General features: G+C 37.8%; 37 protein-coding genes and 1 pseudogene (1 of these 38 running past the window's edge). 13 read left to right on the top strand and 25 right to left on the bottom strand.

The window, feature by feature from the left end; all coding sequences use genetic code 11:
* The first annotated feature begins 260 nt into the window (after positions 1-260).
* The 4 genes from HDE68_RS05870 (at position 261) to HDE68_RS05855 (ending at position 8370) form a co-directional block, all read left to right on the top strand.
* Positions 261-1322, top strand: a complete 1062-nt coding sequence (locus HDE68_RS05870) for an HNH endonuclease domain-containing protein (protein WP_183879805.1) — start codon at positions 261-263, stop codon at positions 1320-1322.
* Between the two features lie 144 nt (positions 1323-1466).
* On the top strand, positions 1467-5570 hold the full coding sequence (locus HDE68_RS05865; protein WP_183879803.1) for a leucine-rich repeat domain-containing protein: 4104 nt from the start codon (positions 1467-1469) through the stop codon (positions 5568-5570).
* A gap of 328 nt (positions 5571-5898) precedes the next feature.
* Positions 5899-7016 (top strand): IS3 family transposase gene (locus HDE68_RS05860; RefSeq protein WP_411267913.1). Its coding sequence is split into 2 segments (ribosomal slippage): positions 5899-6160 and positions 6160-7016, totalling 1119 coding nucleotides; the frame shifts between segments, so codons are not numbered across the junction.
* Positions 7017-7296: 280 nt separating this feature from the next.
* Positions 7297-8370, top strand: coding sequence for an IS110 family transposase (locus HDE68_RS05855; protein ID WP_317617685.1), 1074 nt, complete (start codon positions 7297-7299; stop codon positions 8368-8370).
* 181 nt (positions 8371-8551) lie between these two features.
* Here the strand turns inward: HDE68_RS05855 and HDE68_RS05850 are convergent, their stop codons facing one another.
* Both HDE68_RS05850 and HDE68_RS05845 read right to left on the bottom strand, forming a co-directional pair.
* Entirely contained in the window at positions 8552-9874 is a 1323-nt protein-coding gene (locus HDE68_RS05850) for an HlyD family secretion protein (RefSeq protein ID WP_183879797.1), read from the bottom strand.
* 14 nt (positions 9875-9888) lie between these two features.
* Entirely contained in the window at positions 9889-12174 is a 2286-nt protein-coding gene (locus HDE68_RS05845; protein ID WP_183879796.1) for a peptidase domain-containing ABC transporter, read from the bottom strand.
* A gap of 268 nt (positions 12175-12442) precedes the next feature.
* Between HDE68_RS05845 and HDE68_RS05840 the strand changes: the two genes are divergently transcribed.
* The 4 genes and pseudogenes from HDE68_RS05840 to HDE68_RS05830 all read left to right on the top strand — a co-directional run.
* The gene (locus HDE68_RS05840; RefSeq protein WP_183879794.1) at positions 12443-13762 is read left to right on the top strand and encodes a hypothetical protein; all 1320 of its coding nucleotides are present in this window, start codon (positions 12443-12445) and stop codon (positions 13760-13762) included.
* Positions 13763-13767: 5 nt separating this feature from the next.
* Positions 13768-14208: a hypothetical protein gene (locus tag HDE68_RS05835; RefSeq protein ID WP_183879792.1), complete on the top strand. Its 441-nt coding sequence runs from the start codon at positions 13768-13770 to the stop codon at positions 14206-14208.
* Between the two features lie 461 nt (positions 14209-14669).
* A complete protein-coding gene (locus tag HDE68_RS26690; protein ID WP_411267912.1) occupies positions 14670-14873 on the top strand; it encodes a transposase in 204 nt (67 codons plus the stop codon).
* Between the two features lie 68 nt (positions 14874-14941).
* Positions 14942-15847 (top strand): annotated as a pseudogene (locus HDE68_RS05830) (IS3 family transposase); the annotation flags it as partial.
* A gap of 151 nt (positions 15848-15998) precedes the next feature.
* Here HDE68_RS05830 and HDE68_RS05825 read toward each other — a convergent pair.
* From HDE68_RS05825 to HDE68_RS05790, 8 genes are all read right to left on the bottom strand, one after another.
* Complete coding sequence (locus HDE68_RS05825; RefSeq protein ID WP_183879790.1) at positions 15999-16676, bottom strand: hypothetical protein; 678 nt, start codon at positions 16674-16676, stop codon at positions 15999-16001.
* A gap of 6 nt (positions 16677-16682) precedes the next feature.
* A complete protein-coding gene (locus HDE68_RS05820; protein ID WP_183879788.1) occupies positions 16683-18329 on the bottom strand; it encodes a hypothetical protein in 1647 nt (548 codons plus the stop codon).
* 1 nt (position 18330) lies between these two features.
* Positions 18331-19101, bottom strand: a complete 771-nt coding sequence (locus HDE68_RS05815) for a hypothetical protein (RefSeq protein WP_183879786.1) — start codon at positions 19099-19101, stop codon at positions 18331-18333.
* Between the two features lie 7 nt (positions 19102-19108).
* Complete coding sequence (locus HDE68_RS05810; RefSeq protein WP_183879784.1) at positions 19109-22573, bottom strand: cell division protein FtsA; 3465 nt, start codon at positions 22571-22573, stop codon at positions 19109-19111.
* A gap of 14 nt (positions 22574-22587) precedes the next feature.
* On the bottom strand, positions 22588-24075 hold the full coding sequence (locus HDE68_RS05805) for a hypothetical protein (protein WP_183879782.1): 1488 nt from the start codon (positions 24073-24075) through the stop codon (positions 22588-22590).
* An 11-nt stretch (positions 24076-24086) separates the two neighbouring features.
* Positions 24087-24530 (bottom strand): hypothetical protein, encoded by a 444-nt coding sequence (locus tag HDE68_RS05800; protein WP_183879779.1) that lies wholly within the window; start codon positions 24528-24530, stop codon positions 24087-24089.
* 7 nt (positions 24531-24537) lie between these two features.
* Positions 24538-25974, bottom strand: coding sequence for a hypothetical protein (locus tag HDE68_RS05795; RefSeq protein WP_183879777.1), 1437 nt, complete (start codon positions 25972-25974; stop codon positions 24538-24540).
* Between the two features lie 396 nt (positions 25975-26370).
* Positions 26371-26604: a hypothetical protein gene (locus HDE68_RS05790; protein ID WP_221300673.1), complete on the bottom strand. Its 234-nt coding sequence runs from the start codon at positions 26602-26604 to the stop codon at positions 26371-26373.
* A 193-nt stretch (positions 26605-26797) separates the two neighbouring features.
* On the opposite strand from HDE68_RS05790, the gene HDE68_RS05785 reads away from it, so the two are divergent.
* On the top strand, positions 26798-27361 hold the full coding sequence (locus HDE68_RS05785; protein WP_183879775.1) for an RNA polymerase sigma factor: 564 nt from the start codon (positions 26798-26800) through the stop codon (positions 27359-27361).
* 80 nt (positions 27362-27441) lie between these two features.
* Positions 27442-28455, top strand: a complete 1014-nt coding sequence (locus tag HDE68_RS05780) for a FecR family protein (protein ID WP_183879773.1) — start codon at positions 27442-27444, stop codon at positions 28453-28455.
* An 11-nt stretch (positions 28456-28466) separates the two neighbouring features.
* On the opposite strand, the gene HDE68_RS05775 is transcribed toward HDE68_RS05780, so the two are convergent.
* The 15 genes from HDE68_RS05775 to HDE68_RS05705 form a co-directional block, all read right to left on the bottom strand.
* On the bottom strand, positions 28467-28685 hold the full coding sequence (locus HDE68_RS05775; RefSeq protein ID WP_183879772.1) for a hypothetical protein: 219 nt from the start codon (positions 28683-28685) through the stop codon (positions 28467-28469).
* 54 nt (positions 28686-28739) lie between these two features.
* Positions 28740-29426 (bottom strand): hypothetical protein, encoded by a 687-nt coding sequence (locus HDE68_RS05770; protein WP_183879770.1) that lies wholly within the window; start codon positions 29424-29426, stop codon positions 28740-28742.
* A gap of 77 nt (positions 29427-29503) precedes the next feature.
* Positions 29504-30358: a helix-turn-helix domain-containing protein gene (locus tag HDE68_RS05765; protein WP_183879768.1), complete on the bottom strand. Its 855-nt coding sequence runs from the start codon at positions 30356-30358 to the stop codon at positions 29504-29506.
* Positions 30359-30386: 28 nt separating this feature from the next.
* Positions 30387-31193, bottom strand: coding sequence for a siderophore-interacting protein (locus HDE68_RS05760; RefSeq protein WP_183879766.1), 807 nt, complete (start codon positions 31191-31193; stop codon positions 30387-30389).
* A gap of 41 nt (positions 31194-31234) precedes the next feature.
* Positions 31235-32794 (bottom strand): MDR family MFS transporter, encoded by a 1560-nt coding sequence (locus tag HDE68_RS05755; RefSeq protein WP_183879764.1) that lies wholly within the window; start codon positions 32792-32794, stop codon positions 31235-31237.
* 173 nt (positions 32795-32967) lie between these two features.
* Entirely contained in the window at positions 32968-33999 is a 1032-nt protein-coding gene (locus tag HDE68_RS05750) for a GntR family transcriptional regulator (protein ID WP_183879992.1), read from the bottom strand.
* A 74-nt stretch (positions 34000-34073) separates the two neighbouring features.
* The gene (locus HDE68_RS05745; protein WP_221300672.1) at positions 34074-36809 is read right to left on the bottom strand and encodes a glycoside hydrolase family 78 protein; all 2736 of its coding nucleotides are present in this window, start codon (positions 36807-36809) and stop codon (positions 34074-34076) included.
* 7 nt (positions 36810-36816) lie between these two features.
* Positions 36817-38331 (bottom strand): RagB/SusD family nutrient uptake outer membrane protein, encoded by a 1515-nt coding sequence (locus HDE68_RS05740; RefSeq protein ID WP_183879762.1) that lies wholly within the window; start codon positions 38329-38331, stop codon positions 36817-36819.
* 13 nt (positions 38332-38344) lie between these two features.
* On the bottom strand, positions 38345-41467 hold the full coding sequence (locus HDE68_RS05735; RefSeq protein WP_183879760.1) for a SusC/RagA family TonB-linked outer membrane protein: 3123 nt from the start codon (positions 41465-41467) through the stop codon (positions 38345-38347).
* A gap of 215 nt (positions 41468-41682) precedes the next feature.
* Entirely contained in the window at positions 41683-44418 is a 2736-nt protein-coding gene (locus tag HDE68_RS05730; protein WP_183879758.1) for an alpha-L-rhamnosidase, read from the bottom strand.
* On the bottom strand, positions 44415-45803 hold the full coding sequence (locus HDE68_RS05725) for an FGGY-family carbohydrate kinase (protein ID WP_183879756.1): 1389 nt from the start codon (positions 45801-45803) through the stop codon (positions 44415-44417). Before HDE68_RS05725 ends, HDE68_RS05730 begins: the two co-directional genes overlap by 4 nt.
* A complete protein-coding gene (locus tag HDE68_RS05720; RefSeq protein ID WP_183879754.1) occupies positions 45803-47077 on the bottom strand; it encodes a TIM barrel protein in 1275 nt (424 codons plus the stop codon). Before HDE68_RS05720 ends, HDE68_RS05725 begins: the two co-directional genes overlap by 1 nt.
* An 11-nt stretch (positions 47078-47088) precedes the next feature.
* Entirely contained in the window at positions 47089-49209 is a 2121-nt protein-coding gene (locus HDE68_RS05715) for a bifunctional aldolase/short-chain dehydrogenase (protein ID WP_183879752.1), read from the bottom strand.
* Between the two features lie 21 nt (positions 49210-49230).
* Positions 49231-50307 carry an L-rhamnose/proton symporter RhaT gene (gene rhaT, locus HDE68_RS05710; RefSeq protein ID WP_183879750.1) on the bottom strand — a complete coding sequence of 359 codons (1077 nt, stop codon included), beginning with the start codon at positions 50305-50307 and terminating at the stop codon, positions 49231-49233.
* 135 nt (positions 50308-50442) lie between these two features.
* The gene (locus HDE68_RS05705) at positions 50443-52839 is read right to left on the bottom strand and encodes a TonB-dependent receptor domain-containing protein (RefSeq protein ID WP_183879749.1); all 2397 of its coding nucleotides are present in this window, start codon (positions 52837-52839) and stop codon (positions 50443-50445) included.
* A gap of 198 nt (positions 52840-53037) precedes the next feature.
* On the opposite strand from HDE68_RS05705, the gene HDE68_RS05700 reads away from it, so the two are divergent.
* The 3 genes in view from HDE68_RS05700 to HDE68_RS05690 are tightly spaced (at most 26 nt apart) and all read left to right on the top strand, a layout consistent with a single transcriptional unit that may run on beyond the window.
* Positions 53038-55863, top strand: coding sequence for a TonB-dependent receptor (locus HDE68_RS05700; protein ID WP_183879747.1), 2826 nt, complete (start codon positions 53038-53040; stop codon positions 55861-55863).
* 26 nt (positions 55864-55889) lie between these two features.
* The gene (locus HDE68_RS05695; RefSeq protein ID WP_183879745.1) at positions 55890-57314 is read left to right on the top strand and encodes a hypothetical protein; all 1425 of its coding nucleotides are present in this window, start codon (positions 55890-55892) and stop codon (positions 57312-57314) included.
* A 21-nt stretch (positions 57315-57335) separates the two neighbouring features.
* Positions 57336-57671: the 5' portion of a histidine phosphatase family protein gene (locus tag HDE68_RS05690; RefSeq protein WP_183879743.1), read on the top strand. 222 nt of this gene lie beyond the right edge of the window; only the first 336 of its 558 coding nucleotides appear in the window; its start codon is at positions 57336-57338; its stop codon lies off the right edge, out of view.

Raw genomic sequence — 57671 nt, 5'->3', positions numbered from 1 at the left:
AGCCTAAAAATTACGGAAATATCTGTGTATGTGGAATAAGCTATTTACCACCGATTTTGTTTAATGTAATAATATTTCACATTAAAGAAGCAAAGAGATTTAAGTTGAATTATCTTGATGTGAGATCAATTAGACATGGATAAAGCCGCACCGTTACCCTTTTAGGAGTTGAGAAAAAAGAGGAAGAACAAGGATAAGTGCGTAAGACAGACTAAAATTTTGATTATCTTCACAAATTAGCGTTAACCTCATACACTTTAATGAATAATTTACCTGCTGATAAGAGTCTGCCTATTCACATCCTTTCTTCTTGTTTCAAAAATACTATAGCCACATATAAATTTTATTGGTTCATTTCAATTATTGAATCAATTGAAAAAGGTAATTATATAATTGATAAGCAGTCTCTTTTTGCTCGTATGGTTGCAAATGCCTGGTATACGGTTAACTATTTCAATCTATCTTTTGGTGTGCAGGATCAGTTCCAAAATGCTATTAAGTTAATTATTGAAGTAGAAGGACTGGCTATAGATGAGAAGAAAGATAGAATAGTCCAAAAGCTAATATCCTCCGATATAAGACAAACAATCAAAACATTAAGACATTTTGACGGAGAAGTACCTTATTGCTTCCTGAGCCCTTGGTTTATCAGTATTAAAGGTAATAAACAAGATATTTATAAATCATCTCAATTGTTTACGAACGATTGTCTTTATGCTGTAGATGAGCGCTCTATAATTATCAATCCTAAATGGAGCACTTATTTAACTAAAAACAGTGGAATCTTAAAAGCATTTTGTTATTGGCACCTGTGTCTTTATGTTCAAAAGCGAAATCCAAACGTACCTAATATCGCAAACAAACTATTTAAACCTCCGCATAGAAATAGTTTATTAAAACCAAGAAAAGAGTTTTGGGATATTGTTATTAAACAAACAGGGCCTATAAAGTGTATATATACGAAAAACTCTCTCCATATAAATGAATATGCTATTGACCATTTTGTACCATTTGCATTTGTGTCCCATGATATGATTTGGAACCTGATTCCTGCGGATAAAATCTTCAATTATAGTAAATCTGATAAACTTCCTGTTTTTGATAGATATTTTGATGATTACTTTGATCTTCAAGAATTAGCATTGAAAACTGTATTTAATAGCTCTCCTAAAAATAAGTTACTTCAAGACTATTTAACCATTCTCCCCGATCTATCATTGCTGAATAGTTTAAGTAAGGAAGATCTTAAAAATAGATTTACAGATAATATTCATCCTTTGATTACTATAGCTGGTAATAATGGGTTTGAGTATATGTATTAAGGTCTTATCCTTCAGCATAATGTTATATAATATATTATTCCATATATACCATAGCAAATTCACATAAAGAAATTCTATTAACATATATTAATTTCATTTGCAATAAATATCTTTACTTTTTTAACTCTCTCAATTTAAACCACCATGCTTCACATTAAATATGCAGATGTCTTTGCATCTAAGGCTGATCTTATTATAGTTCCAGTAGATACTGACGGTGCAATCTCATTTCACTTTTCATCTGGACTTGATAAATTAGGCGTTGAAATTCCTTATGATGTAAGATTTGAACTTGGCGAAGTTGTTGTTGTTAAAACTAATTCGACTTCAAGGACAAAATTTATAGCGTTTGCCTGTACCTACGATGAAATGATAGGTAGTAGTTATGCAGCTATCAAAGAAATAGGCACACAAATAGGAAAGACCGTAAAAAAACTTAAAGACATTAAAACTATTGCTAGCCCATTTTTGGCTACTGGTGCGGGGAGACTTCTACATTTCCAAAGCCATAATATTCTTATAAAAGCTTTTTATGAGCAAGAAACTCCAGATATTTCTTTTGACTTATATACTAATGACATAGGCTTCTATAATAACTATTCTGGAGCTTATGACACTCGTAACGAAACCAGTACACAGCTTGTTTTTGAAGCAAGTATTGAAATAGTTATGAATGATTCTCAAATTAATCAAATTCTATCTTCTGACAATTATTACTATCAATTAGCCGAAGATAAATATGCAGAATTTAAAAATTGGAACCATTTAGATCGTATCTCATATGAGAATATCCGCAAACGGCTTTCAGATCCTAAAATTAATTTCAGAGAATATTTAATAAATGTAGATCCAGATTCCAAAGAACATGATCTTTTAAAATTATGCGGAGAATTAGTCGCATATATAGATTTTAATGCATATCTAAAAAACTTATGGAATGCATATCCTGATAAACGGGTTTTAGCCAAATCCGGCGTTTATCAGAATAATTGGATCAATAACTTGATAAAATTCAAAGAAACGGGAAACATTGATTTGATTACTGCTTCAAATATTAGAAATGCTCTTAGCTATCTGGATAATCCCTATGATAATTTACCAATGTTATCTGAAGAACATAGGCGTTCGGTATTTAAAAAAATACTATTACAAGAGTATAAGAGCAAAGATTCATTACATATCCTTTTTGATTATTTTCAAAACCTTGGCATCTCTTGTCTAAATCGAAAAAACAATAATGCGCTCTATAGCAGAGTATTATACCATCCCATGATTAGACCCTTATGGACTTCAAAAAAAAGAAAAAATGATAGTAATCAAATAACTGAACCACTTTCGTTAAATACAGATATACAAAAAGCTTTCGAGCTTATATTTAAATGCTTCTTAGAGGAATCGAAATCACTGGATTTAGGAAGATGTGGAATAACTGACTTATCATTATTGCCAGAGCTTTTTGAATGCACAAATCTCGAAGAGTTAACTATCAGTAACGAATGGTCAGAATTCAAGAATGGTAAGTGGCAGAGACGTGAAAGTATTAATACTGGTTCTAGGAATAGATTACAATCCATACCTAATGAAATAAAAAGGCTTAAAAAGCTAAAAAAATTAATATGTGGTGGTGATTGGAATGACGGTGAAAAAGCTTGGAACAAATGGGGCATCAAAAGCATAAATGAATTATTAAGTTTAAAAAACTTAGAACATATTAATGTTAGTAATAATAACATCCAAGAAGTACCAAATCTTAGCTCACTGAAGAATCTTATTGTTATTCATCTTAATAACAATAAGATTAATAGAATAGAATCGCTAAATTCATTGATCAATTTAAAAGAATTATATCTCAGTAATAATTTAATTGAGGATATTTCATTTTTAAAAGGAGTGTTGAATATAAGTACTCTTGATCTGCATACAAATGGGATTAGAGATTTAAGACCAATTGAAGAATTAATTTTAAACTTAGATATTAAGAATTCAAAATGGAGATTAGATACTATCAATATTGCCAACAACCCACTTGAACAACCTCCTATTCAAACTATTAATACAGGGAGAGATGCAGTACTAAGCTATTTTGAAGACATTAGAGATGGTGATACCTACATAAATAAGGACATTAAAGTAATATTAGTCGGAAACAGTGAAGCTGGTAAAACTACACTAGCCAAATATCTCAATCACAAAAAAGATCTGGAAAAGCCACATGCTGCCACACATTGGATGCATGAGCAAATAATTAATAGCAAATACGAGATAAAATCTATTGGTAAAAATTGCGTTATTCGGTTATTTGACTTTGGGGGTCATGATTATTTCCATGACACTCACCACTTATTCTTTGGTGTAAATACCATATACATTTTATTATGGGAGGTCGACACTAATTTAATGAAATCGAGGAAGACAAAACAAATTAATAATAAGGGATCAGAGGTAGAAATACAAACACAAGATTTTCCAATAAAATATTGGCTAGATTCAGTAAAGTACTTTACAAAAGAAGCTGAATCAGATAATTTTGGATTTGAAATCGTCAAACAACAACAATATAATAGCTCATTACTCATAATTCAGAATAAAGTAGATAATCCAAATTTGGTCAGGTCACTAAACAACGAAGCGATAAAGAAAAAATACCCATTCGTCTATGAGTTTCTTAATTTAGCTATAACAACGGGTAGAAACCTTGATTATTTTGATTCAATAATAACAGAAATGTTAAATGAAACAAAACTTATTGGTGCAGAACTACCTAGGTTTTATGAGAAAGTCAAAGATAATCTTCTAGAATATTCAGGTAAACCAATTTTAAGTCTGATTGAATTTCAAGCCTACTGCAATAGTATTCTAAATGAAAAAATAGATCTTAATCGAACAAAATATCTTGCCAGTTACTTGAAACAAATTGGTGTTATTCTATGGTTCCCTAAAGGTTTACCAGAAGATAAGATATACGCTAAAAAGCGATGGGTTATTGACAATATTTATTATGCATTAAATGACTTATCTGAAAAAAACGGAGAATTTAAACTCGAAGACCTTGTTAACTCTCTGGAGAGTAAAGATAAACAAGAAGCATTAGCTTTAATTGAAGTTATGACAGAGTTCAAGATTATTTTCAAACATCCTTATAATAACAAATATATTGCACCACTATATTTGGAAGATCATCCTGGAAATAATGTTAATTTATTTCTTAATGAGAATATAATCCCCATTAGGAGATTCGAATATTCAGGTTTTATACATAAAAGTGTTATTCTCAGTCTATTTCAACGATATGGAAAAATGATTCTTGATGAAGAACAGGATTCATATTATGGACATTATTATTACTGGAAAAATGGATTAATTATAAAAGGACAAATTACTCACGAGATAGTTATGATTAAATTCAATTTGGGTAGTGACGATGGAAATGCTCATATAGATGTTTATCACATTAGTGGCCCAAAAAGCATATTTATAAAAGAAGTTATTGAGTATATCAAAGAAATAAACAAAGATTATGAAATTGTTGAACTAGTAACTCTCGATGGAGAAAACTTTATTGCTATTGATTTATTGAATGAATATGCTAAAATTGGAAGATTCGAGTTTACTGAAACTCGTTTACCTGACTATTCAAAATCAAACAAATTAGAAGAAAAAATTTTTAAATTAAAAGATTATACAATGTATTTAAATAACGATATAAAGAAAAGAAAGGTTGCGATTTCATATTCCAAAAAAGACCTTGTACGAGTGGATACGTTTATTAGATATTTAAAGCCACTAGTAGATAATGACCTAATAGAACTTCCATGGTATTGTTCTGACTTAGAGGCAGGTAGTAATTGGAACTCGGAAATCGAAGAAAATTTCGATAATGCTGATATTGTTTTTTTTATGATTAGCGATCATTTTTTCGATACAGACTATATTGTAAAACAAGAAATCCCCAAAATTATAGATCGTTATTTAGAGAATAAATCTGTCAAAGTGGTGCCAATTATCTTAGTCCCTTATCCGTGGGGAAGAAATGGTAAATATAATCTACAAACTTTTTCTGCTTTGCCTTTTCAGGCCAAACCTGTAAGCGATTATAATGACGAGAATATGGCCTGGAATATGATTTCCATATGTATTAAAATTATGATAGAAAAGGAGCTGGATCCGGGCAAAAATGGAGGAATTACAAGAGAGTTAAAGACACTTTATGAGCGACAGGTAGAAGGCAAACTTGATAAAAATTCTTAAACTAAGGATCTTCTGAGAGAATATATTATGGAATATCTGGAAAGTATTTAAATGGATGGGTTTACGCCAACGGAAAAATAAGCAGGGCAATTAGACCGGAGCAACTTATAATTAGTAATAATGTTACGACAGAAAATGATAATTGTTCTATTACTGCTTCACCATTATATGGAACAATTTGCGCTGGTGGTAGTGATGGTGGTTGTTCAACATCTATTTTAGGTTATGATTATACAACAACTTGTAACTTGACCTCCTCCCACAAAAGCGGACTTTTATAAAGTAGAGATTTTCGGTGTCAAAAAGATAAAATACTTAAATTGACATAATGAAAAAATCAAAGTTTACTGAGGCGCAGATCACCTTTGCCCTGCGTCAATCTGAGACGGGTACACGCGTAGAGGAAATCTGTCGGCAGATGGGTGTTTCACAGGCTACATTTTTCAATTGGAAGAAAAAATATGGTGGATTAGGAATTCCTGAATTGAGGAAATTACGGCAACTGGAAGAGGAAAACGCTCAGCTCAAAAAGCTGGTAGCTGATCTGAGTTTGGATAAGCAAATGCTTCAGGATGTGATAAAAAAAAAGTTGTGAAGTCGCCTTATAAAAAAGAAATGGCAAGTTGGATGGTTAATAATTATCGGGTATCGGTACAAAGGGCCTGCCGATGTGTGCGGCTGCCGAAATCTATGTATTATTACCTTCATCATCGCCGTGATGAAGGCTTGCTGAAAATGCGGATCAATGAAATCGCGCAGACACGTGTGAGATATGGCTTTGAGCGGATTTTTGTTTTGCTGCGGCGTGAAGGTTTTCTTGACAATCATAAAAGGGTTTATCGTATTTATAAAGCCTGTGGATTGAATCTGCGTACCAAACGGCCCAGACGTAGCAGAAGTGCGGCACATCGTCTGGAACGGCTGGAGACTCAAGCAATAAATAAGGTATGGAGCATGGACTTTGTGCAGGATGCTTTATTCAATGGGGAGCGTTTCAGAATCTTAACTATAGTGGATAACTGTAGTAAAATATGTCATGGGTTGCTGGTTGGAAAATCACTCAAGGGGTCAGATGTTGTGGGCGAATCGACCAGGGCATGTCTGGTGGAAGGCTGCTTTCCTGAAAGGATTCAGTGCGATAACGGGAGTGAATTTATATCCAGAGATGTAGACATGTGGGCATACCAGAACCAGGTCACCCTGGACTTCTCGAGACCTGGAAAACCTACTGATAATCCCTACGTTGAATCTTTCAATGGTAAATTCAGAGATGAGTGTTTATCGGTGAATTGGTTCCTTTCTTTGGAAGATGCCAGAGAAAAAATTGAGAATTTTAGATGGGAGTATAATCACTACAGACCGCATAGCAGCCTTAATGATCTGACTCCCAAAGAATTTATTAACTTGCAGGTAAAAACATCGAAAACTCCACTTTTGACAGTCTGAATAACAGGGAGGAGGTCATCAGCTTAAACTCCTTCGGGTACGACTTTCTTTCTCATATCTTTAAATTAGATAAAAAACAGAACTAATGGCAGCACTTTGATTAGGTTCTTTCAGATACCATTTATGGATATCGTTCACGAGGTAAACCTGCCGTTAGTTTCTTTTTACAAAGCCAGAACAGTACTTAAGGATATCGAATACTATTCAATAATCCTGCATAAAATATGAGAGAAGGCAGTATAAAAGGATTTCTGTATTAATATTTATTAAATCAAAAAATATGTTAAAATACTCTTTTGGTATGGATATATCTATGAAAGATATTCATACATGTTTATCTGTGATCGATAACAGGCAACAGGTAAAAGTTCAAGCTACAAAAAAGTTTGATAATAATGAACACGGATTTAAAGCAATGCTCGTATGGCTCAATCGGCATAAAAAAGAGGATGAGATTCCTTTAATATGTGTTATGGAAGCTACCGGCGTATATTATGAAGAGTGTGCCTTTTTTTTATTTAAAGCTGGTTTCGAGACTGCGGTAGTATTACCTACAAAAGCAAAGAAGTACATGCAGGCATTGGGTTTTAAAACTAAGAACGATAAGATGGATTCTGTTGGACTCGCCTGTATGGGCGCTCAACAATGCCTTGAGTTGTGGAAACCATTGGATGCATTTTTTTATACATTAAGGGCTCTAACTCGTCACCATCAAAGCCTTCAGGAACTTAAGACAAGTCTTAACAACCAGTTACATGCTGATGAAAATAGCATTTACAGTAACAAAAAAGTAAAAAAACAGCTTAGAACGTTAATTCTCAACATCAACAAGCAACTTAGGGAAACTGAGAAAAACGTTCATGCCCATCTTTATAGCGACGATAAAATAGCTGAGAGGGTAGATCATATCGTAGCTATTAAAGGTATAGGCCACATGACCGTTGCCACTGTGCTGGGCGAAACAAATGGCTTTCTCTTGTTCAAGTCCATTTCACAATTGATCAGTTATGCAGGTTACGATGTGATCGAAAATCAGTCTGGCAACCACAAAGGGAAAACCAAAATATCAAAAAAAGGTAGTAGTCATATCCGTCGGGTGCTACATATGCCAGCATTTAATATGATACGATATGACGTAGGTAATATGAAGATTTTCTTCGACCGTATTCTTGCACGGCATAACAAAAAAATGAAAGCTTATGTCGCAGTACAGAAAAAGCTATTAGCGTTAATTTATACTTTGTGGCAAAAGAATGAGGAATTTAAGCCTCAAGCCCAATGGGTCGCATTAAAAAGTGATTCTACAGCACCGTATTATGCAGCCGAACAAGAAACCCAGGTTCATAAAATATGATCATATAATCACCCTGTAAAAGTTCCATTTCTATCAAAAAGTATTTGAGACATTTTTAAACAGCAGATTAAAACAAAAATATTACAAATAAAACTTGACTTTGATGACAGTACCTCGTGACATAATTTCTGTTAAGATATATATACTGTCCACTCAAATATAGCAACTCCAACGGTCTGCTCTATTTCTTTATGACATACTTTAAATTATCAAATAATCTTTGAATCAGCCTTCTATCGCTAGTAATAATTTCGGCGCTTCCTTTTGACTCTGCTTTAAACGCAAGGATAGATCCATAATTTGTTTTTAGCTGATTTGGAAAGTCAACCAAAATCTGATAAGTGTCAATATTATTTTTTTCTGTTTTGGTAGTACTCGTGGTTAAAGAAATAGAATTTACAGTTCCTGTTACAGATCCATATTCTCTATATGGATAGTTATCTAGTTTTACTATAACTTCCTGACCACTTTTTATTTTACCCGCACCAATAGCTGGTAAAATAACCTGTCCCAGAGCAAGACCTTGCTGAGGTATAACAGTAAATATCTCTTCCCCGCTCTGAACAAATTGATTTTCAGTATAAAATTTCAGAAATTGAACTTTTCCACCAAATGGTGCTTTAAAAATATATTTCTGTTCCCAGCTTTTAATATTGTCAACTAAATCATTATAAGTAGAGATTAAGGCGATTTGTAATTCCTTTTCTTTCTCAGGCTTAGTAATATCAAGTTCTTGTGATTTACTTTGAGTTTGCTGCAACTGCTGTTTCGAATTGATTAGATTATTTAAAGCACTTTGATAATTATCCTTAGCATTGATATGAGCCAATTGAGATTTATCAAGCTCCGTTTCACTGATTACCTTTTTCACAAATAACAAAGAGTCACGAGAATAAAATTTACCAGCAAAAATCAGCATTTTCATACTCATTTCTATTCGTTTCTCCGCAGCTAATATAGCTTTTTGTTGCTCTTTTAATATTTCCTGCAAGTTCTGCTGCTGTTGTTCGAATAAATGATCTTGCTTATAATTTTTAAACAATTGCAAAGCAGAAGTGAAGGAGAAATATTTCACATTTAATTCTCCTAGTGAGAACTTATTTGGAAGTTTCTGACTAAGCTCAAGTATACCATTACTATTTGGGTTATATTTTTTGATTAAACTGTCCAAATAAATTACGTTTCGCAAATTAGAAGAATTTTCTACATAGCCAATTACCTCACCCTCTTTAACGTCTCCCATAGATTTAATATGTAATAGTTTAAGTTTACCGGAGGCATTAGCAATTAGTTTAACAGGGGCTGCATTTGCATTAATCACAATTTGTCCTGTTACAACATCAGGATAACGGATAAGCCAGCCAAAAATGGCCATTAGGGCAAAGAGAAAAGCTACAATCATTGTTATCCAAAACCCGAATCTTGTAGGCATACGCTCTATAATATGCTGTACTTCTTCTGTACGTTCTGAATGTAGTGCGTTATTTAAATTAGTTATTTCCATGACAATGATTAATGTTAATGACCAGATATTGAAGTTATTGGCTCTGCAATTACGCTGACTAATTCTACTTGAGATTGTACTAACTGATAATAACGACCTTTACTATTCATTAGACTTTGATGATTACCGACTTCAACAATAGAGCCCTGGCGCATTACTACAATTTGATCAGCCTTACGGATCGTACTTAAACGATGGGCTACGACAATTACTGTCTTATCCTTAAAAACATTGTCTAATGCAGCAGTGATTTTTTGCTCATTAATAGTGTCAAGTGAATTAGTAGCTTCATCGAAAAATAGATAATCTGGATCTTTATATAATGCACGCGCAATCAAGACACGTTGTTTTTGTCCACCACTGAGCCCTCTTCCCTGCTCTCCCATGACAGTTTGATATCCCATGGGCAATTGCTCAATTTCCTGTGAAATATTAGCAGTATCCAACGCTTTTTTTAATCTTTCATAATCAATTTTCTCATCATCAAGTACAATGTTATTCAGAATAGTATCGTTGAAAATCTTCCCATCCTGCATAACAGCCCCGCATTTATCTCTCCATTGGCGAAGACTAACATTATTAATATTCATATCACCAATACTAATCTCACCATAGCTAGGTTTATATAATCTTAACAAAAGTTTTAGTAATGTCGATTTGCCACTTCCGCTATCCCCTACAATGGCTGTAACCTTGCCTTCTGGGATAATCAGCCTGATTCCTTGTAAGACTAACTTCCCATTTGGAGTATACTGAAATGCAACATTATTAATTACCAAACTTTTATTTTGAGGTAATTCTATGCTATTCTGTCCAACTTGTTCATGTTCATCATCTAGCTGGTGGATTTCATTCAGGCGTAAAAAGCTAATTTTAGCGAACTGGAAAGAGATTATAAATTGTATAAACTGCACAACTGGTGCATTTAGCATACCTATAATAAACTGTATTGAAATCATCACCCCAAAAGTAATTTCACCCGAAATCACTGCTTTCGCACAATAAAAAGTAATAAATAAATTCTTAAGGCTGTCTATAAATTGAGCACCCAGATTCTGGGTATTTGTTACACTTAAAACACGAAGATTAACTTTGTATAAACGGGCTTGTATATTCTCCCACTTCCAACGTTTATGCTTTTCATAGTTATTTATTTTAATATCCTGAATGCTCCCAATGGTTTCTACCCAATAACTTTGATTTTTGGAAACAAGTTCAAAATATTCCCAATCTAGTTTTTTCCGGATTTTCAAAAAGGCCATCACCCATATCACATATATTACACTGCCTCCTATAAATAGGTAGAATATAACCGGATTATATACAAACATTATAATAGCAAACACGACAAATGTCAATGTAGAAAAGAGCATATTCAATGAATTGTTCATAATGAACGATCTTATTCGTTCATGGTCCTGGGCCCTTTGTAATATATCACCTGTCATTTTATTCTCAAAGAAAGTGATAGGCAAACGCATTAATTTAATCAGGTAATCGGAAATCAAAGCGATGTTTACTCTTGAAGTAACATGTAAAAGTATCCAGTCTCTTGCCATATTACTCAATAGCACACTAACTACAATAGCGATATTAGCAGCCAAAACAATGTTTATAAAATCAATATCATGAGTTTGTATACCTACATCAATAACTGCCTTACTAATAAATGGCAGTAGCCCTTGTAGAATAGTTACCAGGAGCATGACTATAAAAAGATTAACAAAGCTCTTTTTATAAGGTGCAAAATAACCTAAGAAACTATTGAAGGTTTGCCTTCGCAAATGATTTTCCTTTTCTTGTTTTTCGTAAAAATCTGCCTGTGGCTCAATAGCCATCAAGATTCCTTTATCACTGCCTTCTTTCACCCATTTAGTAGCAAATTCAGCAGTTGAATACTTAACATAACCTTTTGCTGGGTCAGAAACATAAATGTCTCCATTTATCGTCTCAGAGATTTCTCCGAAAATCAATTTAGCTTTTGTGGTCTTTACGGACTTGGGCTTTGTTTTATAAACAACAACAAAATGACTATTATCCCAGTGCACAATAACTGGCAAAGGTATTTTGAGCATTAAGTCATTAAGCGTGCATTTGATGGAGAGTGTACGTAATCCAATATCCTCAGCGGCATAGCTTATATCAGCAAATGATACGCCTTCTTTGGTTATTCCACATTTATCACGAAGATATTGTAAAGAATAGAACCTATTATAATGCTTTGCTATCATCTTTAAGCAGGCAGGCCCACAATCCATCATATCTAATTGCCTGTCATTAGGAAAGCCCGAGAATTTCATGTAAAAATTATTAGTTTAATAAGGAATATTTAAATGAGTTAATAACTGAATTACTTATTAAAAACCTGGCATGTTTAATACCTATATTGGTGCTAATTCGCAAAATCATAATTATAGTAAAAAGGTTAGAAATAATCAAATCTATTTTTGCGTCGTAAATATGTAAAATATTTTTTTTAACTACCTTTATTAAATATACTTTTATAACTACAACAGAATAGATATTTAATTAATATATTTTAACCTAAAAGGATAAAAAACAACCTCTATGAAGAAAAATGTACTTTCATTAAATCAAATCGAAAAAGAATTCGAACTGATTCCAAAAAAAAATCTGTCCAGTATTCTAGGGGGAATAACTTTTTTAACCTGGATGGAGCTAATGCAATATATAGCTAAGAATGGGATTACCGATGCGATTCAAAATACACACTGGGAATTATCCGGGCAGGGTGGGTTAACCAGTATGGACATCGTTCAACATAATGGAAGCTGGGGTTTTTGGGCAACATCCGGTTCAGTATCTGCTGGTAATACTACTACCGGATCATTGCCAGGGGTAACCATTAATTCAACTTGGGTTGGAATTAATGGTACTTTGAATAATGCAGCTAAAATATACTTAGATTCCTCATCTAAAGCTTTTTTCGATAGAGATGGGTATGCAATGGGCATCAAAAGCAGTTCTGATATAACTTATGAAAATTTTTGGAATGGTGTTAATAATGCACTTCTTGGAGTTGTTACAGGCGAAACTCTTGGAGGTGTTGGTCTGACTAAATACTTCGGACCAATTGGTGGTGGAACAGCCGGCGGATTAATAGGAGGTATTGTTCCAACATTCTCAAATGCCGCCAACACTGATTTCAATATGGCTCGTAATGATTTAATCATCAGTAGCCTTGTAGATAACGGCCTTGCCGTATACACATCAAACGTAGGTAATGGTGGAAAGATTAAATTTAATAATTCTGATGTTTCAGGTATGGGGACAACCATTGACATGCATGATTTAGCTACTGCTATTCGAGCTAATATGGATGCTAAAGGTTATGGTGACGGTAACGGCGGAATTAATCCGGGACAAGCAGCGGCATATGGTAAATACTTTAAAGATTTGACTAATGGTTCTACCAGTATAGGAGATTTGATTAATAGACTTGGAGGTAAATCTAATAGATCAGCATACAATCTAGAAGCGGAATCTCCTGATGGCAGTACTGAAATCGGCGGAAATCCATCTCCAACAACAAATCCGGCAAATTCTGGATATTTCCCAGCTCCAGACCAGACACCTACAACCGGAACAGTTCAACCATTCAATACTCCTGAGTTTTATTTTTATTATGAAGCCCCCACTGATACAGGTAATTCTATTTCCTCAACTCCTGATGTAATGACGGAATATGACGGAATGAGTGGTCATATTACTGATAATATTTTAACAATGCCAGATGGGACTATGTATCTTTTAGTTTACTGTGAAAACATGCATGATGCTAAATGGCAAAGTGGTCCTGATGTAGAAAGAATATTAATGAAGAGAAAACTTAGTGAAACTGCTTCTCCGATGTCACTAATTAACTAACTAAAATGAAGAAAAACATAATCAGAATAACAATCATTATTGCCATTAGTTGCTTAATATATTACAACCAAACAATACAAAGCATCATAGTGGATGATAGTAAAGTAACTTCCATGCGTGAAAAGCTAGAAGGAAATTGGGACTTGGTAGAAAAGCATGGTTTTTTTGATAATAGTATTAATGAACCTTTTCGTTTTAAATTCGGGAAATACTTTGATTATACAAAAGGGATTTTTCCAAAAAGTTTTAACGTTTATTATGTAAAAAAACGCCCAGGAATGGATCGTGATGAACATGCATTTTATATTTTCAATTCCCCATTTCAAAAAGAAGAAACCACCCTAGTTAAAATAGTAAAATTGAATAAAGACACATTGATTCTTGGTACTCTCACATCCGCTGCTGATCTTGTTAAATTGAGCAGAACCTTTAAAAGAATAAAATAATTCATTCATTGGATACTTTAAACGCTGCACCTTTTATTGAATCTCATATTATGAAATATTATACTTTGCTTTTTTAGACTTTCATATTTTAGTTAAATCCGATCAGGTGTTTTAAGTATTCGATCGGATTTAAACAGTTACAAATAGTAATTCAATATGGGTTACACTTCCATACTAACTGAATTTTCTAAAAAAAATAACTGATAATAATACCAGAATATAACTTGTACAATTATTTTTCATCAGTTAAAAATGATTGTATGAGTTATTAAAAGAAATCAATTTCAAATATTGCTTATTGATTGTTTTTTCCTGACTAGTGTCATTATATCCAATATGTGTGTGATACGGTAATGAGAGCTGTGTACAATGGGTTTAATGATGCAGATAACTTTAAAATTTGGAGTTGCTACATTTGAGTGGACAACAAGTTAAGTGAATTTGATAACTTAACAGAAATTATGTCAAGAGAACGAAAAGCATACCCGAAAGAGTTCAAGATGATGAGTGTTGAACTGAGTAACACCCGCACAGATCTGAGTGCCCTTGCCAAAGAACTAGATGTTAGTTCTGCGTTGTTGTACCGCTGGCGGAAAGAATTTTCGAGTAAACAAGGCAATAGCTTTCCTGGGAATGGTAAAGTTATCCTCAGCGCAGCTGAGTAAGAACTAGCTTTATTGAAGAAAGAATTACGGGAAACACAGATAGAGCGTGACATTCTAAAAAAGGCTATCAACATCTTCTCCAAGGGCGACAACAAATATTCAGGTTCATAAAGAATCATAGCAAGATATCTTTAGTTGGGAAGATGTGTTCAGTTTTTAGAGTAAGTAGAGCTGGATTTTACAAATGGACCATCAGTAGTCCATCAAATAGAAGTATTGAAAATCAAATGATTGAAGCGGAGGTGTTACAAGCTTTTGAAAACAGCAAAAAGATATATGGCAGTCCCAGAATTACCCTGGAGCTCCGTAAAAAAGCGATTAGGATTTCCAGGCCAAGGGTTGCCAGAATCATGAGAAAAGCAAAGCTTAGAAGCGTTGTGAAGAAGAAATTTAAAGTCACTACAGACTCTAGTCATAAATTTCCTGTGCCGGACAATGTATTAGACCGTGATTTCAAGCCAGGAATATTGGATGCTGTGTGGGTATCAGACATTACCTATATCAGGACTCGGCAAGGCTGGCTCTATCTGACAATAGTGATCGATCTGGGTGATAGAAAAATCATCGGCTGGGCGTTAAGCACAACGATGAAAGCAAATGATACAGTAATCCCTGGCTTTAAAATGGCCCAATCAAGACGACCAGTTACTCAGGAGCTTATTTTTCATTCTGATCGTGGTGTTCAATATGCCTGCAATGAATTTCGATGGTTGCTGGAAAAATATCCATTGATCACCAGAAGTATGAGTAGGAAAGGTAATTGTTGGGACAACGCAGTAGCAGAAAGCTTCTTCAAAACACTAAAGGCGGAATGTGCATATCAGCACAAGTTTACTGACAAAGAGCAAGCAGCCCGCGTCGTTTTCGAATATATTGAGACTTGGTATAACCGTAAAAGACTACATTCTGCTCTGGGATACTTGTCCCCAGAGGAATTTGGAAGAAAATTAAACAAACAAAATATTGCAGCTTAACAGAATGTCTACTTTATTGTTGCAATTCCAGTGTACCTGGTCGCTTCATTATTAATATGATCTTCTCTAAACCTCCTTTTCCCAGATCTGGAACAGCTTAAGAAAATCAATATTGAAAGTATACAGCTTATACATAGACTTGCCCACTTCATTATTTAATATCGCCAATCTTTGGAAAGATCTGTATTAAAAATCTTTGATTATCAGACTCCTGGTTTCCAGGTAAACGACCTACTCCTCCCCATCCATTACCAGAAATCTGCAAATCAATCAGGTTTTTATACTCCGGGGATTCAAAATCAATACCCACATTATTTTTCCAATATGACCAAAGGCTTAATGCCCTAAAGTAACTTAACTCATAATTATGGACCATGCGCTTAGGATTAAAGTCTTTAGAAGCATAACCTGCAATTACTAAGATATAAGAGACCTTACTTAGTGCAGGATCTTTTTCCTTTTCTAGTTTTAGCCTATCAATTACAGCTTTCAATTTTTCACCTGCCTGAGTAATTTTAGCTCGTGTAGCTACGGCATTTATAAGATGGCCATCCTGTAATATTGCAAACTTGTCGGCCTCAAATTTAACATCAAAAGCCAGTTTAAACCTGTTGTAATTCTCTTCATATTCGAATAGCTCTTTATCATTTTTAAGAGGCTGCAAGTTCGCTTCTACAGTTTTAATTATTTGTAATTGTTGTTCTAAAACTTTATTACTTAGCTTAAGTTTAACATAGGTAAGCACATAAAGCACCAGCATAATAAAAAACAAGCTTGTCATCAGGTCGGAAAAACTCGGCCAAAAAAAATCACTTTTATCTTTTCTCATATCCTGCTACTTTATCTGGAATAACTTTCTTAATAGAGGAGTTTTGACATCTGCTTCAATATGTTTCAGCATCTGATTTGATGAAGACATAATGTTTGTCAATTCTACAATTTGCTCATACAATTGATCTGAGTTCTTACTCGTTTTATGAGATTTAACCTCATTCAGAAGAGGCTCAAGATGTTTTAGATAATCCAGGTTCGACTTTTTCTCTTCTATCACAGTATTAAATGTTTCCAGCTGGGTTGAGAAAGATGTCTTTAATTCTTCAGTAAAAGATTCAAAAACCTTCTGGCTAGCGATGTTCCGATTAATAGCTTCTTCATTTAATCGTTGACTTGAGGATTCAAGATTAGTTTTTAATTCATCAAATGTATCTTTAATTCCAAAGCCAATATTAACGATAGCTTCATCTACCTTTTGTTTATGATTATCTAAATCTTTGAAATGTTTAGTCAAATAGTCCGTTAAATGGGTACTGGATTGTACAGTTTCAGATATATTGTTAGCAATTGTCTGAAAATTCTCTGTTCTCTCCAGAAGTTCATTTGTCTTATCTGTTAACCTGTAAGTACCATTGAGGTAATGATTTACATTTGCAAACAGCTCGTTAAATTTCTCAAACTGTCCTAATGAAACATTTAAATCCTTAAATACCTGAAGATTATATTTTGTCATTTCGGACACCTTATTTTTATCCAATTGATCCAGCAACTTTTTCTGCAGAACAATAGAATCATAGTTTTTATCAAACACAGTGGAAAGCCTATCTAAATTTGTATCAAATTTCTCATTAAATCCCGATAGGTTGCGTTGCAAGGATTCTAGAGTAGCCCCAATTCCCTGATTAAGCGATGGCAATAATTCAACCTGAATAAACGTATAAAACTCATTCTTCTTCGCTTCCAGATTATATTTTGTACCCTTAAAAACAATAGAAGAGTTATAAATGGTTAATGCAAGTCCGATAAAACTTGCTATCATAGCAACCTTAACACTTCCTAATAACATTCCTATAGCCGAACTAAGTTCTTTATCTGTCATAGTCGTATTTAACATATCCGACATACTAAATAAACCGATAACAATACCAAGCATAGTCCCCATCAGGCCAAGATAAAGTGGCGTTGATAACGTTAAATGCACTTCATCTTCAACCGTATTGATGTTTCTTTCTACAATATCCTTTATTAGCGTAAAATCTGCTACCGAGTGTTTATTCCTGACTAAGTATTTGTTCAAAGAACTAAGGATTTTCCCAAATACTTTGCTATCTAATCTGGAACAGCCAACAACTCTGACTTTATGTTTCCTGATTTCCTGATCAGCAGCCGGCGTCTCATCGTCATATTCCTCTTCACCAGGTTCATCATCATAACGTTCTTCATCATAAGACTCATCGTAAGATTCCTCTTCCGATCGAATCAAATTTGAAGAATCAACCTTAAGGTTTTCTATTTCTTCAAAACTCCCTTTATCGATAAATGAATCAATTTGGTTATCTGTGATTTCAACATCCGTAATCACAATATTGTCAAGATCCGGAACCGACATTTTAAACTCATTAATCTTAGCACGCGTTTTTATAAAGGAGGATATCTGGATTCCAACAATTATCAGGAAAACAGTATATTCTATCAGGTCGACAATCATATTATATATATTTTATTTTAGCCTTATTTTTTACTATCCAATTTGCGCCTTCCAGCACTGCCTCTCCTCTTTGATCACTAGCAATTTTTGTTGCACCAGAATTATATGCATTGGCTTCCTGAGCCACGGCCAATATGGATTCATTTCTATGATTCAGCGCCATACTAACTGCTGACCTATCCTCACAAAATTCAAAATATGCTTCGGTAGAAGATTTAAGAGAAAATTTATAAATCGAAGCCCCCTCAATAAAGCTGTTTGAGCCTTCGCTATTTTTAAATTCTCCGTCCAGATTTGGATTTGGAAAATATAGAACAGCTAAAGATTCCTTAGTATGGGTCAGACCCGGGAGTTTATTTACTATGTCAAACTCTACTTGCCTGGGCTTTTCGTCATATACCGGTAATTCATTATTGTTACTAACATCATCCTTAGCAAGCTCTTCAACCAAAGGATTATCAAATTTTAATCTTAACGTTCTGCATTCAGCTTCAAGATCCCTATTTTCCTTTTTCAACCTTTTATTGTCATCCACAACCAAATTCAATCTATTATTAAGCTTTTCACTCCCTTGTTTCTCAAAGTGATTTACCGAACCTTTTCTAAAAGCAAACTGAATTGCTGCCGTTATCATACAACCGCCCACGAAAGCCAGGATAAAATATAAATTTGACCACCAGTGATGAACATTTTCAGTAGGGACCGTATTTTTTTGCGCAAATGTCTCTTGTGAAATCAGTAAGAAACACACTATTATTAAATATATTCTCATGTTAATTTTAGCTTCTTAATACAGCAATTTCATTGATTAGTTGTTGAATGGTCTCCACTATTGGATAAAAGAATAATGTTTCTGAAATAGGGACATCAGCTTCAGTAGAAACGCCATCCATTCTATTATTAAATGCAATACCAGCTTTAAGAAAGGCCTTTAAATGCAGATCTGCAATCTCTTTAAATTTGGCAAATGAGGCTTGCGATATATCAAAGTAATCTTCGAAATTCAATGAATTATTTAACTCAATAAATAGTTTGTTGAAGTCTTTAACCTGAGCAACGACTTTGTCCTGAACAGTATCATCTATCTGCCCATTCGTTAATTTAAATATTCCAATATCTTCTACACAAGTTAATGTTCGCTTAAGATCAGCTACATTTATATTCTGTTTACCCAATTTTTGATACATCAAGGCACCTTTACAGGTAACTTCCTTTGGAAATTCTTTTTCAAGATTTATTTTAAGACCCGAAGAAGGATATGATGTTATACCATAAACCTTTGAAAATATATTTTTAGTCAGGTCACTGATCAGATTTTTATCAGAAGTGATTATGCTTATAATTTTTGAACCATTTCCACTAAAAATAATGTTCATAGGCAGCTCAACCTGATTAACTTTCATTAATTGGGCCATGTGATATATCTTGGCCGAATAGAAATAAAGAAAGATAATTTTCAAATCCTGATCTGAGGATAGTTTCTTGTTATAATCAAACAATTCCTTCTGTTTTATTTCATAATTACCAGAAAGCGAAAACAATAGCGCATTATAATCTGATGACTTTTGACGCGAATAAATATCATTGGCAATAGAAGACAGATTCTTATTGTGTTCATTTAACAAATCAGTATAATCTTCTTTATACCTGTTAACCAGCTGATTATTTTGAATATCCCCAAAATCTTTATAGCCATCACCAAAAATGGTATTACCAGCAAATTTATAAGATGATAAGAGTTTAGGAATATTGCTTTCATAAACAACAACATCAGAGGTTCCGCCACCGATATCCATAAGTACACTCACACCGTTTCCAAGTCCTTCTAACATAGAATTACCCAGGAAATAATAATATGGCGCTACCGACTCACTTACATCAACAGGTTCATCGTGGGTATTAATATATTTCTTAAATAATTTATCCCAGGTAGACTTAAAATGGCTTTTTCTGGCTGGAGACATACTTGTAGGATATGTCCAGATGATTTTCGTGGTTTCCAGATTTCCACCGCTAATGATCACCTTGTTTCTAATCATAAATAATATTTGCTCTATGAATGCAGTAACACGGGATTCATTATTAGGCTCCTTACTATTCCATTTCAGATTGGTAAAGAAATTATTGTTATTATCAATTGTCTTCTCGAATATAAAGGGGATATTAAATTCATTTAATACAATACCGCCATTTGAAGGAGCATGCGTTTTACTTTGTGAAATAGCAGTTCTATGGGGAAAGCTATAGGGTGTATTTTTTCCAATTGTATCTGGAATGAATTCCTTTATGATAGCAGTTCTAATGTCTATTGCAGCTGATCCAGAGAAATTATGATCTGTTTTATTACTAAAAAGAGGTACAGCCTGAATTTCTGCTTCTGTTATTTCAAATGGCCGGGGTGCTGAGTTATTCTTTGAAAACTCAATATGGCTGTTCGTTGTTCCAAAATCTACAGCAAAAGTGAATGAATCTCCGGCATTTGAGAATGGATACCACTTTGGAATAATTATACCTTTAGAAAATTTATTATCAACCTGGATATAGTCAAAAGTTGAATTCACACTAAAACTTTTGGATGTGATCTTAGTGACCTCTCCCTTTTGCTTTTTACTTCTTAAACATTCATTATCAACATTCAGAGCTGTTTTTGAAGTATTGCTGTAAAATTTCAAGTTGTATTCTGCATCAATAAAATCACCGGTAACATCCCGGTCTATTAATTGGATTTTATAAAATGGAGTCGTAGAATCTTCATATTTTATAAATGGGAACAGCGTAACACCAAATTGATGTTCATTGATAATTCCTTTGTTTGTGGCGAGATCTACATTTTTATCATTATGATATGTTCTTTCAAATGTAATATATGCTCTTCCATTGTTAATTGGTATTTTTAACAATACCCTGACCGCGGATGCAATTGAAGTTTCCTGAATAGATATAACAGGTTTACCCATCCCTCCATTCACTAATTCCTCAACATCAAAATATTCAAAAAACAATGGTTTAAGTGGTAACAAGTAACCTTTTGTACTTTCAGGATTCTTAAGTACCAGATTACCATTAAAATACTTTTCGTTATTTATAGGGTAAACTAATCTTATAATACCTGGCTCCAGGAAATCACTTACAGTCAGATAAGGATAAATGATATCATGTCCAGGCAACTTTCTCAAATCAAGATTTGTTTCTGGATTGAAATAAGGCACCCTGGTATTGCTATCCCAAATTGAGTTAACATACATTAATGAATTATTAGCACCCTGTGCTAATACCAGGGGTTTCTTTTCATTGGTGGTTTTAGAAGAGAAAATAACAAAATCACTCTTCTTAATTGAATTTATAACTACTTCCGGATCAATCGTTTTTAACGGAACACCTAAAACCTCAACAGTATGACTGGCGTTATTAGAGTTAAGATCGATATAATTATTATTGAGGTCTGATTTGTTTAATCTATTCAGATCATCATACAGCGCATTCTTGTTGATTACCTTTAAAAATTTCAGGTTCTTGTCCAGATATGCAACCAATTCCTTCATATTGGATGCAAGCAGATTTATTTCGGGCCCATCAGAACCTTTTTTTTCATCAATATCAAAAAGCAAGTAGATGTACTTCTGAAAGTCATCATCTCTTTCATACAAGGGTACAACATCTTTAAAAAAAGTTTTTCCTTTATTACTTTTTAAACCAAAACCTGAAATATCATTAGCAGTAGGGAAAAACAGGGTTAATGGAGATGTGCCGCCAATTACCTGATGATTATATTTGATGATATAAATATTTTTCATCCTGTTAAAATTGAAAGTAGCTTCATCCTGCTGCAGATATAACTCAAGAGCCTCACCCAACATTTTATGTCCCGGTTCTGCACTCGATTTAAGCTTGTTGAGTTGAGTTGATTTCTCCCATTCAATGATCTCTATACTATCTTTATAGTTATTATAAAAGAATAATATTTCAGCCAGATCAAAACATTGAGAAACTAATCTTTCATCTTCTTTACTAACTAATATCTTATTTCCTTGCTGAGAAAAACTAAGGGATGGATCTGACACTATATTTTCAAAGGCCTTTCTTACCAGGTCCATCCTTGCGAAAGGACTTGGAATAGAAGTAGGCGCATCAAGTGTATGTCCTCCTTCGGGGTCAGAAATACCCTGAATCTCAATATTTCCGTAGTTAGAAGAAACAAACCAATCTTCTCCTCCATTATTTGTATATCCTAATACTTTGCTCATATTTTTTTTAATTTCTAAAATCCATATCTATTGGACACAATAGCACTTGTAGCTTTAAAGAAAAGCTGAATAAGCTTCTGATCAGCAGAAGAGTAAACTTCATTTCTCACCGTTCTATTTAATTCCATATCAAACTTATCGAAGTCAAATTTCCCCAGACCAAACATGCTCTTGCTCATTTCAAAACCATTTACAGTGGTGTTTATATCAGAACTAAGATTAAATGGAGCGAAGCCTCTTGAATTTTGATTTAGCTCGGTCAACCAGTCCTCATACGCTTTCAGGAAAGATTTCAGGTTAGAATTAAAAAACTGATTATTTTTAAAACTATGATCAATAGCCGGCGTATCAGTGCTCCATGTCTTATTTCCAATAGATTGCTCAAACTGCTTATCAAGATATTTCTTAAAAAGAGTGAATTGAACCAGATTCCTTCTCAGAATAGTGTTGGAGTAATCATTAAGATGTTTAAAATTCAATAAAGCAGCATCTTCTTTGATACTATACTCTTTACAGATATTTAAAAGTGGCTTCCCGCCTTCGCATAATAAACTATCTGAATCTGTATTCATGAAGTCTATGATAGCTAAGGCACCGGCAATTTCTATGAAATGGGCATCATTTTTCTGTCCACCCTGACCAGCATCATTCTTATAAGGTTTCCCACTATAATCATCTCCAACATAATACATTGCATTGAGTATCGGATTGACGTTGTTTTGATAATAGCCTAAAGCTGCTTTCGTTTTTTCGATAAAATCACCTCTTTTTATAGGGCTATCTTTATCCGTTTCAATATTGAAATAAGGTAGTACAGTTAGTGCGCCTATCGCTGAATTTTGCAGGTATCCACCATTGGCAAGCTCTTTATTATTTACTGCATTACGAATGTTTTTCAAAACAATTGGGAAACCAGCAGCACCAGTCCCGCCGAAAATTGAACTTATTATAAATATTCTATCACCTTCACTGAAATTATTAGCAAAGTCTTTGAACTCATCTGAATCACGAAACTGATTCAAAACCACGCTGCCTATATTAGGGTTCCCAACAAATCCGATATCCATAGGAATATCCAGAAGATCTATTTCTTTTTTGTTTGTATCTATAGATTTTCCAGAAAATAAAAGTTCAGCAAGGCTCTTATTTTCATCATTTAAAGAGCTGTAAGAAAAATAATCCTTAAATTTTGTATTGGAAACTGCTTTCAAAGTAAAAGAATAAGTTCCTCCCATTCTTCTTTTACTGTCTAAAGACTGCAGAGTGGTAATTTTAGTACCAAAGAATTCATTATTAGTACCTATTTTGTCCTTTATTTTCTGATAATGATCTAAAATAGAAACTGTTCTCTTTAAATCTTCATTATCCTTATGTGGGTCAATAATGATTGGAATGATATCAAAATCATTAAATGATTTTATCCCGCTTGCCAAAAGCATTGTCAGTGATTTAATCACCCGGGAACCGGTACCACCGATACCGAATATAAATAATTTAGCCATCTAGAATTAAATTAGGGTTTCCAAAAAGTAGTAAGTCTGCAGTTTGTGCTAAAGTTCCTTGGGAATGGAAAAGAAGTTAGCAACGCAAAAAAGACAAGGCTCCATACTGCATTCGCGATACCATAGAGCATTAAATCGCTCGATCCAATATGTAACTGATCACACATGCTAATTGTACGGGGAAGTGAAGATGCAATTCCAAAATTTATCAGCATCCCAATTATAGCTGTAATCCACCACGAAGATTTATAGCTAAACCTGGTCGTAAACTTGTCAATCAAAATGTACATCATAATGAATAGAACTAAATTCAGGACCAGCATTGTTATAAATACCTGAAAGTAAAGATCAGGACCTAAAGATGGAGTACACGTAGTATCCATACCTCTTAAATGATCACCCAGGTCGGTTGCGTAACCAAACCACTCATAAATCATTGCAATAAACTCTTTCATAATAATGTTATTTAATTTTAATTCTGATTTTGGAAATTACGTTCTGCTGCTCATCAGGATAGAATTTAAAAGCATCAGAAACCCCTTCAATTAGATATTTAAGGCCAAAAGTTTTTAATTGCTCGTCCTTATTGACTTTGATATTGGTATCGTCTGATGATGTCGAACGATCAACCCAGGAGGGTAATTTCGACTGAATAATGATATCTATATTTTGATTATTAAACTTATTAGTTTTTACACTGAGCAGGTGAGTAAACCCTTTTAAGGATGGGCTCTCTTTTTCCTTTTCAGTAAGCAATCTTGAAATGATATGATAACCATCATTTATTTTGAAATTTTCAGGATCAAGAAAGTAGTCATCACCTCTGATATTATCCTTAAAATTTAAAGCTAATGAAAATCCAAATTGACCATTCAATGCTTTTACATTTATAAGTTCATCACTATGAACACCAGGACTAAAATCACCTGTTCTACCATTTAATAAGATTTTATATGGAATATTTTCAGGATTTTTAGTGCTTTTAAAGCCAGTTTTATCCAGGAAATTTTTATTGGACTGATGAATAACCTGCTGACTTAATACAGATCTCAATTGATTTTCTGTACCAATTATCCAGATATAATATGGCCGTTTCCCATTATATCTGGTAGGCTTGTTATTCAAATCAAAGTACATACCTGTAAAATCAGATGCCATCCGATATACAATCATTGAAAGATTTGTCTTCTCTAATTTCTCTCTGAAACTTAATGTAATGTTGGTTTTTTGTCTGCTCAAATAAAGATTAGCATTAGTGCCACTTCCGGGCGAGAAGACGAAATCGGATATGAGTATAGATAAATTCTGGTCATCAGTTTTATTCAGCACAGTTTTAATCACTGCTGCTAAATCTGAGCTCGATCTATTACCTCCCTTTTTCGCAAATGTCAGGGGATTCAAATCCTTTATAAAACTGTCAATATCCTCAGATCCAGCATTTTTATAAGTAAAAGGTATTTTATTATTTATATAACTTAGATTTAAACTATTGCCCAATCTGTTCATTTTAAAACGGGCAAGCATATCATATATAGTGTTTTCGAAATCCGTTACCCCTTCCACGTATCCGTCCATACTAACTGAATTTTCTAAATAAACATTCACATTAAATGGTTTCAATGCGGCCAAAGGTTTAGGGTTCCAGACTTCGGCAGTGATATGCTGCTTTCTTAACGACTCCTTTATATATTCATACAAGACTTCGGAATTTTTAAACCGATCGTATTTGGAATCTTTTTGTTCTTTAAGTTCCGCTTGTATATCAAGAAATTCAGATTTGGAAACATCGTGGTCCAGTGAAGCTGATTTGATTTTTTTCTGCAGATCGAAAGATACGCACCCGATAAAAAAAATAACTGATAATAATACCAGAATATAACTTGTACAATTATTTTTCATCAGTTAAAAATGATTGTATGAGTTATTAAAAGAAATCAATTTCAAATATTGCTTATTGATTGTTTTTTCCTGACTAGTGTCATTATATCCAATATGTGTGATACGGTAATGAAAGCTGTGTACAATGGGTTTAATGATGCAGATAACTTTAAAATTTGCCATAATAGTGTGTTTATGTTGCTAATAATTATAGCGCAAATTGTCAATTAAACAGTACTATTAATTACGGTTAACCGTAAAACCCGGAAATTTCATTATCCTGTATTATACCTATTGATAGTGGAATGATGAGGTGGCCCTCAATGGTAGATGAACAAGTATAATATATCAAATAAGAGACTAAATTATAGTCGTTATCTTCTATAAGAAAAATGTATAAATGTTAAATATAAATAGCTAATAACAGATTTTACAAGCTGTATATTTTCTCTTCAAAGCTTCTGCTCTGGTTACTGCTTTGATCTCATGCGTACATCTCAGCAACCCATGACATTTATGACTATGATATTTTTTCGCTCCCCTGCTGATACAGATATATACTGATTCTCCTGTCGCTTTCTGATGCGAAGGAAGAGCCATGGTTAAGTTTAAACTGAGAAAAGTATAAATGAATAGGAGTGCCGTTTTCATAATTATATGATCAGGATGAAATGTAAATATTTACGGTGATTGCCACCCAAATTACATATCTTAATTTATTATCTATCTTTTTAACTTAAATTATTAATAACTATCAAATACAATATGAAAGTTATTAATCACAAATCAGCCCCCCCTCAAACTTAACAATCCCCTAACACTAGACCCGTACCTTTGCCTCGCGATGAAAACCAATAACTACAACGTTTTTTCAGACGAAGAACTACTCGCCTTACTCCATCAGGACGATACCTTATCCCTACAAACTATTTTCACCCGCTACTATACCCCCCTTGCCCATTTCTCCACCATATTCACCAAAGACATCACTACCAGTGAAGTCCTGATCGCAGATCTGTTCATCAAACTCTGGGACAACCGCAAACAACTCGAAATCCGTTTACTCAAACCTTACCTGTTCCAATCTGCTAAAAACCTGTCCTTAAACCATCTAAAAAAGCATAAACCCAAGCTCGACACCTTCGAAAACCTCCAGACACGTCCATCAGAACACCTTACCCCTTTTGAAATTCTGACCAACAAAGAATCTCAGCAACGTATCCTTTCTCTAATCAATCTGCTTCCGGAAAGACAAAGAGAAGTCCTCTTAATGAGCCGTATTGAACAGATCGAAAAAACCAATATCGCCCCCCTCCTTGGCATTACCGTCCGTACGGTAGAAACTACCCTTTACCAGGCTATAAAATCACTACGCACACTGCTGTTCACTTCTGGAAAGAAGATCTAGTTAACAAAACATTAATATAACCTTAACCTTTTCCGCTACGTAAACAACCCCGTTAATCTTGTCTTGCAGATAAGAAAACCATGGAAGAACTATACTATCAACTGATTACTGAATACTATCATCAAACGATTACCGACAGAGACCTGACGATCCTGCAAGAGTGGGTAGCAAGTGACTCTCTACATGAAACAGAGTTCAGAGAAGTTATCTTAATCCTGGATGCTGCAAAACTCTATTACAGAGATCCAAAAAACCAGGACAACAACTGGAATAGAATAGCGGCACATATCAGGCAGCACAAACAACCTGTTAAACGCAAATTTCCATTCGTCAGGTTAGCTATGGCAGCTTTGCTACTACTCATAATTGGCCTTGGAATTAATCACTACAGAAACTACAGGGCCAATCCGGCAAACCATTTTGCCGAAATTACTATTCCCTATGGTCAGCAAACCAGTTTCATTCTGCCAGACAGTTCTATTGTCTACCTTAACGCCGGCAGTAAACTCAAATACCCTATACACTTTGCAAAAAATAAAAGAATTGTCCAGCTGGAAGGAGAAGCCTTTTTTGAAATCAGACATGCAGCCGCACAACCTTTCATCATCCAGACAGGAAAAGTAAGTACAACCGCTTCTGGTACATCATTCAATGTCAAAGCCTTTCCTAAAGAAAATCACATTGCTATAACCGTAAAAACAGGAAAAGCAGATATAGTATTCAAAGAAAATAACCGCCCTGCAATAACCGGTTCCCTTTTACCAAACCAACAGCTCCAGATAGACACCAAAACAGGAAAAACAATTAAAACCGGGATCAATGCAGAAGAAATTTCCGACTGGAGAAGCTATAGAATGGTCTTCTGCAATGCCACACTTAAAGAAATCGCATCCACTTTAGAAAGGACCTATAAACTCGACATAGAACTCGAAGACCCGGCACTTGCAAACATTAAAGTAACCACATCATTCAATAAAACACCTCTGGACCAGATGTTAAAAACCCTGGCCACCTTAACAGGGTCACGTTATACCAGATCAAATAACATTATCCTGTTTTTTTCAGCCTCTCCAAACACTGTTAAAACTGAATAAGAATAAAAGACTTAACCCAGCAAAAGCCTGTTCATCACGCTTTTTAACAATTTCACCGTAGCAGGTTGATTCTGATTCCTATCATTCAGGTCTTTAATAATTTCTATGATTGCGGTCTGTCTTTTCAAAAACAACCAGCCTGCAAAATCTGCTGCATTTTCTTCTGCATCCAAACCAGTCTCAGCTCTGAAAAGCCGTTTAAATTCTTCAATTGCTTCAAGGTTCATCATCTCTTTTTTATACTTAAAGTTAATTTAAAACATAAGAATTCAAAAAACTGATCCTTAAAACCCTTTTACCCGCACATTCATTAAACCCATACTTTTTAACAACCTGTACAACCCGGCAACCAGCTCTTCATTTCCTGCCAGATAAAACCAGGTATGCCTATTGCAATAGCCCTGTTCTTTCAGCCAAAAAGCCATTTCATCAAAATTAGCCAGCGCATTTACAGGCGAAGAAAAATATTCTTTAAACAATTGTCCTGTATGCTGATTTTCCAACAACACTGCACCGTCAAAACGGCTGCCAGGCAGTGTAAGCTGCTGCATAGCCAGTACATATCCCAAACTACTGGCATCACCCAGGGCTACGATAAAATTGGTAGGATCAGGTGAGTGATGTGTACTCTCTATTTTCAGATATTGAATATAATCTCCGGTTTCAAGTTGTTTAGCCCAGCGGCTACCGGCCCCTTCATGTACTGTATCGATAAGAATAGAACAGGTATTTGTTTCCGCATCCCAGCCAAATGGTGTATAATCCCTGAAACAAAGGTTATCAACCCAGAACCTGATATAAGGCACTTCGATCCATTGTTCTACATTAGCAAATGGCAAATGCAGGTCAATCTCAATCATGTCTGATGATTCCCAGACACGTACGTCAAGCACCCGTCCAGTTTTGAGTAACTGGAGTTCAATGAACCTTCCGGCTTTCTTTTTGACTTGTTGTAAAATAGACGTTTCCATGTATCATATTTTTGATTCATACAAAGAAACAAGCTTTTCAAAGCAAATGAAATAGATACATCGGCGTAACTATAGGACTATTTCCGGTATTTACTACGAAAGGCAATTGCAGAAGTACCAGTCAGTTTACGAAACAAACGTGAAAAATAAGAATGATCAGCATAGCCCAGGTTATGCGCAATCTCCTTAACGGTAAGCTGGCTATAATATAACAGACGTTTGGCTTCGGTCATCACTTCCTGATGTATCCAATAGCTTACCGGATAACCTGTGGTTTTCCTGAGCACTTCGTTCAGATAGGACTCTGACACATTTAGCCTCGCTGCATAGTCTATAGGCCTTTTAATAGACCGCAATTCTGTGGTCAGCAGATTTTTGAACTGACCAGCAAGTTCGGCCCTTCTTGATACTTTTAAATTAAGCCCGGAGTGTTCATTATAGTAACCGGCAGCAATGGCTAAAAATGATTTCAGTAAAGCATGAATAACAGGTACGTAAAACGGGCTGTCATCAGTCTCTTTGTATTTTTCATAGAGCAGCATCATCAGTGAATTACATTGCTGAAGTTGTAACTCACTCAGTTCATATGGCCGCTGAAGTAATAACCCATTCTCAAATACATTTCTGTAATCCTGGGGGATCAGGGAAACATCAACGGCAATGAACCAGCCATCTACACCCAAATTGTGGATTTTGTGGTGTATCTGTGTTGGAAGGACGTAATAAAGCATACCCCCCAATAATCGGATTTCATTGAAATCGATCATCAGATTGCCTTCACCTTTCTCCAGTAAGAAGAAAACATAATGATCGTCACGGTGTGCGCCTTCAGGCCCCTCTTCATGTAAATAACTATCATGATTATTAAACCTTTTGATCTGTAAACCAGAGCTCGTTCTATCCTGTAATATATGCAGAGGGATATTCTTCATTATTCAAAATTAATCATTTACCGTTAATTTATTGATCATCATCTTCGCTCAGTCCGGCCTTCCAGTAAACTGTAGCCCGCAGCTCCTCACGGTCTAACCCAAGCTGTTCTGATGCATATTTCCGCATGGCCTTTACCATATTTTCCTCTCCCGCAACCCAAACCAACCTGGTATTTAACAGCGCATCTGGCAGGACTATGTTTTTTACCGCATCAATAATCAGATCCGATTGTTCAGGTAGTTTCCCATTCCTGATTAACCAGCGTATTTCGATAGCACTATCAGTTTTTATTGGAAAAATATCTGCATCGCTCCCGGCTTCTAATAGCGCAATTCCTGTTGTTGTTGCCGGTAATGCTTCCAGCATAGCAGTGATAGCAGGCGTGGCTGTTTCATCGCCAGCAAGTAAATACCAGTCGGCCTGTACATGTACCTTTCCTGTCTTTTTCAGGCCTATCCCTACGTGATTACCGATTGCAACACGCTCTGCCCAGGCAGATGCAGGTCCGCTATCTCCATGAAGAACAAACTCTACATCCAGGATTCCGGTTACCCGGTCTAAATTTCTTACAGTATAGGTACGAATAAAAGGTTTATCCTTCCCGGCCGGCCAGACTGGTCTTCCACTTAACAAGTCTGGCAAAGTAACTTGTGCATCATGAGCGGGCGGGATAAAGATCTTAAAGTGGGCACCCGGAGCCAAAGGGCCAATTTCTTTAAGTAATTCATGTTTCAGGCTAATCCGCCTTAAATGAGGTGTAGTATCCTGAATAGCATAAACACGTGCATTCATATAGACTGCCCCTGGCTTTTTTACTTCATCTGTTGGTATCATTTCTTTTTATTTAAGATCATTTTTAAAAATTTCTGTTTTAACTAATGTGCATCGGGCAAGGCTATTTTTCCGGCTTTAACTTTTGCCCTTTTCTTCATCGTAATCATTACCAGTGGTATACAGCAGGCATTTAATATCGCTAACAGTAAAAATGCATCCATATAGCTCATCAGGAAACTCTGCCTGACCACTGTATTTTCAAGCGCACCAAGAGATTGCTGTACCGCACGCAGATAAGTAGAACCATGTGCCATGAAATTGCGGATATAGATTTCCTGCCGTGCCATAGTGTGCGGGTCTGAAGCCGTAACATGTGTGATTAATGCAGTGCGGTTAGCGGCCTCGCGATGTGCGATATAGGTGTTAATTAAAGCAATACCGAATGAACCGCCCATTTGCCGCATCATATTATTCAAAGCTGCACCTTGTGGAATCTCAGAGGGTTTAAGTTCTGATACTGCAAGAGCTGTTAAGGGAACAATCAGTAAGGCAGCCCCCAGCCCTCTGCAAACTAAAGGGATAAAAAAGTAAGCGTCACCAGTTTCCAGGTTCGACCCCGACATCATATAGCCGAATATTGCCGACATGCCGAAACCCAAAATGATCAGGTATTGCGGACGAAGGCCACTTTGCAGCATTTTACCCAAAAACGGGGAGATAATAGCTGCCATCAGGGTACCCGGCAGTAACATGGTTCCGGTTTGGAAAGCTGAATAGCCAATGATGCGCTGTGCATAAAGCGGAAAAACAAATACCGCACTGAAAAGGCCGAAACCCAAAACAAATGTCATAATAGCTGAGATGGATAAAGTCGTACTCTTCAATACCCGTAAATTGATTACCGGAAAAGGTATTCTGAGTTCCCACCAGACCAGAATAGCTAAGGAGACAACCGATAATATAGTTAGCACGATGATATAAGTTGCCGAGAACCAGTCATCTGTTTCACCGCGTTCCAGTACAACCTGCAATGCGCCTACACCTACCGCCAGCAGAAAAATGCCGGGCCAGTCGATACTTCGCCCATCATCCGACTTTTTAGTTGGCTTAAGATAGATATAAGACAGCAGGGCCGCTAAAATTCCGATAGGGATATTTACATAAAAGATCCATTGCCAGGATAGGTTATCTACGATAAAACCACCCAGTACCGGCCCGATAGATGGGCCGATGATAATACCCAGACTGAATATCCCGCTTGCTGTTGCACGTTCTTTAGCAGGGAAAGTTTCAAACAAGATTGATTGCGAAGTAGAGAGCAATGCACCGCCGCCAATTCCCTGGAAGAAGCGGAATGCGACCAGTTCCCATAAATTATTGGAGAACCCGCACATAGCCGATGCCAGCGTAAACAAGATAATAGACCCGATGTAATATTGCTTCCTGCCAATCTTCTCTGCTAAAAAGCTGGTCATGGGGATAATGATCACGTTCGCAATCGCATAGGACGTAATCACCCACGCGGTATCTTCTAAAGAAGCACCTAAATTACCGCTCATCGTATTGATGGATACGTTAACGATAGTCGTATCAATCAGTTCAATAATAGTTGAAGTGATGATTGTAGCGACTATAATCCATTTCCTGAAACCTGTTTCCATGCATCTTGTTTTTTAACGATGCAAAGAAACCTGCTTTTTAAACCCCTTGAAATAGCGGGTTCGCCGTAATGATAGGACTATTCACGGTTGTTAAATAGTAAAAAGGGGGCAATCAAGCCCCCTTTTGATGTATAATTTATCCTGTAAAAAAATCCGGCTATAGGTTATGTACCTTATATCGAAGGCCTCAGCGTCAGATAAAACGGCGCCTCCTGATCCTGTCTGTTCTGACTTTTAATGATTTCTGCTGCAAGTGTACCCATCATCTTAAAATCAGTTGATATGGTAGTAATCCCATTTAGCAGAATCTTTTTAAGTGGGGTTTCATTGTAAGAGATTACACCTACATCTTTCCCGATTTTCAGATCCAGAGAGAAGATCTTTTCAATCAAAACTACCAGATCATCTTCCATCAGATTGATATAAACCTCACCGGCCTGAATATTCTCATTGGCTACATTACTCACCACAAAATAATTAAAGGCATACTGCTGACAGAACCTTTTGAACCCCTCTTTGATTTCACCCGGAAAATAACTCTTCTGAGGAAAAACCAGCTTGATCGTATGATACTTTTCCAGCTGTTCCCTGGCCTGAACCAGCGCCCTGTAGATATCTTTCTCAAAGTTCTCATAAACTGCAGAATAATTACCTGTCACACCCGGTACTTTTTTATCAAGCAGAATTAGTTTTTCGGCGGGGATAGTATTGATAATTTTGTAAGCCTCTTCCCCTCCTTCTACAAAATGCGGGATAATCACATAATGAGAATACTCCGTTCTTTTATTCAGGATCAGCTTTTTGAATATCGAAAAGTCATTGTTATAAATATAAAAATCAATCAATGCATCTTCACCCAAAGCAGCTACAAAGGCATCATAGATAATCTTTTTATGAAAAGACAGTTTATTAAAGAGCAGAAAGATTTTTATCTTTTTCTTGAATTCTGTATTATTAATATAAAAGCCTTTACCGGGTACAGATAAGATTACACCTTGTTTTTTCAGATATTTATACCCTTTTTCTGCGGTGTCCCTCGATATTTCCAGTTCACAGCTCAGCTCATTAATGGAAGGCAGGATATCATTCCTGTTTAACTTCCCATCTTCTATAGCTTCAACAATAGAATCACTGAGCTGTAAATACTTAGGTGTTGCAGAGTATTCGTCAATATGTATAAACTTAAAAAAATCGGATGTCTTCATCATTTGTAATCAATAAATATAAACGCTTTTAGCTAAAATAAAACACTAACCTGATTAGTTCAAGGATTTAAAACCTATAATTTTATTGCATACTCAAATTGATAGGTTCCCGAACCAGCATTAAATTCAATATCATTACCCTGATTGGAGATCTTGCCCAGTGCTTTAATATTCTTTAATGCAGTTCCGCTTTCAGTGACCATAGTTCCGGCAGCTCCTGGTAACTTAATCTTTGCAGTGGTGTTTGGAGGAATAACCACCTTCAATTTAAAAACTCCATTTTCTATTTTCCAGTCACTTACAGTTAAGCCGTATAAAGTTTCAAGCTGTGCAGCAGCATGGGTAATCTTCCCTCCTGGTTGCGGAGAAATGATGATTTTCTTGTAGCCTGGTGCCGACTCATCGGTATCCAACCCTGCCATCACTCTGTACATCCAATCACCAATTGCACCATAAGCATAGTGGTTAAATGAATTCATACCTGTAGTCTGAAAGCTGCCATCAGGTTTGATCCCATCCCAGCGTTCCCAGATTGTAGTTGCGCCCATTTTTACCGGATATAACCACGAAGGATAAGTCTCTTGCAATAACAATTTATAAGCTACATCTGTACGGCCAAAGCGGGTCAGCACATGGCATAAATACGGAGTACCTAAAAACCCTGTGGTCAGGTGATTACCATAACTTTCTATATTGGTCACCAGGAAATCTACGGCCTGCTGTCTTAAATTTTCAGGAAGCATATCAAAATTCAAGGCTAATACATAGGCAGTTTGAGAGCCCGATACCATTCTGCCGTTTGGTGTGATATATTCTTTAAGAAACGCTTTTTTTATGCGGTCCAGCAATTCAGTATATTTTTCTTCATCTGCTTTTTTGCCCAAAACTTTGGCCGAATTAATCAGCAGCTGGGTAGAATGTGCGTAAAAAGCTTGCGCAATCAGGTATTTATCAGTAATTGCTGCACGGCCATCGTTATCATCTTCGGGATGATAAAACAACCAGTCACCAAAATGGAAACCTGTGTTCCACAAATCATTTTTACTTTTACCGGTCATAAAATCAACCCAGCTTTTCATGCTTGGATACTGCGTAGCCAGTATTTGCTGATCGCCATAAGCGACATACATATTCCACGGGATTATCGTAGCCACGTCCCCCCAGCCTGTTGAACCGGCCGCACCTTCACCCAACACATTAGGGACAACAAAAGGTACACTTCCATTAGCCAATTGATCGGAAGCTACATCTTTCATCCATTTGGTAAAAAATCCGGCTACGTCCATATTGAAAGCTGCAGTACGGAAAAATACCTGTGCATCTCCTGTCCAGCCTAAACGTTCGTCACGCTGAGGACAATCTGTTGGCACATCCATAAAATTACCTTTCTGCCCCCATTGTATGTTATGCTGTAACTGATTTAACAAAGGATTTGAAGTTTTAAAGGTACCCGTAGGGTCCATATCTGAATACACAGCAATGGCTTTAAAAGATGAAGGGTCAATTTTAGCTATATTCCCTGTTAACTTCACATAACGGAATCCCTGGTAAGTAAAATGCGGTTCATAACTTTCCAGTCCGCTGCCTTTAAAGATGTATTTGACATGCTGTTTCGCTTTTCTGAGATTGGCATCATAAAAATTTCCTGCTTTATCAAGTACTTCGCCATGCTCCAGCTGAATATAAGTCCCTGCTTTACCACTCAGTTTAAAAGATACCCAGCCAACTACATTCTGGCCAAAATCAAGCACAGTCTCCCCCTTTGGTGTTTTAATTAATTTAACCACACTAAACTCTTCATGTTTACGTGCCAGCGGGCTGATACTGCTTTCCAAAGCTTCTTTTCCTGCCGGGATAACCTGTACATTTTTCCAGTCTGCATCCTTATAATTCACTGTCGACCAGCCTGGTTTTTCATATTTGGCATCATAGACTTCTCCATTATAAAGATCTGAGAAACGTACAGGCCCTGTACTATATTTCCAGCTTTGATCACTATTGATCACTTTCTTTGTACCGTCTGTATATTCAACGACTAACTGTACCAGGCCACTCAAATGTTTGCCATAAAAGCCGCGTTTACCTTCAAAAGCCAGATAACCGCGATACCAGCCATCCCCTAAAGTAAATCCAATAGCATTCTGTCCATTTTTCAGTAAGCCAGTTACGTCATAACTCTGGTAAAGCAGACGCTTTTCATAGCTTGTCCAGCCTGGTGCCAGATGATCCTGCCCCACACGTTTTCCATTTAATTGTGCTTCATATAAGCCATGCGCGGTAATATACAGCATGGCCGATTTTACCCTGCCTTCAGTAGAGAATACTTTTCTGAATATAGGGCTTGGCCCTACTAAGGTATCTGCCATTGAACTGGTAATCCATTGCGCTGACCATTCGGCTGGATTAAACAAACCGGTATGCCAGGAATTAACAGCACTCCATGCAGACTCATGATCCTGATTATCTTTCACTTTTACCTGCCAGTAATAGCGGGTATTAGATTGAAGCGCCGAGCCTGCATAACGCAAAAAGACAGAAGCATCACTTTGCTGTGTTCCACTATCCCACACCACAGACTTGCCTGTTAATAAGGCAGCCGAATCAGTACCGACCCTGATCTGATAGGCACGCTGCATGACATTACGCTCCGAAGAATTGATTTTCCAGCTTAAACGTGGCGCAGCCGCATCTATTCCCATTGGGTTTTTCTGATATTCTGTTCTTAAACCGGTCACGCTTAAAGTTTGGCCAGCGGCCGGTAAATTCATGATCGTACAACTAAGTACAATTCCTAAATAGTAATTTCTCATAATCAAATTATTGAGGGTTTTGAGTTAGATTATCCAGATTCACCTCTCTTTGAGGGATAGGCAACAATAGTTTATTAGCATTGAGCAGGTAAGAACCCGATGGGATATTTGTCCGGTGTGCAATTTCATATAGTCCATGTGCAGTCATTACTTCTACTGCTTTACCTGAACGTACCAGATCATACCAGCGGTGATTTTCAAAAGCCAGCTCTACACGTCTTTCTTGTAAAATTGCGTCCCTGAAAGCCTGCTGATTATCTACGCTTAAGGCTGCAATAGGGTTTGCTGCAGTTTTAGCCGGCAATCCTGCCCTTGTACGAATTTGGTTCAGCAAAGTAAATTGTTCGCCACCTGCTGCAAAACCCTGTTCGTTCAGACATTCTGCAATCATCAGCAGTACATCTGCATACCTGATCACAGGGAAGTTATCATTGGTACGGCCTCTGTCGATAATGCCATGGTTATATTTTTTAACGTAAGGGATGCTTACAAATTTCCCGCTCAGATCGGTAAAGCCTTCTGCTAAGGAAGCATCTTTTCTTAAATCACCGGTTTCATAAGCGTTAATCATATCTTGTGTAGGGATATTCCAGCCACTGCTCCCATTCAGAGAAGTTGCAGGATCTCCGGTTATGATGCTGCCAGAACTCCATGGTGCAAACTGATAAAGGAAATCACTGGACAGCCCCGGCTGTGATCCAAGATACTGAATCTCAAAAACAGATTCACTGTTATTTTTATTGGCAGGAAGAAAAATATCTTTATAAACAGGCATCAGGTTATAACCAAGCTGCTGTACTTTTCTCAATGCAGTGAGCGCATCACTGAATTTCTTTTGAGTCATGTATATTTTAGCCAGTAAAGCAAATGCAGCGCCCTGTGTTGCCCTGCCAGCCTCAGTACTGGTATATTTAACAGGTAATGCTGTTCCTGCTGTATTCAGGTCTGCACTGATTTGCGTATATATTTCTTCAATTGAAGCCCTGCCTTTAGAACGTGAGTCTGCTGGTGACTGGCTTGGGGTCAATCTTAAAGGTACACCCCCAAACTGCCTGACGAGGTTAAAGTAATGAAAGGACCTCAAAAACAGGGCTTCTCCTGTATATTGATTTTTCATTCCGGCAGACATCGGTACATCACCGATTCTGGCCAGGATTTCATTGCAGCGTAAAATACCGGTATAATTTTGCTGCCAGTAACCTTGTAAAGGTTCTGCGGTTGCCCCAATCAGAAACTGATCCATAAATTCGCGCTGTTCAGAACCGCGGTCTGCCGGATTATATTGAAAAGTAGTATTGTCGGATCTCATTTCGCCGAACAGCCAGTAGTTTACCCTGCCCATATCACTGATGGAAGAATAGGCACCGCTCACGGCTTGTTTAATATCCGTTTCTGTTTTGTAAAAGTTAACGCCTGGCAAAGAGGCTTCGGGGGTTTGATCTAAAAAGCTCTTTTTACAGCCTGAGACCGATAGACTGATCAGCAGAACCCCGGCTATTATATATTTTGTGTAATTCTTCATGATGAACAAAAGATTAAAAGGTAAGGTTAAGACCAAGCGTAAAGGTTCTTGGCAAAGGGTAATTGGTAAAGTCTTCTCCCGGGACCAGTGCACTGCTTACTGCATTTCCAGAAATAGTGTTCCGGCTAACTTCTGGATTAGCACCGCTATATTTGGTGAAAGTTGCCAGGTTTTGAATGCTGGTATAAACCCTTGCCCCTTTGATGACTTTAGAACCCTGCAATAATTTTTCACCCACTCTATAACCCAGGGTGATGTTTTGAATCCGCATATAACTGGCGCTTTCTACCCATGAGGAGTTTACATCACGGTAAATTACCCTTGCCCCATTAGTGGTTGGCGTAAATCCGTCCCCCGGGTTTTCTGGTGAGCGCCACCTGTTCAATACCTTTCTGTCTACATTGAAAATACCGTCAATATTGAGCAGATATTGATTGGCTGTTTTTAAGATCTGTCCCCCTTGTGAGCCAACCAGCAGGATATTTAAGTCAAATCCTTTATAACCAAAAGTGTTGGTTAAACCCCAGGTAAAATTGGGCTGAGGAGATCCGATCACGGCAAAATCTTTGACAGGTTCTATAATCCCGTTACCATCTACATCTTTATATTTGACAGAGCCCACTACCGAAGTCACATGTTTAGGAGAGTTGTTCAGGTCTGCCTGATCTTTGTAAATACCTTCCAGAATATAGCCGTAAAACTCTCCTACAGGATGGCCTACCTGGGTAATGTGCTGATAGGACCCTTCGCCACTGCGGCCACTAAAAATAGGATCGTTATTTTGGTTTAACGCCAATACTTTGTTTCTGTTAAAGGCTATGTTTGCACTGGTATTCCAGGTAAATGTGCCTTCCAGATTTTTAGAAGTCAGCCCAAATTCAAATCCTTGATTTTGAATTTTACCGGAGTTAATAATTGCATTCGAATAACCGGATGATAAAGGGATTTCGCTGTTATATAACATCCCTTTGGTAATTCTTTTATAATAATCCAGGGTGAAAAATAAACGGTTTTTCAGGATTCCCAAATCAATACCAGCATCAAGTTGTGAGGATTCTTCCCAGGTTAAATCAGGGTTGTTCAAAGAAGTAGGGACTCTGCCGCTTGAAATCTGACCTCCAAAAACATAGTTGGATGAACCAATATTGGTGATATAGGTATAATTTCCAATGTTAAAATTACCGGATAAGCCGTAAGTTGCCCTTAATTTCAGATCACTGATCCAGGTAGACTTTTTCATAAAATCCTCTTCCGAAACTCTCCAGGCAAACGCTGCAGAAGGGAAGGTCCCGTATCTTTTATTGCTGCCAAAACGCGAAGAACCATCTGTACGTACGGTGGCTGTGAACAGGTATTTGTCTTTGTAAGCATAATTTGCACGGGCCAGATAAGAAATAATGGACCATTTCTGCACGTCAGAGTTATAGCCGCTAATAATAGAGGCTGCATTGATGGTCTGTATCTTATCGTCCGGATAGTTGTCTGCAAACAGGTATAAGCTTTCTGCACGCTCTTTTTGAGCACTGTAACCGGCAACAACATTTAAACGATGGTCTTTACCAAAGGTTTTATCATAAGTTAGCACTGCTTCTGATAACCAGTTGAAACTTGTTGATTTATTGGTTGTAGAGTTTGGTACGGTTGGCGGAGGTGAATTGACACCACCAACAAATGAAGGGTTAAAAACAAAAGAAGAAGCATTGGTATAATCCACGTTAAAACTGTATTTCAATTTAAGTCCGTCAATAAGCTGATATTCAGCAAAGGCAGTTCCAAGCCCCCGGAAGTTTTTCGATTTAGTACCTCCAAATTCCAAACTGTTTAGTGGATTAGGACCGGCATACATATTGGGAGAGATCACATAAGGTGTACGGTTGCCCGCAGCATCTGTAACAGGGACTAATGGGCTTAACCAAAGACTTCTGCTCAATACGTCTACAAATTCATTTTCAAAATTATTCAGTTGCTGCACACTGTTGGTTGGCGCCAGGTTAATCCCAACTCTTAGTTTCTTACCTATTTTACTTTCGGTATTCATCCGGACCGAATAGCGTTCGAACCCGGTATAACGGATGGTCCCCTCCTGATTCATGTAGCCCAGGGAGAATGCATATTTCGTATTTTCAGAACCTCCGCTAATACTGGCATCCAGATTACTCATGGGCGCATCATGGATAATTTCATTGTACCAGTTTGTTCCGTTTCCATATTGCGAAGGGTTACGGAAGGCTTCCGGGATATCGGCATCTGTAGCCACTAAACCCCTGGAAGCGAAATCATCGACAATAATATCCTTTCTGAACTGTGCAAACTCAGTTCCATTGAGCATTTGCGGCCTCCCTTTTTGCGGAACCTGCTGAATCCCGGTATAAGCGCTTACGTTCACTACCGGAATTCCTTTTACGCCTTGTTTGGTGGTAATGACGATGACTCCATTCGATCCTCTGGAACCATAAATAGCTGTAGAGGAAGCATCTTTCAATACAGTGATTGATTCGATATCATTGGGATTAATCACATTCAAAGGATTAGAAACCTGCCCGGATGTGTTTGAAATCGGGTACCCATCGACTACAAATAAAGGATTATCTCCGGCTCCGATAGAGCCTGAACCCCTGATTTTTATGGAAGTACCGCCACCTGGTGTTCCTGTTGTTGTACTGATCTGTACCCCGGGGATCTGACCTTTTAGCTTCTGATCAACAGAGCTGACAGGCAGGTCTTTAATCTGTGCCGCCGAAACAGTAGCAACAGCTCCTGTAGCATCTTTCTTTGTAGTTGTTCCATAGCCAATAACAACTATTTCATCCAGTTTCTGGTTGTTGGAAACAAGCTTTGCATCCAGGTTAACATTACCTGTATAGGTTAACCGGAGCTCATTGTAACCTATATAGCTGAAGACCAGAATTGCATTTTCCGTGACTTTTAAGGCATATTCCCCATTTGAGTTTGTAGAGGTGCCGGCAGTTGTGCCTTTCACCTTGATCGTGACTCCGGGCAAAGGGCTGCCGTCACTTTGATCAGTCACCTTACCGGTCACAGTTTTCTGCTGGGAATAGGCTGTTGTACTATTGTAAAACGTAAACAAGAGTACACAGAGCATCGCAGAAAAGAACTTTTGTAAATTTCTCTCCATTGTCATATGTGTTTATATTTGGTTGACCTAAAATAGATTAACCACTCCTGATCGGCAACCTGCTCTATCCTGTAAAACAGCTTTTATTTATATTTAAAACGTTTTATAAAAAAAGGGAGACCATGATAATGGCCTCCCCTGATATTGTTTTCAATGGTTTTGGAATTGCTACTTATAAGCGCTCAAAAGAGATTTATTTGAGCCGGCAAGGATATCTATCTGATCTGGAACTGGTATTTCCCGGCACCTGATTCATAGACCTGGCTAATCTTTTTTTCTCCATCATAAACGGATTGGGTTCCGGATATTGGAAAATGAATAGTAGCCGTACTATTTGCAGGTATAACCACGTCATAAATCACAGCATTGCCCTTTCTTTTCCAATTGGATACAATAGTCCCAAACGGCCCGTCATGGCTTGATTCAAAATGCGTTAAACCACTGACAAAATTCGGAGCAAGAATTATATTTTTGAAGCCCGGTTGTTTTTCATCAACCCGGATTCCTCCCAATCCCTTGAAAAACCATCCTCCTATCTCTCCAAACATCATATGGTTTAAAGAAATATCGCGTTCTGCTTTGATATTCCAGTTTTCATAAAGTGTGGTTGCCCCGTTTACAATCCACCATCCCCAGGATGGATAGGTATCCTGTGCAGCCAGTTTATAAGCGGTTTCTGCCTGGCCATTCTCACTCAGTGCATTTAAAATAGCTTTTGCCCCTAATACCCCAACGTCAAGATGCATTCCGTCTGCAGCCACTCTTTTTGCCAGATTTGAGGCTACTTTACTTTTAAGTTCATTTGGGACTATACCCCATTGCAGGGCTACACTTAACTCGGTTTGCAGACCACTTCCATAAATGCCTGTTTCTTTATTGAGGTATTTATCATTGATCGCTTTCTTAATTTTCTCTGCAAGAACGGAGTAATATTGAGCATCATCGGTTTTACCAAACAGCTGTGCAGTTTTAGCAAGAATATGGGCATCTGCATAGTAATAAACTGAAGAAGTATATTCTAAAGGAGAAGATGACTTTACCGGAACCCAGTCCCCTCTTCCATAACTTGTTAATCCTGCAGGACTAATTTGCGTTACATAGTTGACGTAACTTTTTATATTTTCATAACAAGCTGAAAGCAGTCTGGAATCTCCGTAAAACTGATAGATATCCCAGGGGATAATAGCGATTGTACTGGTCCAGTCTGTACCATTTGCAGTGCCGTAACCCCAGCCGCCAGTAGGAATGATATCCGGTAATACGCCATTAGGCTGCTGTTCGTCTCTATGATCGGCAAGCCATTTTTCATAAATTGTAATTCCATCAAAGTTATACAGGCCGGTTTCGACAGCGAAATGTCCATCTCCTGTCCAGCCATTCTTTTCTCTTTGCGGACAGTCAGTTGGATAACCATATAAATTTGACAAATAAGAATTATTCGTTGCCCACCATAACCTGTCTATCAAAGGGTTTGAGGAACTGATTTTTCCGGCTGCCGGAACATCGCTGTGCATAAAATATCCGGTAATGCTTTCTTTAGTCAGCTGAACAGGTTTACTGCTGATTACTTCTACATACTGAAATCCTTTATAGTTGAATTTGGGCATAAACTCTTCTTCTCCTTTTCCACTTAAGATCAGGATGTCAGTTTGAAAAGGGTCTTTTTTATCTGCAGGGCGATGGTAGACATCTATATTAGAGAGGTCAAGCCTGCCATCAGGATAAAGTCTTTCGCCATGTTTAATCTGAATGACTGTGCCCCTTTCTCCTTTAACTTTGATTTTGGATACACCTGCAATATTTCTGCCCAGATCAAAAAGATAAGTCGTGTCGTTAAACTTCTTCACCGTAACCGCCGGAATGGTTTCTACACTCCGGATGGGGTGCATAGCCTGACTGACAATATTTTTAGATGGTGCTGCCCGCAAGGTTACTTCTGCCCATTTACTGTCGTCAAAATTAGTGGTATTCCATCCGGGCTGTTCCAAACGTGCATCATAATGCTCGGCCGTATAAATGCTGTTAAAAATTAGTGGCCCGCTATGTGTTTTCCAGCTGCCATCGGAAGTAATGGTTGCTACAGAACCATCTTCATAAGTAATGCGTAAATCCAGGCAAAATGCTGGTCTGGCTCTCCAGGGTGCTTTATCAAAGTTCCATACCGCTAAAGACTGATGATTATACCAGCCATTTCCCAGTAAAACACCAATTGCATTTTTACCATTTTGCAGCTTACTGGTCACATCATAACTTACATAGAGGTTTCTTCTGTCAAACCGGGTATACATGGGATCGAGCCGGTGATTACCCACTTTTTCACCATTCAGATAAAGTTCATATAATCCGCCTGCTGCAATATATGCCCTGGCTGATTTTATCTTTTTTGGATTTTGAAATACTTTTCTGAAATATGGGGCAGGTAATAAACTGATATCATTCCTGTCACTGATCCAGGTTCCTTTCCAGTTGGACATTTCTACCATGCCTGTTTCAAAGCTTGCAATTTTACCCCCGGAACCAGGTTTTCCATCTTTATCCCATATTTCCACCTGCCAGAAATATTTGGTGAATGGTTTTAGCATAACCCCATTATAAATCAGCAATGCAGCCGAAGAATTTACTTTACCCGTATTCCAGATTACAGATTTTTGCTGAAGAAGCGCCAGTGAATCTGTACTGACAGTAACACGGTAAGCAGTTTGGCGGCCCCCCTGACGCGGGTCTGAAAGTAACCACGAAAACCTTGGTTTTGGAACATCAATGCCTATTGGATTTACTAAATGTTCACATTGTAAGTTAGCCGGTGATACCATAGGGATATGAACAGATTGATCCACGGATATAACCGGATGACCTGACGCCGCTGTATGACCTGTTACGGTATGACCTGAAATTAAAACAAAGATGAATAACAGGGATGAGCTTATATTTTTTATCGGATTGGGTTTCATATTTCCTTGTTCGTGTGTGTTGCGTAATATTTTAATTCGATCATATCATTTGGAACTGGCTTTCTGTTCCAGCATTGATGTATGGCTAATGCCGCTCCGATTGCTGTGGCCTGTGCCATGGAAGCAGCAAATACTTCCAGCTCAGGAAACAGCAGTGCCAGCATATTCATATAAATTGTATTCTTGCTAAACCCGCCATCCACAAAAATCCTTTTCACCTGCTCATCTGCTATGACCATACCAGAGGAGGTACGCTGCTGCAAAGCAATATCCAGAATAAACTGGTGATAAGCTTCTTTGTCTGATAAAAAAGCAGAAAGATCACGTGCAGCAAAAGCAGATTCTTTATGCAAAGGAGGGTTTAATTCATTGTTTTGTTTCATCCGCTCCAGCAGTTCAGCGGTCAGTTTAGCATCGTATTTCATATGCCGGTAACGCCCTATGTTCTGTTTAAAATGGGTCGCAATCCGCTTGATCTGCTGTTCATGTTCATAACCAGCAAAAATTCTGGAAGCCTTGACGGGTTTGCCTTTATATTGCATATAACTTAAACAATCATTTTTAAGCTCTGCCAGGGTTAATGGCGAGTTGTTAAATGGGTTCATCGTTATACACCAGGTGCCTGTAGAAATCAGGATAAAGGGTTCATGGAAATTAGTCAGATATGGGATCAGCGCTGCAGAACTATCATGTAAACCAATTCCTACTTTGTATTGATTGCCCGGAAATTCTGAAGGGAATACATGATCAGCATCTACTATGGGCGCCAGCTTTTGATCCAGCCCTTCTTTTTTCACCCATTCATGATAGGCGTTTTCTTTAAAATCCCAAAGCCCGGTATGGCAGCCAATGCTGGTAAGATCAGAATATTCAACGCCAGAAACCAGGTAACTGAGGTATTGAGGCAGGTGTAACGCATATTTGATTTGCTGGTACAATGCCGGTTTTTCTTTTTTAATCCGGTAAAGCTGCATTCCTGAATTCAGGCTTCCCAACATGGGTGAGGCAGTTGAGGCAGAAATAGTTTCGGGATTACCATAACACGCATAAAAGCTTTTGATCAGCTCTTGCGGATAGGCTTTCAGATAATTATATAAAGGTGCCAGAGGTTTTCCGTATTCGTCAATATAGACAAAGCTCGCCCCATAACCGGAGAAGTTGACCGCCTTAATTTCGAACTCTTTACGCCTGGAGATTTCACGCAAAGAATCAAAAATAGAAAGCCTTAAACTTTCCAGGTTTTCACATGGATCGCCATCCTCATCATACATTTCTATAAAACGGGCAGAGCGCTCGAAAACTATTTTATAGTCTTCATCAAAAAGGAAAATCTTTTTATTGGTCTTCCCTACATCAAAAACTACAATAACCGGAACCGCACTCATTATAAACCTGTAGCTATAGTTTTCATCCCTCTTTCTGCAATCAGCTTTTCCCTGACTTTCAACTGGCGGTATAATTCTAAAGGTTTTGCAGCACCGCCGCTTCTGCGTCTTGCTTCTTGTAAAATTGCTCTTACATCTGTACGGAAAGCATGCTGCAAAATTTCCTGACAGCGTACAGTATCATTTTCCTGCTGTGCAATAGTAAGGGCTGCTTTATCTACCAGTAAAGCTTGCGTATAGGCCATCATAATCGCTTCTACAGATTGCAGCAGATCTTCTAAAGGATCTTTTACATTGTGTGAAGCATCAATCATCCAGCCCAGTCCCGTAGCATGATCTATCCCTTTGGCATCCATTCCTTCTATCAGTTCATTAAAAATAAGAAATAGCTGATAAGGTTTCATACTTCCGGCAGTTAAATCATCGTCTCCATATTTGGAGTCGTTAAAATGAAAACCACCCAGCTTACCTTCCATCAGTAAAAGTGAAACAATCTGCTCAATATTAGCATTGGGTAAATGATGGCCCAGATCTACCAGTGTATAAGCTTTAGGCCCAAGTTTACTGGCAAAAAGCAGGGACTGCCCCCAGTCTCCAACGGTAGTGGAATAAAAATTAGGTTCAAAAGCTTTATATTCTATAAATAATTTCCATTTTTCGGGAATGGCCGCATAAATTTCTTCCAGACTTTCTAAGGTATTTTGAAAGGCTTTTCTGAAATTCAATTGCCCCGGGAAGCAAGATCCATCTGCCAGCCAGACCGTTAAGGCTTCGGACCCCAATGCTTTGCCCTGACGGATGACTTCTATATTATGTTCAATGGCCTGTTTGCGCACGGCTTTATTTACATGCTGTAACGAACCAAATTTATAACTATGGGCCTGATCTGGCTGATCCTGAAAGGTATTGGAGTTCATGGCATCAAAACGCAGCCCATGATGACCGGCCAGTTTCCTGATGGCATCGTAATCTTCAGTTTTATCCCACGGAATATGGAGCGAAATAGCGCCGCTTGATTGGTTCAATTGATGTAAAAGCCCGATATCCTGAATTTTCTCTTCCAGACTGCGTGGCTCCCCTCCGCCCGAAAACCGTCCAAAACGTGTTCCGCCAGTACCCAATGCCCAGCTCGGAATCCCGATCTGGAATTTAATCAATTTAGAAATCACGTCTTCAACCCGTGGGTTTTCTGATGCTGCGAAATCGAATCTGCGCTGATGCTCAGTTTCTGACTCCTGATTATGTGTAGCTATCTGATATTTTTCTATTTCCATGTTCTTCGGTTTTATCTGACAAAGGCCATCGCTACGCCACCGTCTACGTTTAATACATTACCTGTTGATTTATTTAAAAGTCCGCCTACAAAAACCAGACAGGCATTTGCAATATCTTCCGGAAGGATAATCTTATCCAGCAAGGTGCGTTTAGCATAAAAAGCAGGTAAGTCTTCTACTTGCACGCCATAAGCTTTTGCACGGCCTGCCGCCCACTCTCCTGCCCAGATTTTACTGTCTGAGATGACTGCATCAGGATTGACTACGTTTACCCGGATCTGATCTTTTCCCAATTCTGCAGCGTTTAGCCTGCTTAAATGAAGCTGAGCAGCTTTAGCAGATCCATATCCTGCATTATTTGGCCCGGAAACTAATGCATTTTTACTCACTATGTTCAGGATATCCCCTCCAATTGCCTGTTTGCGCATCGTTGCCACAGCAGCCTGGGTGATTTTAAACTGGCCTTTAACCAGTACATCATATAACAGGTCCCAATCTTTGTCAGTATGTTCTTCTATGGGTTTGGAAATTGATAATCCGGCACAATTCACCACGATGTCTATTCCGCCAAAGGCGAGTGCAGCCGTATCAAATGCTTTTTGAATCTCTTCGTTATTAGTTACATCGAGCAATACAGTGGCATAAGTATCTTTTCCATAGAGGTTTTTAAACTCCTCTTCTGCCTGAGTTAAACGCCCGGCATCATTATCATTGATCAGCACCACAGCACCTTCTTCTATAAACCTTTTGGAAATAGCTTTACCAATTCCTCCGGCGCTCCCGGTAACCAAAGCAATTTTGCCTGTCAGGGCTTTGGGCTTTGGCATTCTTTGCAGTTTGGCTTCTTCGAGCAACCAGTATTCAATGTTAAAAGCTTCCTGACGCGGCAATGAGGTATAGGATGAAATCGCTTCTGCCCCTTTCATAACGTTGATCGCATTGATATAAAATTCTGCTGCTACACGTGCGGTCTGTTTGTCTTTAGAGAAAGAAAACAAACCAATCCCAGGATAAAGGATGATCACCGGATTAGCATCACGCATGGCCGGACTATTTTCATGTTTACAGCTTTGATAATAGGCTGCATACATTTCCCGGTAAGCTATAAATGCAGGTTCCAGGACTGCTTTTATCTGATCAGGGTCAGTCAGATCTGCATTGGCATCCAGGTTTAACACTAAAGGACTGATCTTGGTACGCAGAAAGTGATCCGGGCAACTGGTGCCTAATGGTGCAAGCCTGTTCAGGTCATTAGAATTAATAAATTCCAGCACCCTTGCATCATCAGTAAAGTGCCCTACCATATGACGCTCAGCAGAACATAACCCACGTAATACGGGCGATAAGATTGCTGCCTGGCTTTTTCTGATCTCTGGCGCTGAAACGGGGATTTTCTGGCCTCCGAATACCGGCCCTTTTTTGCCATAATTAGCTTCCAGATAAGCGGCACAGCTCTCTACGACTTCCAGCGTATTGAGATAACTTTCATAAGCGGTATCTCCCCAGGTGAATAGCCCGTGAGACCCCAGCATTATTCCCCTGATCCCAGGATTTTCGTCAAGACATTGTTTGAGCTGCAGCCCCAGATCAAATCCTGGTTTCTGCCAGTCTACCCAACCAATCTTTCCTTTAAACAGGTCTTGTGTAATTTGTTTTCCATCTTTTGCTGCTGCAATCGCAATGGCTGCATCCGGGTGTAAATGGTCAATGTGCTTAAATGGAAGAAATCCATGTAAAGGGGTATCAATTGATGGCGCCTTAGAGTTGAGGTCATAAATACAGTGGTTAAATAACTCTACCATTTCATCTTCGTGCTTAAGGCCCTTATAGATGTTTTTTAAAGATCTGAGACGATCTATATATAAAGCAGCCAAACCTGTACGTTTCAGTGTACTTATATCACCGCCAGACCCTTTGATCCACATAATTTCGACAGTCTGACCTGTTAGCGGATCTATTGCATTTACTTTGCAGGAAGTATTTCCGCCCCCATAATTTGTCAGGCGTAAATCTGCACCTAATAAATTTGAACGGTAAAGTAATAAGGCAACTTCATCTCCTGCCAGCTGTGCAGCCTTTGTTTCATCCCATAAATAGCTTACGTGTTTAAAACGGTCTCTTTCGTTTAACATATTATTTGATATTTATTGTTGTTATTTAATTGAATTTCCATACCCTACGATGAGGATAGAAGCGATGATAAACACAATACCTGCCAGTACTGTTCTGAATGTTTTTCGGGTAACTGATTTCCATTCTTTGAGTACCAGCCCCCAGACATTGGCTACCAGAATAATAAAAGCCATATGCAGAATCCATGAGCTTGCCCCATTGCCTAGCTTACTTTCACCCATTCCGTAAAAAAAGAACTGCAGGAACCAGGTGATCCCCGCCAGTGCTGCAAAAATATAGTTGGACAGCAGCGGCGTTTTTTTATTTGTATAGTCTTTAAATGTTTTATTCTTTGCATTAAGCAGCATACACCAAAGAAAATTGGTTGTCAGGCCACCCCATAAAATCACTACATAAGTTACGTTATTTTGAAAAAGAAATTCTCCTTGTCCGGGATGGATAGCTTTCCATAAATTATTGGCTTCATGTGCCATATCTTTACCCGCGTCAATGCCAAAGGCAAAACAAGAACTCAGTAATCCTGAAATAACAGCCACAGTCAGGCCTGATCCGATCTTAAACTCAGCACTTTCTTTTGTTTTTTGCTGCGCGGCCAGGTCTTTTTCTTTCATCATCCCCGCCCTTCCACAGAGAATAATTCCAATGATACAAACCACAAGGCCGGCAATCACGAGCTGGCCCCACGGACTTGTGATAATCTCAGTAAAAGTGTCTTTACCTGCTTTAGGATAAAAGTCATAATAGATTGATGGCATTAATGCGCCAAATACAGAACTCATGCCCAGTATAATGGAGCTGCCCAGCGATACCCCGAGATAGCGGACACCAAGGCCAAAGGTAAGCCCCCCTATGCCCCACAGTACGCCAAAGAAATAGGTTAATGCGATCACTGAAAAATTGGTATGTTTGATAATTTCAGTAAAACCCGGAATGGTCAGGCAGGCGGCCAATGGCGGAACAATCAGCCAGGAAAAGATTCCTCCAACAATCCAATAGCTTTCCCAGGCCCATCCTTTAACTTTTTTATAAGGTATGTAAAAGCTGCCAGAGGCGAAACCTCCGATAAAATGGAATATGACTCCAAAGATGATCTGCATAATTTATATATCTGGTTAGAATAATTAAGCGATAATACTGCTTTAAAATTACACAACTGTTATTAGCTGTCCTGCTCCATCTTAAAAATCAGGTATCAAATTGGTTATCCCCGGGACAGGGCTGATCGCTATAACCTACCCCCCATTGTCAAATTGCAGATCCTTCTTCTTCTTCACTACGCCAAAACCATAGCTAAAACCAACATAGAAGATCCTGGAGTTACTTACCGTTTTAACATGCTGCACTAAAAATGGCCCTTGTAAACCGGCTTCCTGCCTTTGTGTTTTAAAAATATCAGACACTGTAAAATAAATGCTCCCCTTTTTCTTTAACACATCGCGCTTAGCACCCAAATTCATCACAAAACTTGGTAAATACCTGCCCTGAGGGGTTAACCTTGCCGATTTATAAATAGAATTAAGCTGTAAAGCTATCAATTGTCCTAAGCTATAACCTGCATTTAAGTTTGCACTCCAGGTCACTGTTGATTTCTTATGGCTATATCCTAAATTAGTCGCATCTATCTCGTTATAAAAGATATTTGGCGTGAAATTGACCACCAGCTTATCATGCAGGTTCACACCGACAACCACATCGGCCCCAAAAGCCCTGTCATTCGCTAAATTCTGCTGCCGGGTAACCAGTACCGAATCATTTAAAGCTTCGGTAATCGCGGTAAATCTGTTCATCGTATATCTGTAATAAATACCCGGCATTAAACTGATCCCGTCTTTTCTCCATTGATAACCCGCTTCTACAGAATTGATAATTTCTGGTAAAAGCCGGGGATTACCTACCCTGATATTCGTTGGATCAGCATATTCTGCAAAAGGGTTCAGTTCATCGGCCTCCGGCCTCCTGACTCTGCGGCTATAGTTCAATTGTAATTCTTTATTGCCCTGCAACTTATAACTCAGATGTAAAGTCGGGTATACTTTGAAATAGTGGTTAGGAATAGATTCTCCGGTAGTGATAAGCCTTGAATTAACCGCACTATACTCCCCTCTTAAACCAGCCATCAATGTCAGTTTTTGAAAAGCCTGCGTATAGGTGCCATAAACAGCCTGAATATCTTCATTGTATATAAAATGATTGGTTTTCTGAATATCAGGAACAAATTGTCCGGTTGCCTGGTTAAATGCTTCGCCAAAAAAATCAAGGTCATGCTGATTAAACTGCCCGTCATAACCTGCTTCGAGCCTGATCTGTTCAGAAATCGGGTTTTCATAAGAAAGGGTTACTTGCTTCGTATCGGCAGTCTGCAAAATCAATGTATTATCCTGCTGGTTAGCTATTGCCGGCAATCTGTAAACATTAGTATATTGATTGTCTTCAGTTTCTGGCGAATGGGCAACATTAACTTCTAAACGGATTTTATGGTCTTCTTTAGTAAATCCATGCTCAAAATAAAACGCGCCACTGGTAGATTTTTCCTGTTCAAAATTCTTCCTTAACCTGTCATAATCCTGATTTCCGGAAATACTGGTAACCAGTTTAGCAGTCACATCGTCTTTATGTAAATTCCTCAGATAGAAATTTCCTGACCAGCCAAAACTGTTTTTTTTATCTATGGTATAATCAAATCCAAGACTGGCTATTTGAGAAAAAGGTCTTGTTTTAGCCGTTAAAAAATCAGTGTAGAAACTTATCGTCCGGTTAACCTGATCAGTCTGCATACGTTGATTTACGGTAGTGCGTAACCTGTCATCCTGTTTCATACTATAGGAACCAAATAAATTCAGTTTACCTGTATTGTAATTCAGGGACGTACCTGTGTTATAGCGTTCTTTGTTCCCCACATTCCCTGTGACTGTACCGTTTAAACCACGTTTAACATCTTTTTTCAGGATAATATTGATAATCCCCCCTGTCCCGTCCGGTTTATACTTAGCCGAAGGATTGGTAATTACTTCTATTTTTTCAATACTGTTTGCTGGCAACTGCTGTAATACTGCAGCAGCATTCTTACCCATTAAAGGTGATATTTTTCCATTGATAAGAATGGTTACGGCAGCATTTCTCAAACTCACATTTCCGTCTATATCCACCTGAACAAGGGGCACATTTTGAAGAATCTCACTGGCAGACCCTGATTTAGCCATGATGTCCTGATTTACATGATAAACCTTTTTATCAATAGTGTTGATGTAAAGTGCTTTTTTAGAATTGATAGCTACTTCTTTAAGAGTGCTTTTACTATTGTCCATGACAATATACTGCCTGATATTTTTATGCTGATTATCAAGCAGAAAAACAGCCGTTCTGGTATCATCATAACCAATATAACTGGCCTGGATATAATAATTGCCTTCAGGGATTCCTTTAAAAGTATAAGAACCATTGGCAAGGCTTATCTCGTGACCTTTAACAGCATCATCTGTCTGACTTTTCAATACAACATTGACAAATTCTAAGGGCACTTTGGATTTAAGATCTGTAATTGTACCGGATATCGAACCATTAAACTGCGCGCGAACAAACAAGGGAAAAGAAAAAAGTAATAAAAAACTGAGTACGTAAAGTTTCTGCATGTATTTAATTATAAATGCAGCATAGTTACCATTCAATTCTGGATAGAATTTGTAGTTAACAAAGAAAACAGACCCGGATTGTCATAGCTATATTAAGCCAGTATTATCATTAAGTTACTGCTTATCCAATCTTTCGATAACACAGATTTCCTTCAGAATTCAACTGCTCTCTTTGCATAAATTTTTAAACACCCCTTCATGAAACACCCTTACTTATTCTACAAATTATTATTATTTCTGTTTGTTGGAATGCTGTTTACAACTAGTTTGAGCGCACAAACGCTCGACGTAAAGGTAAAAGACTCCAAATCTGATGAACCAATGATGGGTGCCTCAATCACCCTGGTACAAGGTAAATCAACAAAAACTGTGTCTACCAATTTACAAGGTAAATTTCTATTAGACCATATGAGACTGGGGGCTTACAAACTTTGGGTAAATTTTGTTGGCTATAAGCAGTCAGAAGTATTTGAAGGAACACTGAGCAGTGGCCAGACAAGGTTTATTGTCGTGAACCTGCAGGATGCAAGCATTGAAATGAATGAAACCAATATTGTTGGGCATAGCAATAAAGAAAGTGACCACTCTGCACGCGGACTGGAAAAAAATGCGCCTATGATCCAGAATATCCTTTCGGCCAATACGATCCAGTTGTTACCGGATGTAACGGTCGCTAATGCATTACAAAGAGTAAGTGGGGTAACCATTCAACGTTCCGCAAGCGGAGAAGGCAGGTATGCAATTATCCGCGGAATGGATCAGCGTTACAATACAACACTGGTTAACGGGATCAAAATTCCAAGTCCCGACAACAAGTACAGATTTGTGCCCATGGATGTCTTTCCTTCCGAAATGCTGGAACGCCTGGAAGTGATCAAAGCCTTAACACCAGCTATGGAAGGCGATGCCATTGGAGGGGCGATGAACCTGGTGATGAAAAGTGCCCCCGATCGTTTTACATTCAGTGCAAATGTTTCTGGCGGGCTGTCAACGTTATTCTCTGATTCCAGACCTTTTGTACATTTTAAAGGTTCTCCAGTTAATAATTCTCCTGCTGCAGTTAATGGAAATAGCTATGCAGCGACCTATCAGGATTTCAATAACAAGGCACTCAATAGTCAGAAAAACTTATCAGCACCAATGAGTTCTACAGCCGGGCTAACTATTGGAGACCGCTTTTTAAAGGGTAAACTGGGTGTAATTGTTTCTGCAAGCTACCAGAATATTTACCGGGGGTCAGACTTTAAACAACTAACGCCTAATGCACAGCCATCGGCAATCCCATTACCTAATTCACCGCAGTTCTCGGATGCTTATGAAAGGACGTATTCTACGCAGACTCAACGTTTAGGCATCCATAACAAAATTGATTATGTCATCGATGAAAACAATAAATTGTCATTATACAATTTATATATTCATCAGAATGAATTTGAATCAAGATATGGCGCGGACACGCTGGGCTTAGGTTTAAATTCTACAGGCCTGAGCAAGCAAATCACACTGGCCAGCAGAAGCACGTTAACGAAACAGAATATCTATAATACTACGCTTCATGGTGATCACAGATTAAATGATAAATTACGTTTCAACTGGGATGCTGTATATTCAATAGCAAGCAGACATATGCCCGACAGAACTGAATTTAGCTATGATGCCAACCAGGCGCTGGACAACAATCACCAGGTCATCAATGAGATTGACAACAACACTAAACTCACGCATCACTGGGAAAATAACACAGACAAGGATATTGCAGGTTATGGAAATTTGATTTTCAATCACAATATAGCCGGACGGGATGTAGAGTTTTCAATTGGTGGCTTATACCGCCATAAAAATCGTCAGGCTGATTATATTACTTACAGTCTTTCGGGTGGCAAGTCTACCTTGTTTAATGATAATTTCAATACTATTCCTTTTGCATTCAATTCTCCTGCCGACGCTATCGGAAGTAATAATCCCGATTTGCAGAACAATTACAAAGTAACTGAAGATGATAATGCCGAATATCTGCAGTTCAGGTTTAATCTGTTCCCTAAATTACAGGTTTTAGGTGGTGTAAGGGTCGAAAACACAAGAATGAGCTATGAGACTGAATCGCCGGTAACAGTTACCGAAAGAGCAGGATCTGTAAGTTATACCGATGTATTACCAAGTCTGCATTTGAAATATGCGCTAACGGATAATCAAAATTTACGCGCTTCTTATTTTGCTTCTATCAGCAGACCAGGTTTTGGCGAACAGGTGCCTTACAGAACAGATGATGAATCTTATATCACAGTTGGTAACCCACATTTAAAACATATTACCGCCGACAATGCAGATATCAGATATGAACTTTTTCCGGGTGGGTCTGACCAGCTTTTAGTAGGTTCATTTTATAAAAAAATCTATAATCCTATTGAATACTTTGTAGTACGGGATGGTGGGCCAAGTACGCAGGTGATTAAACCTCAGAACGACCCCGGTGCAGCTACAAATTTTGGTTTTGAAGCTTTGGTGACTAAATTTTTTGGTGAGATTGGCTTCTCCCTGAATTATACTTATACCCATTCACGGATTACAACCAGCAAACTGCTTTATTTCAACGACCCTGTTTTAGGTTTACAACAATCACTGGTAGATGAAACACGTCCTTTACAGGGACAGGCAAATAATGTTGGCAATGCCTCTGTATTATTTAAAAGTGGAAGAATAGGTCTGGATCTACAGTTGGCCTTTGTTTATACCGGTGAGCGCTTATTCCAGGTATCACCTTATTATGGACTGGATTTTTATCAGCAGGCTTACAGTCAGCTTGATTTTTCATTCGAAAAAACACTGTTCAAAAGATTGTCGTTCTACGGAAAGATTAACAATATAACTAATGCGGCAGGTAAATTATACCTGAAATTCCCACATGGAAGTATTGATGCTAAACAGCAGCAATTCTTAGGCAAACAGGATATCAGTGATCAGACACTGGTGCAGAGCAATTACTATAAAACAATGTTCCTGGGCGGATTCAGATATAAGTTCTAAACCATAAGATTTCAAAAATGAGGAAAATGAAGATAATACTAAATATAATGCTGCTTTTGATAACAGCTGCATCATTTACAGGTTGCCAGAAATGGAAACAGGAACATACAGATATTTACAGCTATACACCACCGGCAGCGAATCCGGTAAGTGATAAAGAACCGCTTTCTTGCAGTGGGGGCAGTACGGTTGTACCAGTCAAAGGGACAATGCTTTCAGGAAAGACCTATACTGTTTCTGACGGCTGCGATCTGGTAATCAATGCCGGAGATACTTTATTACTACAACCAGGTGTGAAATTAAATATGGGAATTGGCAGCAGCCTGATTGCCCTTGGAACATTAGTGAGTAATGGATCTAAAGATCAGCCGAATTTCATTACTGTGCCGGGAATTACAAAAAATGATCAGCCAGGTGGCTTATTGCCTGCAAATGACCCTGCTTTTGCAGGCAAGTGGAAAGGCATTATTGGTGGCCCTACCTGTAATTTAATGGTATTACGCTGGACGCATGTCGAGTATGCGGGTTTAACGGAAGGTAAAGCAACATCTACGATTGCTGGTTCTGGTTTGGGAAACCAGTTCAGTATTCTGTTTGCCAATTACAATGGAAACTTTATTATGGAAGATTCCTGGTTATATGGTGGTGTGGACGATCCGGTAAGGATTTCTGCAGGTAAAGTTGCCATCTTCCGTAACACGTTTGAAAAAAACGGGATTAGTGGTGGTGATTGTATCAATATGAAAGGTGGTACGGTTGGTACACTGGCTTATAACTTGTTTTTAGGTACTGCTACAAATGGTCAGAAAGCGTCAAATAAAGGCCAGGCAACCGGAGCACCGCAAACCAATATCGTGATGTACAATAATACTTTTGTAAGTGGCGGATATCGCCAGGTACAGAGTGGCCGCGGTGGGACAATTAACTATGAAGAAGGCGCTATGGGCATGTATTTTAATAACGTAGCTGTCAATTGTAAATATGGATACCGGGTGGTTGGTAGCCCTACGGCAGATATTGCACATTTATCTTATGGCAATAACTATCAGTGGGCAGATTCTGTTAGTGTAGCCAACCAGTTTTATCCGACGGGTTATATTACTAAACCGCAGCCTACGGATATCCCTGCTATCACTTCAACAGCAAAATATTTACCTCCAAATTATACCCCCGGAGCCATATATGACGGAAGCGATGTGGTACAGAAAAATAACCCGATGTTTTTGAATTTCCCTTTACCAACTACCGGTCATCCCCTTGCCCAGTATAGTGCGGTTGGGAATTACAATTTCAGAATTCAACCCAACTCACCATTAATCGGGAAAGGAAATACAACGGTTAAACCTTTAATTGTTGTGCCATTGAATAGCATTTATGGAGTCTCGGAAGTTACTTTACCGGGAACAGATCTGGGATGTTATCAGTTGAGTGGCGTAGGAAACCAGCATTAGTTCAGCATAAAAAACATATAAATGAAAAAGACAATCAAATTCTTAAGTATCCTGTTAGCAATTACCGCATGGGGCACTTATTCCGCCATTGCGCAGTCTAATGATTTAAGAATTGTATTTATCCGTCATGGAGAGAAACCTGTAAAAGGAGACAACCTGAATTGCCAGGGATTAAACAGATCATTGAAGTTACCAGAGGTGCTTTTTAAAAAATTCGGTGTCCCATCTTTTACTTTCGTCCCTGCTATCGGTCTTGGTGAATCTACTAAGCATTCCAGAATGTTTCAAACGATAATTCCGATGGCTGCCAAATATAATTTAACCATCAATAGCAGTCATCAGGAAAGGGATTCATTA

This window comes from Pedobacter cryoconitis, from assembly GCF_014200605.1.
Classification (GTDB): domain Bacteria; phylum Bacteroidota; class Bacteroidia; order Sphingobacteriales; family Sphingobacteriaceae; genus Pedobacter; species Pedobacter cryoconitis_B.
The sequence above is the reverse complement of the archived record's forward strand: the minus strand, read 5'-3'. Positions and strand labels throughout refer to the sequence as shown.

Coding starts and splice junctions, on each gene's coding strand:
- HDE68_RS05870 (WP_183879805.1), top strand. CDS start 261: ATGAATAATTTACCTGCTGATAAGAGTCTGCCTATTCACATCCTTTCT.
- HDE68_RS05865 (WP_183879803.1), top strand. CDS start 1,467: ATGCTTCACATTAAATATGCAGATGTCTTTGCATCTAAGGCTGATCTT.
- HDE68_RS05855 (WP_317617685.1), top strand. CDS start 7,297: ATGTTAAAATACTCTTTTGGTATGGATATATCTATGAAAGATATTCAT.
- HDE68_RS05850 (WP_183879797.1), bottom strand. CDS start 9,874: ATGGAAATAACTAATTTAAATAACGCACTACATTCAGAACGTACAGAA.
- HDE68_RS05845 (WP_183879796.1), bottom strand. CDS start 12,174: ATGAAATTCTCGGGCTTTCCTAATGACAGGCAATTAGATATGATGGAT.
- HDE68_RS05840 (WP_183879794.1), top strand. CDS start 12,443: ATGAAGAAAAATGTACTTTCATTAAATCAAATCGAAAAAGAATTCGAA.
- HDE68_RS05835 (WP_183879792.1), top strand. CDS start 13,768: ATGAAGAAAAACATAATCAGAATAACAATCATTATTGCCATTAGTTGC.
- HDE68_RS26690 (WP_411267912.1), top strand. CDS start 14,670: ATGTCAAGAGAACGAAAAGCATACCCGAAAGAGTTCAAGATGATGAGT.
- HDE68_RS05825 (WP_183879790.1), bottom strand. CDS start 16,676: ATGAGAAAAGATAAAAGTGATTTTTTTTGGCCGAGTTTTTCCGACCTG.
- HDE68_RS05820 (WP_183879788.1), bottom strand. CDS start 18,329: ATGATTGTCGACCTGATAGAATATACTGTTTTCCTGATAATTGTTGGA.
- HDE68_RS05815 (WP_183879786.1), bottom strand. CDS start 19,101: ATGAGAATATATTTAATAATAGTGTGTTTCTTACTGATTTCACAAGAG.
- HDE68_RS05810 (WP_183879784.1), bottom strand. CDS start 22,573: ATGAGCAAAGTATTAGGATATACAAATAATGGAGGAGAAGATTGGTTT.
- HDE68_RS05805 (WP_183879782.1), bottom strand. CDS start 24,075: ATGGCTAAATTATTTATATTCGGTATCGGTGGTACCGGTTCCCGGGTG.
- HDE68_RS05800 (WP_183879779.1), bottom strand. CDS start 24,530: ATGAAAGAGTTTATTGCAATGATTTATGAGTGGTTTGGTTACGCAACC.
- HDE68_RS05795 (WP_183879777.1), bottom strand. CDS start 25,974: ATGAAAAATAATTGTACAAGTTATATTCTGGTATTATTATCAGTTATT.
- HDE68_RS05790 (WP_221300673.1), bottom strand. CDS start 26,604: ATGAAAACGGCACTCCTATTCATTTATACTTTTCTCAGTTTAAACTTA.
- HDE68_RS05785 (WP_183879775.1), top strand. CDS start 26,798: ATGAAAACCAATAACTACAACGTTTTTTCAGACGAAGAACTACTCGCC.
- HDE68_RS05780 (WP_183879773.1), top strand. CDS start 27,442: ATGGAAGAACTATACTATCAACTGATTACTGAATACTATCATCAAACG.
- HDE68_RS05775 (WP_183879772.1), bottom strand. CDS start 28,685: ATGATGAACCTTGAAGCAATTGAAGAATTTAAACGGCTTTTCAGAGCT.
- HDE68_RS05770 (WP_183879770.1), bottom strand. CDS start 29,426: ATGGAAACGTCTATTTTACAACAAGTCAAAAAGAAAGCCGGAAGGTTC.
- HDE68_RS05765 (WP_183879768.1), bottom strand. CDS start 30,358: ATGAAGAATATCCCTCTGCATATATTACAGGATAGAACGAGCTCTGGT.
- HDE68_RS05760 (WP_183879766.1), bottom strand. CDS start 31,193: ATGATACCAACAGATGAAGTAAAAAAGCCAGGGGCAGTCTATATGAAT.
- HDE68_RS05755 (WP_183879764.1), bottom strand. CDS start 32,794: ATGGAAACAGGTTTCAGGAAATGGATTATAGTCGCTACAATCATCACT.
- HDE68_RS05750 (WP_183879992.1), bottom strand. CDS start 33,999: ATGAAGACATCCGATTTTTTTAAGTTTATACATATTGACGAATACTCT.
- HDE68_RS05745 (WP_221300672.1), bottom strand. CDS start 36,809: ATGAGAAATTACTATTTAGGAATTGTACTTAGTTGTACGATCATGAAT.
- HDE68_RS05740 (WP_183879762.1), bottom strand. CDS start 38,331: ATGAAGAATTACACAAAATATATAATAGCCGGGGTTCTGCTGATCAGT.
- HDE68_RS05735 (WP_183879760.1), bottom strand. CDS start 41,467: ATGGAGAGAAATTTACAAAAGTTCTTTTCTGCGATGCTCTGTGTACTC.
- HDE68_RS05730 (WP_183879758.1), bottom strand. CDS start 44,418: ATGAAACCCAATCCGATAAAAAATATAAGCTCATCCCTGTTATTCATC.
- HDE68_RS05725 (WP_183879756.1), bottom strand. CDS start 45,803: ATGAGTGCGGTTCCGGTTATTGTAGTTTTTGATGTAGGGAAGACCAAT.
- HDE68_RS05720 (WP_183879754.1), bottom strand. CDS start 47,077: ATGGAAATAGAAAAATATCAGATAGCTACACATAATCAGGAGTCAGAA.
- HDE68_RS05715 (WP_183879752.1), bottom strand. CDS start 49,209: ATGTTAAACGAAAGAGACCGTTTTAAACACGTAAGCTATTTATGGGAT.
- rhaT (WP_183879750.1), bottom strand. CDS start 50,307: ATGCAGATCATCTTTGGAGTCATATTCCATTTTATCGGAGGTTTCGCC.
- HDE68_RS05705 (WP_183879749.1), bottom strand. CDS start 52,839: ATGCAGAAACTTTACGTACTCAGTTTTTTATTACTTTTTTCTTTTCCC.
- HDE68_RS05700 (WP_183879747.1), top strand. CDS start 53,038: ATGAAACACCCTTACTTATTCTACAAATTATTATTATTTCTGTTTGTT.
- HDE68_RS05695 (WP_183879745.1), top strand. CDS start 55,890: ATGAAGATAATACTAAATATAATGCTGCTTTTGATAACAGCTGCATCA.